Annotated in this window: 56 protein-coding genes and 8 tRNA genes (2 of these 64 cut by a window edge); 60 read left to right on the top strand and 4 right to left on the bottom strand. The window is 43.6% G+C overall.

Going from position 1 to position 57671, the window contains the following annotated elements; all coding sequences use genetic code 11:
- The 25 genes from FOC72_RS10165 to purH form a co-directional block, all read left to right on the top strand.
- Window positions 1–21 (top strand) — tRNA-Met (locus FOC72_RS10165) (it extends 53 nt beyond the left edge of the window).
- Window positions 22–34: 13 nt separating this feature from the next.
- Window positions 35–108, top strand: a tRNA-Ile gene (locus FOC72_RS10160).
- A gap of 12 nt (window positions 109–120) precedes the next feature.
- A tRNA-Ser gene (locus tag FOC72_RS10155) sits at window positions 121–210 on the top strand.
- A 19-nt stretch (window positions 211–229) separates the two neighbouring features.
- A tRNA-Met gene (locus FOC72_RS10150) sits at window positions 230–303 on the top strand.
- Window positions 304–308: 5 nt separating this feature from the next.
- Window positions 309–381, top strand: a tRNA-Phe gene (locus FOC72_RS10145).
- Window positions 382–401: 20 nt separating this feature from the next.
- Window positions 402–472 (top strand) — tRNA-Gly (locus FOC72_RS10140).
- A 33-nt stretch (window positions 473–505) separates the two neighbouring features.
- Window positions 506–579, top strand: a tRNA-Ile gene (locus FOC72_RS10135).
- 9 nt (window positions 580–588) lie between these two features.
- A tRNA-Ser gene (locus FOC72_RS10130) sits at window positions 589–676 on the top strand.
- 72 nt (window positions 677–748) lie between these two features.
- Window positions 749–1564 (top strand): rod shape-determining protein MreC, encoded by an 816-nt coding sequence (mreC, locus tag FOC72_RS10125; RefSeq protein ID WP_002894316.1) that lies wholly within the window; start codon window positions 749–751, stop codon window positions 1562–1564.
- Between the two features lies 1 nt (window position 1565).
- Window positions 1566–2066: a rod shape-determining protein MreD gene (gene mreD / locus FOC72_RS10120; protein ID WP_002894318.1), complete on the top strand. Its 501-nt coding sequence runs from the start codon at window positions 1566–1568 to the stop codon at window positions 2064–2066.
- A gap of 96 nt (window positions 2067–2162) precedes the next feature.
- Complete coding sequence (gene pcsB, locus FOC72_RS10115) at window positions 2163–3377, top strand: peptidoglycan hydrolase PcsB (protein ID WP_011836283.1); 1215 nt, start codon at window positions 2163–2165, stop codon at window positions 3375–3377.
- Window positions 3378–3501: 124 nt separating this feature from the next.
- Window positions 3502–4467, top strand: coding sequence for a ribose-phosphate diphosphokinase (locus FOC72_RS10110; RefSeq protein ID WP_002894321.1), 966 nt, complete (start codon window positions 3502–3504; stop codon window positions 4465–4467).
- A gap of 314 nt (window positions 4468–4781) precedes the next feature.
- A complete protein-coding gene (locus FOC72_RS10105; protein ID WP_002894322.1) occupies window positions 4782–5351 on the top strand; it encodes an LPKTxAVK-anchored surface protein in 570 nt (189 codons plus the stop codon).
- 94 nt (window positions 5352–5445) lie between these two features.
- Complete coding sequence (gene srtB / locus FOC72_RS10100) at window positions 5446–6288, top strand: class B sortase, LPKTxAVK-specific (RefSeq protein WP_002894323.1); 843 nt, start codon at window positions 5446–5448, stop codon at window positions 6286–6288.
- Between the two features lie 179 nt (window positions 6289–6467).
- Window positions 6468–7640, top strand: a complete 1173-nt coding sequence (locus FOC72_RS10095) for a pyridoxal phosphate-dependent aminotransferase (RefSeq protein ID WP_002894324.1) — start codon at window positions 6468–6470, stop codon at window positions 7638–7640.
- On the top strand, window positions 7633–8406 hold the full coding sequence (gene recO / locus FOC72_RS10090) for a DNA repair protein RecO (protein WP_002894325.1): 774 nt from the start codon (window positions 7633–7635) through the stop codon (window positions 8404–8406). The genes FOC72_RS10095 and recO overlap by 8 nt, the downstream gene beginning before the upstream one ends.
- 5 nt (window positions 8407–8411) lie before the next feature.
- On the top strand, window positions 8412–9410 hold the full coding sequence (gene plsX, locus FOC72_RS10085; RefSeq protein WP_002894326.1) for a phosphate acyltransferase PlsX: 999 nt from the start codon (window positions 8412–8414) through the stop codon (window positions 9408–9410).
- A gap of 2 nt (window positions 9411–9412) precedes the next feature.
- Window positions 9413–9661 carry an acyl carrier protein gene (locus tag FOC72_RS10080; protein WP_002894327.1) on the top strand — a complete coding sequence of 83 codons (249 nt, stop codon included), beginning with the start codon at window positions 9413–9415 and terminating at the stop codon, window positions 9659–9661.
- Window positions 9662–9814: 153 nt separating this feature from the next.
- A complete protein-coding gene (gene purC / locus FOC72_RS10075) occupies window positions 9815–10522 on the top strand; it encodes a phosphoribosylaminoimidazolesuccinocarboxamide synthase (RefSeq protein ID WP_002894328.1) in 708 nt (235 codons plus the stop codon).
- 19 nt (window positions 10523–10541) lie between these two features.
- Window positions 10542–14276, top strand: a complete 3735-nt coding sequence (locus FOC72_RS10070) for a phosphoribosylformylglycinamidine synthase (RefSeq protein ID WP_002894329.1) — start codon at window positions 10542–10544, stop codon at window positions 14274–14276.
- Window positions 14277–14374: 98 nt separating this feature from the next.
- Window positions 14375–15814, top strand: coding sequence for an amidophosphoribosyltransferase (purF, locus tag FOC72_RS10065; protein WP_002894330.1), 1440 nt, complete (start codon window positions 14375–14377; stop codon window positions 15812–15814).
- Between the two features lie 59 nt (window positions 15815–15873).
- Complete coding sequence (gene purM / locus FOC72_RS10060) at window positions 15874–16896, top strand: phosphoribosylformylglycinamidine cyclo-ligase (RefSeq protein WP_002894331.1); 1023 nt, start codon at window positions 15874–15876, stop codon at window positions 16894–16896.
- Window positions 16893–17444: a phosphoribosylglycinamide formyltransferase gene (gene purN, locus FOC72_RS10055; protein ID WP_002894333.1), complete on the top strand. Its 552-nt coding sequence runs from the start codon at window positions 16893–16895 to the stop codon at window positions 17442–17444. The genes purM and purN overlap by 4 nt, the downstream gene beginning before the upstream one ends.
- A gap of 44 nt (window positions 17445–17488) precedes the next feature.
- Complete coding sequence (locus FOC72_RS10050) at window positions 17489–17953, top strand: GNAT family N-acetyltransferase (protein WP_002894335.1); 465 nt, start codon at window positions 17489–17491, stop codon at window positions 17951–17953.
- 1 nt (window position 17954) lies between these two features.
- Window positions 17955–19502, top strand: coding sequence for a bifunctional phosphoribosylaminoimidazolecarboxamide formyltransferase/IMP cyclohydrolase (gene purH, locus FOC72_RS10045; protein ID WP_002894337.1), 1548 nt, complete (start codon window positions 17955–17957; stop codon window positions 19500–19502).
- A 136-nt stretch (window positions 19503–19638) separates the two neighbouring features.
- Here purH and lytF read toward each other — a convergent pair whose 3' ends face one another.
- Window positions 19639–21588 carry a murein hydrolase LytF gene (gene lytF, locus FOC72_RS10040; protein WP_002894339.1) on the bottom strand — a complete coding sequence of 650 codons (1950 nt, stop codon included), beginning with the start codon at window positions 21586–21588 and terminating at the stop codon, window positions 19639–19641.
- Window positions 21589–22176: 588 nt separating this feature from the next.
- On the opposite strand from lytF, the gene FOC72_RS10035 reads away from it, so the two are divergent.
- From FOC72_RS10035 to purB, 14 genes are all read left to right on the top strand, one after another.
- Window positions 22177–23004, top strand: a complete 828-nt coding sequence (locus FOC72_RS10035; RefSeq protein WP_002894340.1) for a sce7726 family protein — start codon at window positions 22177–22179, stop codon at window positions 23002–23004.
- Window positions 23005–23016: 12 nt separating this feature from the next.
- Window positions 23017–23961, top strand: coding sequence for a sce7725 family protein (locus FOC72_RS10030; RefSeq protein ID WP_002894342.1), 945 nt, complete (start codon window positions 23017–23019; stop codon window positions 23959–23961).
- A gap of 3 nt (window positions 23962–23964) precedes the next feature.
- Complete coding sequence (locus tag FOC72_RS10025) at window positions 23965–25056, top strand: RES family NAD+ phosphorylase (RefSeq protein WP_002894344.1); 1092 nt, start codon at window positions 23965–23967, stop codon at window positions 25054–25056.
- A gap of 285 nt (window positions 25057–25341) precedes the next feature.
- Window positions 25342–26601, top strand: coding sequence for a phosphoribosylamine--glycine ligase (gene purD / locus FOC72_RS10020; RefSeq protein WP_002894350.1), 1260 nt, complete (start codon window positions 25342–25344; stop codon window positions 26599–26601).
- Between the two features lie 59 nt (window positions 26602–26660).
- A complete protein-coding gene (locus FOC72_RS10015) occupies window positions 26661–27854 on the top strand; it encodes an ATP-grasp domain-containing protein (protein ID WP_002894352.1) in 1194 nt (397 codons plus the stop codon).
- 19 nt (window positions 27855–27873) lie between these two features.
- A complete protein-coding gene (gene purE / locus FOC72_RS10010) occupies window positions 27874–28362 on the top strand; it encodes a 5-(carboxyamino)imidazole ribonucleotide mutase (protein WP_002894355.1) in 489 nt (162 codons plus the stop codon).
- Window positions 28349–29428 carry a 5-(carboxyamino)imidazole ribonucleotide synthase gene (gene purK / locus FOC72_RS10005; protein ID WP_002894358.1) on the top strand — a complete coding sequence of 360 codons (1080 nt, stop codon included), beginning with the start codon at window positions 28349–28351 and terminating at the stop codon, window positions 29426–29428. Before purE ends, purK begins: the two co-directional genes overlap by 14 nt.
- Before the next feature lie 147 nt (window positions 29429–29575).
- A complete protein-coding gene (locus FOC72_RS10000; protein WP_002894360.1) occupies window positions 29576–30211 on the top strand; it encodes a YdcF family protein in 636 nt (211 codons plus the stop codon).
- Window positions 30212–30225: 14 nt separating this feature from the next.
- A complete protein-coding gene (locus FOC72_RS09995) occupies window positions 30226–30453 on the top strand; it encodes a hypothetical protein (RefSeq protein WP_002894363.1) in 228 nt (75 codons plus the stop codon).
- A 3-nt stretch (window positions 30454–30456) separates the two neighbouring features.
- Window positions 30457–31149: an aspartate/glutamate racemase family protein gene (locus FOC72_RS09990; protein WP_002894365.1), complete on the top strand. Its 693-nt coding sequence runs from the start codon at window positions 30457–30459 to the stop codon at window positions 31147–31149.
- 215 nt (window positions 31150–31364) lie between these two features.
- Complete coding sequence (locus FOC72_RS09985; RefSeq protein ID WP_002894370.1) at window positions 31365–31592, top strand: hypothetical protein; 228 nt, start codon at window positions 31365–31367, stop codon at window positions 31590–31592.
- Window positions 31593–31602: 10 nt separating this feature from the next.
- Entirely contained in the window at window positions 31603–32496 is an 894-nt protein-coding gene (locus FOC72_RS09980; protein WP_032914290.1) for a hypothetical protein, read from the top strand.
- A gap of 21 nt (window positions 32497–32517) precedes the next feature.
- Complete coding sequence (locus FOC72_RS09975) at window positions 32518–33360, top strand: hypothetical protein (RefSeq protein WP_002894373.1); 843 nt, start codon at window positions 32518–32520, stop codon at window positions 33358–33360.
- Window positions 33361–33378: 18 nt separating this feature from the next.
- Window positions 33379–34674: an adenylosuccinate lyase gene (purB, locus tag FOC72_RS09970; protein WP_002894374.1), complete on the top strand. Its 1296-nt coding sequence runs from the start codon at window positions 33379–33381 to the stop codon at window positions 34672–34674.
- A gap of 191 nt (window positions 34675–34865) precedes the next feature.
- Here the strand turns inward: purB and FOC72_RS09965 are convergent, their stop codons facing one another.
- Together FOC72_RS09965 and FOC72_RS09960 are read right to left on the bottom strand one after the other, a co-directional pair.
- Window positions 34866–35432 carry an NAD(P)H-dependent oxidoreductase gene (locus tag FOC72_RS09965; RefSeq protein WP_002894376.1) on the bottom strand — a complete coding sequence of 189 codons (567 nt, stop codon included), beginning with the start codon at window positions 35430–35432 and terminating at the stop codon, window positions 34866–34868.
- A complete protein-coding gene (locus FOC72_RS09960; protein WP_002894377.1) occupies window positions 35429–36025 on the bottom strand; it encodes a TetR/AcrR family transcriptional regulator in 597 nt (198 codons plus the stop codon). The genes FOC72_RS09965 and FOC72_RS09960 overlap by 4 nt, the downstream gene beginning before the upstream one ends.
- 216 nt (window positions 36026–36241) lie before the next feature.
- Between FOC72_RS09960 and dhaK the strand changes: the two genes are divergently transcribed.
- The 3 genes from dhaK to dhaM are packed head-to-tail and all read left to right on the top strand — an operon-like array spanning window position 36242 to window position 38194.
- Window positions 36242–37231 (top strand): dihydroxyacetone kinase subunit DhaK, encoded by a 990-nt coding sequence (gene dhaK / locus FOC72_RS09955; RefSeq protein ID WP_002894378.1) that lies wholly within the window; start codon window positions 36242–36244, stop codon window positions 37229–37231.
- A gap of 10 nt (window positions 37232–37241) precedes the next feature.
- Window positions 37242–37820: a dihydroxyacetone kinase subunit DhaL gene (dhaL, locus tag FOC72_RS09950; RefSeq protein WP_002894379.1), complete on the top strand. Its 579-nt coding sequence runs from the start codon at window positions 37242–37244 to the stop codon at window positions 37818–37820.
- A complete protein-coding gene (gene dhaM / locus FOC72_RS09945) occupies window positions 37820–38194 on the top strand; it encodes a dihydroxyacetone kinase phosphoryl donor subunit DhaM (RefSeq protein WP_002894380.1) in 375 nt (124 codons plus the stop codon). The genes dhaL and dhaM overlap by 1 nt, the downstream gene beginning before the upstream one ends.
- 327 nt (window positions 38195–38521) lie before the next feature.
- Here the strand turns inward: dhaM and FOC72_RS09940 are convergent, their stop codons facing one another.
- The gene (locus tag FOC72_RS09940) at window positions 38522–39238 is read right to left on the bottom strand and encodes a GntR family transcriptional regulator (protein WP_002907683.1); all 717 of its coding nucleotides are present in this window, start codon (window positions 39236–39238) and stop codon (window positions 38522–38524) included.
- Between the two features lie 106 nt (window positions 39239–39344).
- Here FOC72_RS09940 and FOC72_RS09935 point away from each other — a divergent pair, with 106 nt between their 5' ends.
- From FOC72_RS09935 to adhE, 18 genes are all read left to right on the top strand, one after another.
- Window positions 39345–41165, top strand: coding sequence for a glycoside hydrolase family 35 protein (locus tag FOC72_RS09935; RefSeq protein ID WP_002894383.1), 1821 nt, complete (start codon window positions 39345–39347; stop codon window positions 41163–41165).
- A complete protein-coding gene (locus FOC72_RS09930; RefSeq protein ID WP_002894384.1) occupies window positions 41162–41638 on the top strand; it encodes a PTS sugar transporter subunit IIB in 477 nt (158 codons plus the stop codon). The genes FOC72_RS09935 and FOC72_RS09930 overlap by 4 nt, the downstream gene beginning before the upstream one ends.
- A 25-nt stretch (window positions 41639–41663) precedes the next feature.
- Window positions 41664–42569: a PTS mannose/fructose/sorbose/N-acetylgalactosamine transporter subunit IIC gene (locus FOC72_RS09925; protein ID WP_002894386.1), complete on the top strand. Its 906-nt coding sequence runs from the start codon at window positions 41664–41666 to the stop codon at window positions 42567–42569.
- Window positions 42556–43380 carry a PTS system mannose/fructose/sorbose family transporter subunit IID gene (locus FOC72_RS09920; RefSeq protein WP_002894388.1) on the top strand — a complete coding sequence of 275 codons (825 nt, stop codon included), beginning with the start codon at window positions 42556–42558 and terminating at the stop codon, window positions 43378–43380. The genes FOC72_RS09925 and FOC72_RS09920 overlap by 14 nt, the downstream gene beginning before the upstream one ends.
- 11 nt (window positions 43381–43391) lie before the next feature.
- Window positions 43392–43796, top strand: coding sequence for a PTS sugar transporter subunit IIA (locus tag FOC72_RS09915; protein WP_002894390.1), 405 nt, complete (start codon window positions 43392–43394; stop codon window positions 43794–43796).
- Between the two features lie 311 nt (window positions 43797–44107).
- Window positions 44108–45286, top strand: a complete 1179-nt coding sequence (locus FOC72_RS09910; RefSeq protein ID WP_002894392.1) for an SIS domain-containing protein — start codon at window positions 44108–44110, stop codon at window positions 45284–45286.
- Window positions 45287–45300: 14 nt separating this feature from the next.
- Window positions 45301–46338: a tagatose-bisphosphate aldolase gene (lacD, locus tag FOC72_RS09905; RefSeq protein ID WP_002894396.1), complete on the top strand. Its 1038-nt coding sequence runs from the start codon at window positions 45301–45303 to the stop codon at window positions 46336–46338.
- Between the two features lie 24 nt (window positions 46339–46362).
- Complete coding sequence (locus tag FOC72_RS09900; protein WP_002894399.1) at window positions 46363–47409, top strand: aldose epimerase family protein; 1047 nt, start codon at window positions 46363–46365, stop codon at window positions 47407–47409.
- A gap of 562 nt (window positions 47410–47971) precedes the next feature.
- Entirely contained in the window at window positions 47972–48970 is a 999-nt protein-coding gene (gene ruvB, locus FOC72_RS09895; protein WP_002894405.1) for a Holliday junction branch migration DNA helicase RuvB, read from the top strand.
- Window positions 48967–49536 (top strand): nucleotidyltransferase family protein, encoded by a 570-nt coding sequence (locus FOC72_RS09890; RefSeq protein WP_002894408.1) that lies wholly within the window; start codon window positions 48967–48969, stop codon window positions 49534–49536. The genes ruvB and FOC72_RS09890 overlap by 4 nt, the downstream gene beginning before the upstream one ends.
- Window positions 49537–49811: 275 nt before the next feature.
- On the top strand, window positions 49812–50234 hold the full coding sequence (locus FOC72_RS09885) for a low molecular weight protein-tyrosine-phosphatase (protein ID WP_002894410.1): 423 nt from the start codon (window positions 49812–49814) through the stop codon (window positions 50232–50234).
- Window positions 50227–50652 (top strand): MORN repeat-containing protein, encoded by a 426-nt coding sequence (locus FOC72_RS09880; protein WP_002894413.1) that lies wholly within the window; start codon window positions 50227–50229, stop codon window positions 50650–50652. The genes FOC72_RS09885 and FOC72_RS09880 overlap by 8 nt, the downstream gene beginning before the upstream one ends.
- A complete protein-coding gene (locus FOC72_RS09875; protein ID WP_032914043.1) occupies window positions 50642–52447 on the top strand; it encodes an acyltransferase family protein in 1806 nt (601 codons plus the stop codon). The genes FOC72_RS09880 and FOC72_RS09875 overlap by 11 nt, the downstream gene beginning before the upstream one ends.
- A gap of 21 nt (window positions 52448–52468) precedes the next feature.
- Window positions 52469–52741 (top strand): hypothetical protein, encoded by a 273-nt coding sequence (locus FOC72_RS09870; protein WP_002894417.1) that lies wholly within the window; start codon window positions 52469–52471, stop codon window positions 52739–52741.
- Window position 52742: 1 nt separating this feature from the next.
- The gene (locus FOC72_RS09865; protein WP_002894419.1) at window positions 52743–53102 is read left to right on the top strand and encodes a hypothetical protein; all 360 of its coding nucleotides are present in this window, start codon (window positions 52743–52745) and stop codon (window positions 53100–53102) included.
- Window positions 53093–54724, top strand: a complete 1632-nt coding sequence (locus FOC72_RS09860; RefSeq protein WP_002894420.1) for an LXG domain-containing protein — start codon at window positions 53093–53095, stop codon at window positions 54722–54724. Before FOC72_RS09865 ends, FOC72_RS09860 begins: the two co-directional genes overlap by 10 nt.
- A gap of 9 nt (window positions 54725–54733) precedes the next feature.
- Window positions 54734–55351: a hypothetical protein gene (locus FOC72_RS09855; protein ID WP_002894422.1), complete on the top strand. Its 618-nt coding sequence runs from the start codon at window positions 54734–54736 to the stop codon at window positions 55349–55351.
- 353 nt (window positions 55352–55704) lie between these two features.
- Window positions 55705–57671, top strand: partial view of a bifunctional acetaldehyde-CoA/alcohol dehydrogenase gene (adhE, locus tag FOC72_RS09850; RefSeq protein ID WP_002894424.1) — the 5' portion only. 688 nt of this gene lie beyond the right edge of the window; 1967 of the gene's 2655 nt are visible here — the first part of the coding sequence; the start codon lies at window positions 55705–55707; its stop codon lies beyond the right edge, outside the window.

Here is a 57671-nt window from a genome sequence, read left to right as displayed (position 1 = left end):
GTTCGATCCCCTTCGCCGCTATAATGATCTTGTCGGACCTTTAGCTCAGCTGGTTAGAGCTCTCGGCTCATAACCGAGTGGTCGTAGGTTCAAGTCCTACAAGGTCCATAGTGTTATCTTGGAGGATTACCCAAGTCCGGCTGAAGGGAACGGTCTTGAAAACCGTCAGGCGTGTAAAAGCGTGCGTGGGTTCGAATCCCACATCCTCCTTAGGGACGAATAGTAATGACGCGGGATGGAGCAGCTAGGTAGCTCGTCGGGCTCATAACCCGAAGGTCGTAGGTTCAAATCCTGCTCCCGCAATAATTGGCTCGGTAGCTCAGTTGGTAGAGCAATGGATTGAAGCTCCATGTGTCGGCGGTTCGATTCCGTCTCGCGCCATACATTATCATAGTGGTGATGCGGGTGTAGTTTAGTGGTAAAACTACAGCCTTCCAAGCTGTTGTCGCGAGTTCGATTCTCGTCACCCGCTTTGAACGAAAGTTCATACCAAGTTTTCAAACTTGGGCGCGTAGCTCAGGTGGTTAGAGCGCACGCCTGATAAGCGTGAGGTCGGTGGTTCGAGTCCACTCGTGCCCATTAAATATTGGAGAATTACTCAAGAGGCTGAAGAGGACGGTTTGCTAAATCGTTAGGTCGGGTAACCGGCGCGGGGGTTCGAATCCCCCATTCTCCGTATAATGAGGAGTTTAGCATTTGCTATCTCCTTTTCTTATACTTTCTCGTTCTGTTTAGTGGGGTTTTTCTGATGAATCGATTTAAAAAGTCTAAGTTTCTGATTTCTTTTTTTGTATTAGTTGTTGCAATGACGATACTTATCTTATCTACCTCTTCTAGTTGGTTTGTATCAACTACTTCAAATATTATTTCATTGGTAGATAGACTTGTTGGTTCTCCTTTTGCTTTTGTAGCTGATAAAAAAGAATCAATGTCAGATTTGATGTCTACTTATAGAGAGAATCAGCAGCTCAAGAAAAATCTTTATAAGATTGAGGAAAAGGCTGGGAAGGCAGATTCCTTAGAAGATGAGAATGAGCAGTTGCGAAAACTTCTGGAATTTAAAGAGGCTGATAAAAATCAAATACAGATTGCCAGCGAAGTGATTGCTCGTACGCCAGCATCTTGGAAAAATGAGCTGACTATTGACAAGGGGACATCTGATAATGTGACAGATGCTATGCTAGTAGTCGCTAATGGTGGTCTAGTAGGAAGTGTTTCTGAAACTAGTAGTCAGTCTAGCTTAGTTTCTCTACTGACTAACGAGGAAAACTCAACTAAAATTTCTGTTAGAATTCAAACTAAGTCTGGTCCAGTTTATGGGATTATTACTGGTTATGATGAAAAAAACTCTGCTTATATCATCAGTCAGTTAAATAGTGCTGAAGATATAAAAGAGGGAGATGAGGTGGCAACCAGTGGCTTGGGTGCTTATAATGCAGAAAATATTCCTGTCGGTAAGGTACTTTCCGTGTCTGAGGCTAAGGATCAGTTAAACAAGATTGTCCTGGTTAAGCCGGCTGCTGATTTGTCGGATATCCGTGCTGTAATGTTGGTAGGGAACTAATATGAGAGATATTAAAGAACACCTTTTGACTCCTATTATTTTATTTTTTGTTTTATTGATCGACGGGCAGATTTCGACTTTTCTGGCTAATATTCTGCCTTTACAATGGCATTTAGTCAGTCATTTTATCTTTATTTTCATGCTTTTTGTTTCCATCAACCTCTCTAGAAACTACAATATTCTCTTATTTTGCTGTTTGGGGTTGATTTATGATGTTTACTATTTTCATACCATCGGTATTGCTCTTATTCTTTTTCCTCTTTTAAGTCTCTTGGTTTGTCAGTCAAGTTCGACTATGCTTTTAAATAAATTTACTCGCTTTTTATCTGTTTTGATTCTTGTATTTTTATTTGAATTAACCAGCTTTGCTTTTGCGGTATTTTTGAATCTTTCTAGTCTGAATTTACAGGATTTTGTTCTTAGCATTTTAGTACCGACTATCCTTCTCAATGGCCTGATATTCCTCATTTTTCAGCCTATTTTCGAAAAAATGTATTTATGATAAACAAGAAATAAAAATGTAATAAAGGCGTAACATATGATACAGCATTTTCTGGTATACTAGTTAATGTCTTATAAGAAGGAGTGTATTATTTTTATGAAGAAAAAACTACTCACATCAATTTTATTGAGTACGGTTATCCTTTCACAAGGAGCTGCACTTGTGAGCGTTAAAGCGGAGACAACTGATGAAAAGATTGCTGCACAAGACAGCAAGATTAATAGTTTGACAGAGCAACAACAATCAGCTCAGGCACAAGTCAACGAGATTCAAGGCCAAGTATCTGCTATTCAAAAGCAACAAGAAGAGCTTAAAGCAGAAAATGAAAAATTGTCTGCTGAATCTGCAAGACTTTCTGCTGAGATTGATGAACTGTCTAAAAACATCGTAGCTCGTAATGAGTCACTTGCAAATCAAGCTCGCAGTACCCAAACAAATGGAACTGCTACTAGCTACATCAATACAGTTGTGAATTCTAGCTCTATCACAGAAGCTATTTCTCGTGTAGCAGCTATGAGCGAAATTGTTTCAGCAAATAATAAAATGCTGGAACAACAAAAGAAAGATAAAGAAGTAATTGCTGAAAAGCAAGTTGCGAATAATGAAGCTATCAATACTGTAATTGCTAACCAAGAGAAGTTAGCTGATGATGAGCAAGCTTTGGCAACAAAACAAGCTGAACTGAAAGCAGCTCAGGCAAGTCTTGCAGCTGAAAAAGCGACTGCTGAAAACGAAAAGAATTCTCTTCTTGAAGAAAAAGCAGCAGCTGAAAAAGCAGCAGCTGAAGCGGCAGCTCGTGAAGCAGCTTATAAAGCAGAGCAAGAATCAAAACGTCAAGCAATTGAAGCTTCAGGAAATACTACCCTGCAAGCTCAGGTTCAAGCAGTTGTTAATTCAGCTCCAGCAGCTGAAGCAGCGGCTCCAGCAGCACCTGCAGTGACTCAATCTGTTGCCCGTGCGAATAGACCAGTTTATAGCTCATCTGCATCTTCTTATCCAGTAGGTCAATGTACTTGGGGTGCTAAGACATTAGCTCCTTGGGCTGGCGATTACTGGGGTAATGGTGGACAATGGTCTGCAAGTGCAGCAGCAGCAGGCTTCCGTGTTGGTTCACAGCCAGAAGTTGGAGCGATCGCATGTTGGACTGACGGTGGATATGGACACGTTGCAGTAGTAACAGCTGTTCAATCTACTACAAGCATCCAAGTATCAGAAGCAAACTACCTTGGACAACAATCAATCGGTAACTACCGTGGATGGTTTAATCCAACAACTGCACAAGGTACAGTTTCATATATCTATCCGAACTAATCAGTAAAAAGCGCCTATGGCGTTTTTTATTTTTAATTGAAAAATCAACTGAAAAAAGTTACAATGGTAGTTGGGAAAAGTTGTAATTGGACAATGAAAGACGATTTAGAATCTGGAGGGAATCATGTCTTTTTCTGATTTAAAACTCTTTGCTCTTTCTTCTAATCAAGAATTAGCGCAGCGTGTTGCTCAAGAGATTGGATTGCCACTTGGAAAATCAACTGTCCGTCAGTTCTCTGATGGTGAGATTCAAGTGAATATTGAAGAATCTATTCGCGGGAAACACGTCTTTATTTTGCAGTCTACCAGCTCGCCAGTCAATGATAATTTGATGGAAATCTTGATTATGGTAGATGCTTTGAAACGAGCTAGTGCTGAATCCATCAACGTTGTCATGCCTTACTATGGCTATGCTCGGCAGGATCGCAAGGCTAGAGCTCGTGAGCCAATTACATCTAAATTAGTTGCTAATATGTTGGAAATTGCTGGTGTGGATCGGATGCTAACTATTGACTTGCACGCAGCGCAAATCCAGGGCTTCTTTGACATTCCAGTAGATCATTTGATGGGTGCACCTTTGATTGCTGATTACTTTGAGCGCCGTAATATGACAGGGGGCGACTATGTGGTAGTCAGTCCTGACCATGGTGGTGTGAGTCGGGCCCGTAAGTTAGCAGAGTTTCTGAAAACACCGATTGCCATTATTGATAAGCGACGCAGTGTGGACAAGATGAACAGCAGTGAAGTCATGAATATCATTGGTAAGGTGGAAGGAAAAACTTGTATCCTAATTGATGATATGATTGATACAGCGGGAACTATCTGCCATGCAGCTGATGCTCTCGCTGAAGCAGGGGCTGTAGAAGTCTATGCTAGCTGCACTCATCCAGTCTTGTCTGGTCCTGCTATGGATAATATTCAAAAATCGGCGATTAAAAAATTGGTTGTGCTGGATACGATTTATCTACCCCAAGAGCGCTTAATTGATAAGATTGAGCAGATTTCAATTGCGCATCTTTTAGGGGAAGCCATTGTCCGTATTCATGAAAAACGGCCACTGTCACCCTTGTTTGAAATAGGTAAAAAATAATCTGAGATATATGGCTGGGATGCTTGATTTCTGGCCTCTTTTTTATTCTATTCCTACTATCTTTTTTAAAAAAAGTCCAACATTCACTTTAAAAGAAAACTCAAATTACTTGATGTTTCAAATATAAATAAATGACCATTTAAATAGTTGGTAAATTGACAATTTGTCTCATCCCTTGGTATTATTTGGTTTTAAAAATTTTTATGTAGTAAAATTCTTGACTTTTTTTAGAGTTCGAACTATACTTATTAGTAGGTAATATTAGGTAACGGGGAGTTACAATTATTTTTGAAAAGTAACGAGGAGATGAGATAATGAAAAAGGTTTTGCTTTCAAGTGCTGTGGCCCTTTCACTTTTCGCGGCTGCTGCACCAGTATTTGCTGAGGGTACAGCCAGTCTTTGGGTTAATGACATTGATAATAATGAAGTTCCCCAAGGCAGTACGGACTCAGAATCTAATAAAGTTATGGATGAATTGCAGGCCTATAGAGATGCACAATCAGCTCTGGATCAGCAAGTTGCTGAAGCTAAGAAAGCTCCGGTTGGCAAAAGTGCTGTGATGGAGGATCAGGCTGGTAACAAAGTTCTTGTTATTGGTGAGGGAGAGTCGGCCAATGCTGATCAGCCTTCAGCGGCACCATCTACTACAGATCCATCTACACCGGCTTATTCGGCAGCACCTTACTCCACAGCCTCTTCATCAGTTCCGACTTTTCCAGCACCGTCTCAATCTTCGGCGGCGTCCTCTTCAGCAACAGGTAAAAAGAAGGCTAAAAAATCAGAAAATAAAGCAAAAAAAGCTCCGGAAGCAAAAGAAGAGAACAAGGAAAATGAGGAGAATTCTGAAGAAAAGTCACTTCCTAAGACAAGTGCAGTCAAATAATTTTGTCTTTAATTTGTGCTAACGCCTAAATATCACTGAGCCTTCGTTCGGTGATATTTTTTGTAAAAAATGAAAAATAAAGGATTTTTAGATTATGCAAGAAAAAGATAGGAGTCAAGCTTCGAATAAGAAACTGCTCCTTGTTGTTGGAATTTGCCTCCTACTGATTGTTCTGGTTATTTTTTCTGTTTTTTATTCTTTCCGTTCATCAGCATCAGGCAGCAAGCTTCGAGTTTCGCATCCTAGCAGGATTGAAACGTCAAGCTCATCTGCATCTTCAAGTCAGACAGAAAAGGAATATTTAGCAGAGCGTTTTGCTAAACTGAAAGCTGTGAATTCAGAAACGATAGGCTATGTCTATGCTCCTGGTACACAGTTGGATGAGCCAGTGGTGCAAACGAAAGATAATGCGACTTATCTGCTGAAGACTTTTGAAGGAAAGCAAGAGCCCTATATGGGAGCGGTCTTTATGGATAAGGACAATCATAGAGATTTCAGTGATCGTCTGACTTGGCTTTTCGGGCATGCTCGGGGCAGCAAGGCAGGAGATCATCGCATGTTTAATGATGTCAACTACTATGATCGTCAGGATTATTTTGACAAACATAGGTATGTCGTGATTGAGACTCCTGAGCGTAAGTATTATTATCAAGCTATGGGACTGGTCATCGTGCCGGAAGAGACAGCTTTTTATCGGACGGAGTTTAAGGATGACGAGGACTTTACGACTCAGCTTAGAAATATCTATGAGGCTGCTCGTACTAAGGATCCTAAGATACAGATTAAGGCGAGTGACCGGTATTTGGTTCTCTCAACCTGCCGTGAGGAAGATGATACGATTCGTTCTAACCTTTATTTGCGGCAGATTCCTGATTCAGAACTGCCAGATTTTCTGGCCAAGCATGGCAAGGAATTGACCTATACTCCGACTCGTTGATTGGCCAGTCACGTGAGATGTGGCTATATCCATTATTTGGCAGTAAAGAATTTTAAGGCAAGGAAAAAGGGACTGAGTGCAAGCTTAGTCCTTTTTTCGGCATCGGAAATTATGTAATAGCTTTTGCTATGCTTCTGCATTTATAGTATAATAGTTCTATTGAGCGGCTGGAGGTATGTATGGATTTAAGTAAGAAATTTAATAAAAACTTAGAAAAAATAGAAATTTCGCTGATTCGTCAGTTTGACCAATCAATTTCTGCTATTCCGGGAGTTCTTCGGCTAACCTTAGGGGAGCCGGACTTTACAACACCGGATCATATCAAAGAAGCAGCCAAGGCGGCGATTGATGCTAATCAAAGTCACTACACTGGTATGAGCGGTCTCTTGGAGCTGCGTCAGGCGGCTAGCAGCTTTGTGAAAGAAAAGTACAATCTGCACTATCGCCCGGAAGATGAGGTTTTGGTCACAATTGGGGCGACAGAGGCCTTGTCAGCTACGCTGACAGCTATTTTAGAAGAAGGAGACAAGGTCTTGCTGCCAGCTCCTGCTTATCCAGGCTATGAGCCTATTGTCAATCTAGTGGGGGCAGAGATTGTCGAGATTGACACAACGGCCAATAACTTTGTCCTCACTCCAGAGATGCTGGAAGCGGCTATTTTAGAGCAGGGCGAGCAGTTAAAAGCAGTCATTCTTAATTATCCAGCCAATCCGACCGGCGTGACTTATTCGCGGGAGCAGATCAAAGCTCTGGCGGATGTCCTAGGAAAATACCAAGTCTTTGTGGTCTGCGATGAGGTCTATTCTGAGCTGACCTATACAGAGCAGGGGCATGTCTCCATCGCGGAGTATCTGCCAGACCAAACTATCGTCATCAACGGCTTGTCTAAGTCTCATGCCATGACTGGCTGGCGGTTGGGCTTTATCTTTGCTCCAGCAGTTTTCACTGCTCAGCTGATTAAGAGCCATCAGTATCTCGTAACAGCAGCCAATACCATGGCTCAGTTTGCAGGCATTGAAGCGCTGACAGTTGGGAAAGATGATGCGGAGCCAATGAAGGCTGAGTATATTCAGCGTCGCGATTATATCATAGAGAAAATGGCTGAGCTAGGCTTTAAGATTATCAAACCAGATGGGGCTTTTTATATTTTTGCTAAGATACCAGACGGTTATAATCAAGATTCTTTCGCCTTTCTGCAGGATTTTGCAGAGAAGAAGGCCGTGGCCTTTATCCCGGGAGCAGCTTTTGGTCAATACGGGGAAGGCTATATCCGTCTGTCCTATGCGGCTAGTATGGAGACGATTCAAGAAGCTCTGAAACGCCTCAAGGACTACATGGAGGACTATGCTTAAATCTCTAACAAGTCAAGGTCTGGTTCTCTATAACCGCAATTTCCGTGAGGATGATAAGCTGGTCAAGATCTTTACGGAACAGGCTGGTAAGCGTATGTTTTTCGTCAAGCATGCTGGTAAATCCAAGCTAGCACCCGTCATTCAGCCCTTGACTGCGGCGAACTTGCTGATGAAAATCAATGATGATGGTCTTAGCTATATTGAGGATTATCAGGATGTGGTTACCTACCATCGCATCAATGAGGACTTATTCATCATGGCCTATGCCAGCTATGTTGCAGCCTTGGCAGATGCCAGTCTTCAGGACAATCAGCCGGATCCGGCGCTCTTTGCCTTTCTGCAGAAAACCCTGGAGCTGATGAATAATGGTCTGGACTATGAAGTGCTGACTAATATCTTTGAGATTCAGATTTTGTCACGTTTTGGAGTTTCGCTGAACTTCCATGATTGTGCTTTTTGTCATCGGACGGGTCTGCCTTTTGACTTCTCTTTCAAATATAGCGGAGTCCTTTGCCCTGATCATTACCATCAGGATGAACGGCGCTGTTATCTAAATCCTAATCTTCCTTTTCTGCTGGACCAATTTCAGGCGGTTCGCTTTAGCGAATTGGAGACCATTTCTTTGAAGCCAGATATAAAAAAGCAGCTACGGGATTTTATTGACCTGCTCTATGATGAATATGTCGGCATCCATCTCAAATCCAAAAAATTTATAGATTCTCTGGGGGACTGGGGAAGCATTTTAAAAGATAAGAACGAGGAATAAATCGAATGAAAAAAATAGCTGTTGATGCTATGGGAGGGGACAATGCCCCTCAGGCTTTGGTGGAAGGAGTCAATCGAGCGGTACAGGAGTTTTCGGATATTGAAATTCTCCTTTATGGCGATGAGGCGAAAATTAAGCCTTATCTGACTGCTGGTGAGCGGGTCCGCATCATCCACACGGAGGAAAAGATTGACTCGGACGACGAGCCGACAAAGGCCATTCGTCAGAAGAAAGAGGCTAGTATGGTTCTGGCAGCCAAGGCTGTGAAAGCAGGGGAAGCAGATGCCATGCTGTCTGCTGGAAATACTGGAGCACTTTTAGCGGCAGGTTTCTTTATCGTAGGGCGTATCAAGAATATTGACCGACCTGGGCTCTTATCTACTATGCCAACGGTTGGCGGTCAAGGATTTGATATGCTGGATCTGGGAGCTAATGCTGAAAACACAGCCCATCATTTACACCAGTATGCGACTTTGGGTTCTTTCTATGCTGAAAATGTCCGAGGAATCAAGAAGCCGCGGGTAGGTCTCTTGAATAACGGAACGGAAAGCAGTAAGGGCGACCCTCTACGCAAGGAAGCCTATGAGATTTTGTCGGGGGATTCAACACTTAACTTTATCGGCAATGTGGAAGCGCGTGATTTAATGGATGATGTGGCGGATGTTGTCGTTGCAGATGGCTTTACTGGTAATGCCGTTCTGAAATCAATCGAAGGAACTGCTATCAGTATCATGGGTCAGCTGAAGAAATCTATTTTGGGCGGTGGTTTCAAGGCTAAATTGGGAGCTTGGCTGCTCAAGGACAGCCTGCGAGGACTCAAGAATAGTCTGGACTATTCTAGTGCAGGCGGTGCAGTTCTATTCGGTTTGAAAGCGCCTGTTGTCAAAACGCATGGCTCTAGCGATGCTAAGGCTGTTTATAGCACGATTCGTCAGATTAGGACCATGCTGGAAACAGATGTTGTTGGTAAATCGGTCATTGAATTTTCAGATGCAAAGGAGTAACTATGAGCGAAAAAGAAATTTATGCAAAAATTGTCGAAATCATTCAAGAACATGACAGCAGTAAGCTGCATGTCACTCCAGAGTTGAATTTGAAAGAAGAACTGGGAGTGGACTCTGTGGATTTGATGGAATTTATCATCAATCTGGAAGAAGCTTTTGATATTGAGATTCCTGATGAGGATATGGATAACTTCAAAACAATTTCCAATGTAGTGGCTTATATCCACGAAAAACTGAAGAAGCAGCATTAAAAATCAAAGATCGGTATTTTCCGGTCTTTTTTCGTATCTTGGAAAGGAAACGATTTCTTTAGATGGGCATAGAAAGTTTATACGGAATTTCTTGTAAAATGTATTTAAAGATGATAGAATGAGGGTATAAAACCACGAAAGGCGAATATTAAAATGTCTAATAAGTTGTTATATTCGGGAAAAGCCAAGGATATTTTCTCTACAGATGATGAGCAAGTCATTCTGGCACGCTACAAGGACCAAGCAACGGCTTTTAATGGAGTCAAGAAGGAGCAGATTGCTGGTAAAGGAGTGCTCAACAACCAGATTTCATCTTTTATTTTTGAGAAACTCAATGCAGCTGGTGTGGCGACGCATTTTATTGGGAAGGTTTCGGATACGGACCAGCTAAATAAAAAAGTAGAGATTATTCCTTTGGAAGTGGTGCTGCGCAACTACACAGCGGGTTCTTTTTCCAAACGTTTTGGAGTAGAAGAGGGTATCGCGCTTGAAACTCCAATTGTGGAATTTTATTACAAAAATGATGATTTGGACGATCCTTTCATCAATGACGAGCATGTGAAATTCTTGAAGATTGCTAGCGATCAAGAAATTGCCTTTTTGAAAGAGGAGACTCGTCGAATCAACAAGCTCTTGTCAGACTGGTTCCGCCAAATCGGACTGAAATTGATTGATTTCAAGTTAGAGTTCGGCTTTGACAAAGATGGCAAGATTATTCTGGCGGATGAATTTTCACCAGACAATTGCCGCCTCTGGGATGCGGAAGGCCATCACATGGACAAGGATGTTTTCCGGCGTGGCCTTGGTGAACTGACAGATGTCTATCAGGTTGTTTGGGAAAAATTGCAGGCGATTAAGTAAGGACAGGGTGTGAAAAATCATGGACAAGCGTATTTTTGTAGAGAAGAAGAGCAACTTCGGTGTGAAGTCACAGAGCTTGGTGAGAGAGCTGACGCATAATCTTCAGTTGAAAACATTGTCAGATCTTCGGATGATTCAAGTTTATGATGTCTTTCATCTGGCAGAAGATTTGGTCGCTCGGGCTGAAAAGCATATTTTCTCTGAGCAGGTGACTGATAGATTGCTGACGGAGGAGGAAGTAGAGGATGCACTTGCAGAGACAACGTTTTTTGCCATCGAAGCGTTGCCGGGTCAGTTTGACCAGCGGGCAGCCAGCTCTCAGGAGGCTCTCTTTTTGCTCGGTGCTGGGACCGATGTTCTGGTGAGGACAGCTCAGCTTTATTTGGTCAATAAAGACATCTCAGACAGCGAGTTGGAAGCAATCAAGAAATACTTGCTGAATCCAGTTGATTCACGCTTTAAAGATATTGAGCAGCCGATCCAACTGGAGCAGTTCTCTGAGTCTGACAAGACCATTCCGGTTCTGGACTTCTTTAAGGACTATACGGAAGCGGACTTTAAAGCCTACAAGCAGGAGCATGGTCTGGCTATGGAAGTGGCAGATTTGCTCTTCATTCAAGACTATTTCAAGTCGATTGGCCGTTTTCCGACAGAGACTGAGCTTAAGGTTTTAGATACTTACTGGTCTGATCACTGCCGACATACGACCTTTGAGACAGAGTTGAAGAAGATTGATTTTTCAGCTTCTAAGTTTGAAAAGCAACTGCAGGCCACTTATGATAAATACTTGGCTATGCGCGATGAGCTGGGACGTGGGGACAAACCGCAGACTCTTATGGATATGGCGACTATTTTTGGTCGCTACGAGCGAGCCAATGGCCGTCTGGATGACATGGAAGTGTCTGATGAGATCAATGCCTGCTCAGTGGAGATTGAAGTGGATGTGGATGGTATCAAGGAGCCTTGGCTGCTGATGTTCAAAAATGAAACCCATAACCACCCAACAGAAATTGAACCTTTTGGAGGGGCTGCGACCTGTATCGGAGGAGCCATTCGTGATCCGCTTTCTGGTCGTTCTTATGTTTATCAGGCTATGCGGATTTCAGGTGCGGGCGATATTACTCAACCGATTGCTGAAACGCGGACTGGCAAGCTCCCTCAGCAGGTCATTTCTAAAACAGCTGCACATGGCTATTCTTCTTACGGGAATCAAATTGGTCTAGCAACGACCTATGTTCGTGAGTATTTCCATCCAGGCTTTGTAGCCAAGCGGATGGAGCTTGGGGCAGTTGTCGGTGCGGCTCCTAAGGAAAATGTCGTCCGTGAAAAACCAGCAACAGGTGATGTGGTCATCTTGCTGGGAGGCAAGACGGGCCGTGATGGTGTCGGTGGAGCGACTGGATCGTCCAAGGTACAGACAGCTGCGTCTGTGGAGACGGCTGGTGCGGAAGTCCAAAAAGGAAATGCTATAGAGGAGCGCAAGATTCAGCGTCTCTTCCGCGATGGCAATGTGACTCGTCTCATCAAGAAATCCAATGACTTTGGGGCTGGCGGAGTCTGCGTAGCTATTGGTGAATTGGCAGACGGGCTGGAAATTGACCTTGACAAGGTACCGCTCAAATACCAAGGCCTTAACGGTACAGAAATCGCGATTTCTGAGTCACAGGAGCGGATGGCAGTAGTGGTACGCCCAGAAGATGTGGAACAATTTATCGCTGCAGCAGCTAAGGAAAATCTGCTGGCAGTTGTAGTAGCAAAAGTGACGGAAAAGCCAAATCTAGTCATGCACTGGAATGGGGAAACCATCGTTGATATTGAGCGGAGTTTTCTGGATACCAATGGTGTGCGCGTGGTTGTGGATGCCAAGGTTGTGGATGCTCAAGCAACATTGCCAGGGCAGGCTGTGACTTCTGAAGCAAGTCTGGAACAGGACCTCAAGAGCTTACTCAGCGACCTCAATCATACCAGTCAAAAGGGGCTGCAGACCATCTTTGACAGTTCTGTTGGCCGCTCTACTGTCAATCATCCTATCGGCGGGCGCTACCAAATCACGCCGACTGAGGCTTCTGTGCAGAAACTGCCAGTTGAGCATGGCAAGACTGAGACTGTATCTGTGATGGCGCAGGGCTACAATCCTTTTGTGGCAGCTTGGTCTCCTTATCATGGAGCAGCTTATGCAGTGATTGAAGCGACAGCTCGCTTGGTTGCTGCTGGTTCGGACTGGTCCAAGGCTCGCTTCTCTTATCAGGAGTACTTCGAGCGGATGGACAAGCAGGCTGAGCGTTTTGGACAGCCGGTCTCTGCTCTGCTTGGTTCGATTGAAGCTCAGATTCAGCTAGGTTTGCCGTCTATTGGTGGTAAGGATTCCATGAGCGGAACTTTTGAAGAATTGACCGTACCGCCGACCTTGGTGGCTTTTGGAGTGACAACTTCTACTGCTGGACGCATCCTGTCTCCAGAGTTTAAGGCGGCAGGAGAGTCTATCTACTATCTGCCAGGACAGGTCTTGTCTCAGGATATTGACTTTGACTTAATCAAGAATAACTTTGAAAAATTTGCGGATATTCAGGCCAAGTATGAGATTACCGCCGCCGCTGCTGTCAAATACGGTGGTCTGGCAGAGAGTCTGGCCTTGATGAGCTTTGGTAATCGCATCGGTGCTCAAGTGGATGTTGCTGACTTGCCTTCCGTTTTGCAGGCGCAACTGGGCGGATTTGTCTTTACCAGTCCAGAGCAGGATATTCCAGGCGCAGTGAAGATCGGTCAGACCAAGCCAGACTTTACACTGATTGTCAATGGTGTCCAGCTTGAGGGAGCAGAGCTTTTGGCAAGCTTTGAAAGCCGACTAGAGTCTATCTACCCGACAGAATTTAAACAGGAAACAGTTATTGAAGAAGTGCCGGCTCTTGTCGCTGATACAGTTATCAAAGCCAAAGAGACAGTGGCGGAGCCGCTGGTTTATATTCCAGTCTTCCCTGGAACCAACTCAGAATACGACTCAGCCAAAGCCTTTGAAGCAGCTGGAGCCAAGGTCAATCTAGTTCCATTCGTTACTTTGGATGAAGCAGCCATTGTTCAGTCCGTTGACACCATGGTTGACAACATTGACAAGGCAAATATCATCTTCTTTGCAGGTGGCTTCTCTGCTGCAGATGAGCCAGATGGATCCGCTAAGTTTATCGTCAATATCCTTCTCAACGAGAAGGTCAAGAAAGCCATCGATGCTTTCATCGCTCGCGGCGGTCTCATCATTGGTATCTGTAATGGCTTCCAGGCTCTGGTTAAATCTGGTCTTCTTCCTTACGGAAACTTTGAAGAAGCAGGGGCTAGCAGTCCTACTCTCTTTTACAATGATGCCAACCAGCACGTGGCCAAGATGGTTGAAACCCGCATTGCCAATACCAACTCGCCTTGGCTGGCTGGTGTGCAAGTGGGAGATATCCATGCCATTCCGGTTTCTCATGGTGAAGGGAAATTTGTCGTGACAGCAGAAGAATTTGCTGAGCTGCGTGACAATGGTCAGATTTGGAGTCAGTACGTAGACTTTGATGGTCAGCCAAGCATGGACAGTAAGTATAATCCAAACGGCTCTCTCTACGCTATTGAAGGGATTATGAGCAAGAACGGCCAAATCATCGGGAAGATGGGCCACTCAGAACGTTATGAAGACGGCCTTTTCCAAAATATTCCAGGTCAGAAAGACCAGAAATTGTTTGAAAGCGCCGTTCGTTATTTCCAAGCGAGTCACGAATAAAGCTGGCTTGCAAGAGCAAGCAATCAAAGAAGGAGTCTGCTTGGCCTGTTAGGCCAGGTTTTCTCCCTTTTACAAGACAAAAGAATTTAGGTAAAACAATGACATACGAAGTAAAGTCACTGAATGAAGAGTGCGGTATTTTTGGAATCTGGGGTCATCCACAGGCGGCTCAGGTCACCTATTTCGGGCTTCATAGCCTGCAGCACCGCGGTCAGGAAGGAGCAGGCATCCTGTCAAACGACCATGGAAAGCTCAAACGCCACCGCGATTTGGGATTGGTTGCAGAGGTCTTTAAAAACCCAGCAGATTTGGATAATCTGACAGGAGAAGCAGCCATCGGCCATGTCCGCTATGCAACGTCTGGTGGGGCCTCCATCAACAATGTCCAGCCTTTCTTCTTCAGTTTCTATGATATGCAGATGGGCTTGGCGCATAATGGTAATCTGACAAATGCCCATTCACTGAGACGGGAGTTGGAAAAGAAAGGTTCCATCTTTGCCAGTTCGTCTGATACGGAAATTCTCATGCACTTGATTCGCCATAGCGAGCAGGAAAATTTCTTAGACAAACTCAAGGAATCCTTGAGACGAGTTCAGGGCGGCTTTGCCTACCTCATCATGAGAGAGGACAAGCTCTACGCTGCGCTGGATCCTAACGGTTTTCGTCCTCTGTCCATCGGCCGTATGAAAAATGGGGCCTGGGTCGTTTCCAGTGAAACCTGTGCTTTTGAAGTGGTGGGTGCCGAATGGGTTCGTGACCTTGAGCCAGGGGAAATCGTGATTATCGATGATGAAGGCGTGACCTACGATAGCTATACGGCAGATACCCAGCTGGCTATTTGCTCAATGGAATATGTCTATTTTGCTCGGCCGGACAGCGTCATTCACGGGGTCAATGTCCATGCAGCCCGCAAGCGGATGGGCCGCAGACTGGCTCAGGAATTCCAGCATGAGGCAGATATCGTTGTCGGTGTGCCTAATTCTTCCCTGTCAGCGGCCTCTGGCTTTTCCGAAGAGTCTGGTCTGCCAAATGAAATGGGTCTGATTAAAAATCAATACATCCAACGGACCTTCATCCAGCCGACGCAGGAGTTGCGAGAGCAAGGAGTTCGTATGAAATTATCTGCTGTTTCCAGCATTGTCAAGGGCAAGCGCGTGGTCATGGTGGATGATTCTATCGTGCGGGGAACGACCAGCCGACGTATTGTCCAGCTCCTACGAGATGCAGGTGCTGCTGAAGTCCATGTGGCTATCGGCAGTCCAGAACTTAAATATCCATGTTTCTACGGCATTGATATTCAGAATCGGCGCGAGCTCATCTCGGCCAACCATACGGTTGATGAGGTCTGTGAGATTATCGGGGCTGACAGCCTGACTTACCTGTCGCTGGAAGGTCTCATTGAATCAGTTGGTATTGAGACGGACGCTCCGAATGGCGGGCTTTGTGTGGCTTACTTTGACGGTCAGTACCCAACTCCGCTCTATGACTATGAAGAGCGCTATCTGGAAAGCCTGAAAGAGAAGACGAGTTTTTATTAAAACAAGGTCAGCGGTAGTTGTCGCAATCTTTTTCAAAAATAAGAGTAAGGAAGAAAATTATGACAAATAAAAATGCATACGCTCAATCCGGTGTGGATGTTGAAGCGGGTTACGAAGTTGTTGAGCGAATCAAAAAACATGTAGCACGTACAGAGCGGGCTGGCGTCATGGGGGCGCTGGGTGGCTTTGGCGGAATGTTCGACCTGTCTCAGACTGGGGTCAAGGAGCCAGTGCTGATTTCTGGTACGGATGGGGTCGGAACCAAGCTCATGCTGGCCATTCAGTATGACAAGCACGATACCATTGGGCAGGACTGTGTGGCTATGTGTGTCAATGACATCGTCGCTGCAGGGGCTGAGCCCCTTTACTTCCTAGACTATATTGCCACTGGGAAAAATGAACCAGCAAAACTAGAGCAAGTGGTGGCTGGTGTGGCTGAAGGCTGCGTTCAGTCTGGAGCTGCTTTGATTGGTGGGGAAACCGCTGAAATGCCTGGCATGTACGGTGAAGATGATTATGATCTGGCTGGTTTTGCTGTCGGGGTTGCTGAGAAGTCGGAGATTATTGACGGTTCTAAAGTTGCAGAGGGCGATGTCCTTCTGGGGCTGGCTTCTAGCGGTATCCATTCAAACGGTTATTCCCTTGTCCGCCGTGTTTTTGCGGACTATACGGGTGAGGAAGAACTGCCAGAATTGGAAGGTAAAAAACTCAAGGAAGTGTTGCTTGAGCCGACTCGTATCTATGTCAAGGCTTTGCTGCCGCTGATTAAGGAAAAGCTGGTTCATGGGATTGCCCATATTACTGGTGGTGGTTTTATCGAAAATGTGCCCCGCATGTTTGCTGATGATTTGGCTGCTGAGATTGAAGAAGACAAGATTCCAGTCTTGCCGATTTTTAAGGCCTTAGAAAAATATGGTCACATCAAGCACCAAGAAATGTTTGAAATCTTCAATATGGGGTTAGGGATGATTTTGGCTGTAGCGCCTGAAAATGTGGATCGTGTCAAAGAACTTCTTGCCGAGACTGTTTATGAAGTTGGCCGGATTGTCAAAAAAGAAAATGAAAGTGTCCTTATCAAATGAAAAAAATTGCCGTTTTTGCTTCGGGTAATGGATCAAATTTCCAAGTGATTGCTGAGCAGTTTCCTGTTGAATTTGTCTTTTCAGACCATCGTGATGCCTATGTGCTCGAGCGGGCGGATAAGCTAGGTGTCAAAAGCTATGCCTTTGAGCTCAGAGAATTTGACAGTAAGGTGGCTTACGAGCAAGCTATTGTAGACCTACTAGAAGCGCACCAGATTGACTTGGTTTGCCTGGCAGGCTATATGAAAATCGTTGGACCAACCTTATTGGCAGCTTATGAAGGCCGGATTATCAACATTCATCCTGCTTATCTGCCTGAATTTCCAGGAGCTCATGGCATTGAGGATGCTTGGCAGGCTGGCGTCTCTGAGAGCGGCGTGACCATTCATTGGGTGGACTCGGGTGTGGATACTGGCAAGATTATCCAGCAAGTGCGCGTGCCGCGTTTAGCTGAGGATACGCTGGAAAGTTTTGAAGAACGCATCCATGCCGCCGAGTATCAACTCTATCCTCAAGTGCTGGAGAGTTTAGGGGTAGGGAGAAGGTAAGAAGTAAATCAAGTTTTGATTGTGCAATATTGCTAGGAGAAAAAATGATTGAGCTGAAATTAGTAGATGAGAGCAGTTTTCAGGCAGTGCTGGATTTGAAAATATCAGAAGCTGATGAACAAGCACGTTTCGTAGCTCCAAATGTGCGCTCTTTAGCTGACGCATGGCTCTACCGGAAAAATGAAGATGTGTTTCCGATGGCAATCTATTGGGATAAGCAAGTGGTTGGCTTTCTCCTACTGGAAATAGACAAGGATGAAGCGGAATACTTTATCTGGCGGATAATGATTGGTCAGCAGTACCAAGGAAGAGGCTATGGTCGAAAAGCCTTGGAAGTTCTGATCAAAAAGGCTCAGATGGATAGAGCTTGTAGTCATATTATCGCAGATTATGTGGTTGGAAATGAAAAAATGAAGCGCCTGCTGACTAGTCTGGGTTTTCAGGAAACAGGATTTATAGAAGAGAATAACGAAGTCGCTATGCGCTTGGATCTAAAGAAAGAGGAATAGAATGACGAAAAAAGCCTTGATCAGTGTCTCAGACAAGACAGGCATTGTAGAATTCGCGAAAGAGCTAAAAGCTCTGGGCTGGGATATCATCTCAACTGGTGGTACCAAGGTGGCCCTAGACAATGAAGGAGTGGGCACCATTGCCATTGATGATGTGACTGGTTTTCCAGAGATGATGGATGGCCGTGTTAAGACTCTCCACCCAAACATTCACGGTGGTCTCTTGGCTCGTCGGGATTTGGATAGCCACTTGGAGGCGGCTAAGGACAATCAGATTGAGCTCATTGATCTGGTCGTGGTCAACCTTTATCCTTTTAAAGAAACCATTCTCAAGCCAGGTGTGGAGTATGCGGACGCGGTGGAAAATATTGACATCGGTGGCCCCTCTATGCTGCGCTCTGCGGCTAAAAATCATGCCAGCGTGACGGTTGTTGTAGATCCGGCTGATTATGCTCTTGTTCTGGAAGAGTTGGCAGCAAATGGCCAAACGACCTATGAAACGCGGCAACGCTTAGCCGCCAAGGTTTTCCGTCACACAGCAGCTTACGATGCTTTAATTGCAGACTATTTCACGGATCAGGTGGGCGAAAGCAAGCCAGAAAAACTGACTCTGACCTATGAGCTTAAGCAGCCCATGCGCTATGGGGAAAATCCTCAGCAAGATGCGGATTTCTATCAGACTGCTTTGCCACTGGACTATTCCATCGCTTCGGCCAAGCAGCTGAATGGGAAAGAGTTGTCCTTTAATAACATCCGTGATGCCGATGCGGCCATTCGCATCATTCGTGATTTCAAGGATCGGCCAACTGTTGTGGCGCTAAAACATATGAATCCTTGCGGTATTGGTCAGGCGGATGATATAGAGACAGCTTGGGACTATGCTTATGAATCTGATCCAGTTTCTATTTTTGGTGGAATTGTCGTCCTCAACCGCGAAGTAGACGCTGCGACAGCTGAGAAGATGCACGGTATTTTCCTGGAAATTATCATCGCACCGAGCTACACGGCAGAAGCGCTAGCGATTTTGACCAATAAAAAGAAAAATCTGCGGATTTTGGAGTTGGCTTTTGATGCGCAGGCAGCTTCTGGAGCAGAGAAGGAAGTGACCGGTGTTCTGGGTGGTCTCCTCGTGCAAAATCAAGATGTTATCGAGGAAAATCCAGCTGATTGGCAGGTCGTGACCAAGCGCCAGCCGAGTGAGCAGGAGCGCGTGGCTTTGGAATTTGCTTGGAAGTCCGTTAAATATGTCAAATCCAACGGAATCATCATCACCAATGACCGTCAGGTGCTGGGAGTCGGTCCCGGTCAGACTAACCGTGTGGCTTCTGTCAAGATTGCTATTGAGCAAGCCAAAGATCGCCTTGACGGTGCCGCTCTGGCTTCTGACGCCTTCTTCCCTTTTGCGGACAATATTGAAGAAATCGCAGCCGCTGGTATCAAAGCTATCATCCAGCCTGGTGGATCCGTCCGTGATGAGGAATCTATTATCGCGGCTGACAAGCATGGCTTAACCATGATTTTCACTGGCGTACGGCATTTTAGGCATTAAGAAATATAAAAAATCCTCGGGTTGAGCCGAGGATTTTTGAGTAGACTTATACTCAATGAAAATCATGAGCAAACTAAGCAGGAGCAGTCTGCTCAAAGCACTGGTTTGAAGTGGTTTTGAGGAATGCGAAAGCGACTTATTTAGGGTAGATATAGGTCAGGCGGCCCCAGTAGGAAGCAGTTGGGTCAAACCAGCCACGGAAGTTGCTGATGTACTGCTTGCCGAGATAGTTAGACTCTTGGATCTGGATGCGGGTATTGGATTCGACATGCGTGACGACACCGACATGGCCGTAGCCGCCGTCATCCCAGCAGGCGATGGCGCCAACCTCAGGCGTACTGCCGGTACGGAATCCAGCTCTTCTGGCACTAGCTGCCCATTGACCGCCGTTGCCCCAGTAATTTCCTGCCCAAGGAGCTAGAGCCTTGGCTCCCCAAGTACATTGACCGACAGGATAGGTTGTCGCATTAGCAGCGGCATAGTTAGGCTGAATATTAGCTGATTGAACGCTTGATTTTTCAACATGATAGCTAGTTCCAGTCAGGCCGATTAACTGTCCCGCTTTTCTACGATAGACATGGGTGTTAAATAGACCGCTTCCCTTGTGATTCTGAGTATCTACGGTAAACTTGTATGTTCCATTGCCGACCTTATTGGCGGTATACCATTTGATATCATCTTGCCCATTGACTTCTGACCAAGTTGGCAGAATAATATCGCCATCTCCGTAGGCGTCTGTCACTGTCACCTCATAGCGATTAGCTTCAGTTTTCCTGACTGCAACCTTGGCTTGAATTTGGTCGGTAGACATTGAGACGGCATCTGCTGCGTAGCTACGCTCACTGCCGTCCTTATAGGTGACATATACATGGTTGTTATAGGTTCCAGACAAAGCCTGATGATTACGGATATCAAAGGTTGCGCTGAAGGAGCCATCTCCGTTAGGAGTGGCTGCATACCATTTAAGATTGCTCTGATTGCTAGTGCTCCAAATTGGCACCCGAACAGATTGAATAGGTTTAGATAAGCTAGTTTCGGTAGTTTTCACGGTGTAGGTCCCTTGTTTGGGGTTGATATTTTCCACCGTAAAAAGAGGTTTCTGTTCCTCGTCCGAAGGTAATTTTCCACTGTCAACTTCAACTGTCGTTCCTGTTATACCAGTTGATTCCGGTTGAACATAGCTTTGGCCGTAAAGGTGGATATTGTAAGCCCCAGTGTCGTAGTTATGCTTTCTGAGTTCCACCCGAGCGCTGTAGCTACCATCTGGATTTTTGCTTGCTTCGTACCATTGCAGATCATCTTGCCCTTTCTTATCAGACCAAGTTGGAAGAACAATTCGATGCATGGTATCGGGTACGTTTTTGACAGTAATTTCCATAATGCCGGTCTGAGGGAAGCTGGTTTCGATTATCGGTTTCGGATTTTCAAGATGGAACGTAGTACCAGATAGGAAAATCATTTTTCCGTTTACATTTTCGTAAGTGTCAACGAAGTATCGTCCATAACCACGATGTTTGGAAAGATTAAATTCAGTTGATTCTTCTCCTGCGTCATACCACTGAAGGTCGTCGCTGCCTTTTTCTTCTGACCAGACAGCATGGACAATCTTTGAGTGAGCTTGGTCTTTGTTGCGGGAAAAGCTAATGCGCCCTGTACCTCCTGAGACGGATGCATTCGTTTTACTAGCTGGTTTATCTACATGAAAGGTAGTGGCATTTAGAGCTACCAAGCGCTCTCCTATCCGTATATAGGTATGAACATGAAACGTACCATATCCTGGATGGTTGCTTAAGTCAATGTCAGTGATGGGTGTTTGTGGTGTATCATACCATTTCAAATCATCCTGTCCGTTTTCTTCAGACCAAACAGCATGAGCAATAAGATAAGGTTCTTGTGCTTGGGAACGGGTATAACTAATAGAAGCTGTACGATCGTTCACAGTCACATCGACATTGCTGGCACGATCAGTAGGACCTAGAATTTTGACTTCAGATTCAGGCGTTTCGGTCGCATGAACTGTTGAGTGGCCTGCAAAGAGACCTAGGACAGCTCCGGATAATAAAAACAGTTTTTGATATTTCTTCATAAAACTCCTTTGTGAGAATGTTTTTGGATGGGCCCACCTGTATTATTCGGAAAACTTATTTGAGAATGATAATAAATTTGACAAGCCCTGAATATCTTTTGTCTACAATGGGTATAATCCACTCAAAAAGGAGAAAAAAACAATCCATACTGAAGAAATTTACCTATGATGTAATCTATTCAAAGAAGGTTCCAAAATAGTTAAAAGAATTATATGCTTATACACATTCTATCATTCTACTCTAGATTGATAATCACTTGCAAGGTACCAAAAATTCCCAATAATATAGAGGAGGGCTTACCACTGATTATTCAGGTAAATAATGCTATCGTGTCGGAAATTATCATATTGTTGCTAATATTCTAGACGATGAAATTGTCATGAAATTTTTGCAGTTGATTATCAAAAATCTGATTAAAGTAACTATTTGATGAGGTATGAGAATGAAAAGACGAATTATTTTAGAAATATTGATGGTTATATTTTCATGAAAATTTTGAGTGTAACCACATAAAATAGCTTAGATAGTTTCTTTAGTAAGTTGAATTATGGTATAATCTTTATAAGAAATGAGAGGAGGTAACTATAGTGAATGTTAAAACAAACTATTTATTAAATAGATTTTTTTCAAGGGCTACTATAAGTAATCTTCTTAAATATAATAAAGACGAAGTTTTTGAAAGAATATCAAAAGAAGAGACGAGTCATTTAGAAACAATCCAAAGCGTTTATCAAGAATTGTCTAAAACATATCGGAACGAATATTTTTATAAGAATACTCTTTTGAATAAACGTTTATTAGGAATACATAGCGTCAATACTACAACAGCTTTAACAGAAATACCTGTCGGTAGAGCGAAACCGGATTTTATTTTAATTAATGGGAAAGCAGTTGTATATGAAATAAAAACAGAATTAGACAATTTTGACAGGCTTGAAAATCAAATCAATGAATATTATAAAGCTTTTAACCATGTTGCCATTGTGACATACGAAAAGAACATTGAAATGGCAAAAAGAAAAATTGCTGAGATTAATAAACCTATTGGTCTATATATTCTACAAAAAAACGTAAAAATTAAAACAGTGATGGAACCCAAGGAATACAATAATGATTTAGATAGAGATGTCATTTTCAGTATTCTTCGGAAACGCGAATATGAAAGTATTATTGAGAAGCGTTTTGGTTCTTTACCTCAGGTCTCTCAATTCGATTATTACGATGTTTGTAGGCAACTAACTGAAGATATTCGACTAGAGCAATTTTATTCAGATTTTTTAATTGAACTGAAAAAAAGAAATCCAATCAATAAAGAATTGTTTGCGGCGGTCCCATATGAACTCAAGTTTTTGGTGTATTTCATGAACTTTAAACCAAAGGATTATGATGCACTTGCACAATTTTTACAAAAATAGGAGGAGCAAAGTATGTATTTTCCATACCTAAGAGGTCGGCAATATGAATTAATAGCGCTCAGAGAGTTATTAGAAAATAATAAGTTAAGCAACAATGTTATTCCAATTATTGAACCGGTAAGACTATCTCCTACACTAGTAAGTACTTTGGAGGGGTTTAAAGATAGGGGGAAGAAGTGTTCTATTGTAATGAATCCAGATGTAGGATCTTTTTTGGAGGAATATAGAGATTCTTCTAAAAGTAATCTTGCTACTCGATTGGATAGGTTGATTGACGATAATGAGAATTTTTATTATGTTTCGTTGATGAGTAAGGATTATAGTTTAGAAGATAATTTTAAGTCTATTACTGATATTGGTAAACAAATAACAGTATGTAAGAAGCCTGATGATTTACAAGGATATAACGAAAATTATAGGGGTCAAGAAACGGCGTACAATCTTATTTCAGAATCAGGAAGATTAAAAAGGGAAGTTCAGGGAAATAAAGTCAAGATTAGTGACAATTTTGTTAGATTACCAAGGAATACAGATTATTCTGATAGAGATGATGAATTTTTCTCAGTTGACCATAAAGATTTTGTATCTGATGGATATACAGGTTTTTCAGACTATTCAATAGTGGGGGCTGAATATAATGAATCCGGTTTTGCTCCATATGCAGTTGCTATTCATATTGTTTATTTTAACCAAGAAGAGGACCTTCGTATATTTCATTTTGTCTCGGATTCTAATTTAGATTATACAGATCCAGCAGGAAAATTTGGTGAAGCACTTTCTAAATTAATGTACAAAGTAAATGAAGGAAAGATTCCTGAAACTTTTGCTATTAGTGAGTTCAAAAAGCTACATTCCACAGGTTCTTACCCAGGTTTAGGGACTGTTAAGAAGTTATCCATTATGCATCACATTGAATTGGTTGGTAAATATCTTGATCAAAATAATGGAGACAGATAGTTAATGAAGTTTTGTCAAAAATGCTTTGCAGATGAAATTCTTAAATCTCAAGTAATCATAGCTGGAAGACAGTCCAGCTGTGATTCATGTAGTAATGTGAATGACTTTGTTTATGATACGCAGAAAGATAACTACTTAATTGATTATTTTAGTTCATTTATTTCTATTTTTTCTCCAATAGAAAAAATAGAAAATTTCCAACCTGGGCAAGAGACGCTATTAAAAACTGAAGTAGCAACAAATTGGAACATATTTACTACTAATGATGAGTATAAGGTTTATCAAATGCTTTCAGAAATTTGTAAAGAACTGTTTGAAGAAATTCCAAACTTGTTAAACTCACCTGTTGGAGTAGATAAAATGTATGATCCTATCTATTTACAGGAGCATTCGTTATTCAGTAAGGGTTGGGAATGTTTTGTTGAAGATATTAAATATAATAATCGTTTTCATTCTAACCAGATTAATAAAGGTATTTTAGCAAAGTATTGTGAAGCTATCCAAAAGATTTATTCAGGAGGAGAACAATTCTTTAGATGTAGAATTTCAAAAGATAGAAAACAATTTGAGTCAAAAGAAATAGGTGCACCTCCTAAAGCTAAATCTGCTGATGGAAGAGCGAATGCAAGAGGGATTGTGACGTTATATTTGGGTGATACAGAAAAAACAGCGATACATGAAACTAGAACAGGTTTATATGACCATGTCTGCATTGGGACTTTTGAATTAAAGTCTCCTATAACAGTTATTGATTTTAAAAAAATCAATGAAATTAGTCCCTTTCAAGATGGGATTATTGATGATATTGCTGAGTTGGCAATTAATAAAAAGCATCTAAAACAAATTGATTATGAGATGGGGAGAGTAATGAGAAAGTCTGATGATGTTTTAGATTATCTCCCAACTCAATATATAGCTGATTTTGTCAGATCTATAGTCTCAGAAGAATATCCTGAACAATATGCCTTTCAAGGAATTGAATTCCGTAGTGTTATGAATCCAGAAGGTTTCAATTTAGCTATATTCATACCAGAGTGCTTTGATGTAATTGATATAAAGACAAAACAAATAAGCCGTATTTCATATGAATGGTAGGTTTTCTACCTGAAAAAATTAATTATCTTTTGTTTGAGGAATTTTTGCTCTACTTCGCCCATCTTCATGATGAGGCGTTTTTGTTTTGTGAAGATTTCTGGAACCGCAATCTATTTCGTTTCCCTAAAATTCATCTTATTCTCCCTATTTTTCTCATTAAAATGGAATAAAACGAACGATTGTGATATAATTTATATAAATAATTCGTAAAAATGCGATATTTTTACGTGATGTGTTAGCTTGGTGCGTAAGCGCCTATGATATGAACATAGAGGTATCTTAGCTATGAAGCTTTTAGTTGTGGGTTCGGGCGGTCGTGAGCATGCGATTGCTAAGAAGTTATTGGAGTATCGGGATGTGGAGCAGGTTTTTGTCGCACCTGGAAATGATGGCATGGCCTTGGATGGGTTGGATTTGGTAAACATTGGAATTTCCGAACATTCAAGACTGATCGAATTTGCCAAGGAGAATGATATTGCTTGGTCCTTTATCGGTCCGGATGATGCCCTGGCAGCTGGAATTGTAGATGATTTTAACCAAGCTGGGCTCAAGGCTTTCGGTCCATCTCGTTTAGCAGCGGAGCTGGAGTGGTCCAAGGATTTTGCCAAGGAAATTATGGTCAAATACGGTGTGCCAACAGCAGCCTATGGCACATTTTCCGAATTTGAGGAAGCCAAAGCTTACATCGAAAAGCAAGGAGCGCCTATCGTGGTCAAGGCGGACGGCTTAGCTCTGGGCAAGGGCGTGGTCGTTGCGGAGACAGTGGAGCAAGCGGTCGAAGCCGCTCACGAGATGCTCTTGGATAATAAATTTGGCGACAGCGGTGCACGTGTGGTTATCGAGGAGTTTCTGGACGGCGAGGAGTTTTCCCTCTTTGCCTTTGTCAATGGCGACAGGTTCTACATTATGCCGACAGCACAAGACCACAAACGGGCCTACGATGGGGACAAGGGTCCTAACACAGGCGGTATGGGAGCCTATGCGCCAGTTCCTCACTTGCCACAAAGCGTGGTGGATCAGTCAGTTGAGACGATTATCAAGCCGGTTCTCAAAGGCATGATAGCTGAGGGGCGTCCGTATCTTGGCGTGCTCTACGCTGGGCTGATTTTGACAGCCGATGGCCCTAAGGTCATTGAGTTCAACTCGCGCTTCGGCGATCCGGAAACACAGATTATATTGCCGCGCCTGACTTCTGATTTTGCACAGAACATCACGGACATTTTGGACAAGAAGGAGCCGACTATCACTTGGCTGGATGAGGGGGTGACACTTGGAGTGGTTGTCGCCTCAGAGGGCTACCCGCTGGACTATGAGAAAGGCCTGCCTCTGCCGGAGAAGACAGACGGCGACATTATCACCTACTATGCTGGGGCTAAGTTTACGGGAAATAGCAGAGCACTGCTGTCGAATGGTGGCCGAGTGTACATGCTGGTCACCACAGCAGATACCGTCTCAGCTGCGCAGAAAAAAATCTACGACCAACTAGAAAAACAAGACACCACAGGCTTCTTCTACCGAACAGACATCGGAAGCAAGGCTTTGTAAATCAAATCTATGAAACTTTTAGCCGTGAGGCTTAAAAATAGACTTCAGGTGTTTGAAAAATGAAAAATAGGTTGCTATTTTTAGAAGGTTCAAGCTTGACCTCACGAGAAACTTCGACAGTCTTGTTGAAAGAAGGCTATAAAATTGATGTGTTATCTCCTAGAAGATTTTCCATTGCATACTTCAGTCGTCTAACCCATAGAGTTCCGATAGTTGATGTGAATCGTTTTCCTGTAGATTATCTGAGACAGGTTAGTCAGTTGCTTCATAAAACCAATTACAAGGCCATTTTGCCAACACATGAAGAAGGCTGGTTATTGGCAAATGGGAAACAATTTTTGCCTCAATCGCTACCAATCGCCCTTGCTGATAAAGAGCAGTTTAAAAAGTTGGCTGGAAAGATTGCTTTTGCTGAAACTGCGGATTTATTAGGACTTCCCACACCTAAGTGGGAGTACGTGAAAGATGTAGACTCTATCCTGCTAGACTATCCTTATTGGCTGAAAGCAGATTATGGTACTGCCGGTCGCTCGGTTTATAAGATTTCAAGTAAGAAAGATTTGGCTGAAGTGACGAGCAAATTAACAGCGAGTGATGAGGAATGGATGGTTCAGCAAGACATAGTTGGAGACTATGGTCAGGTTCAAGCAGTGTTTGATCATGGAGAATTACTCGCAGTGCATTCTAGCGTAAAAGTAGGTTCTGGCGCGGGTGGTTCAGCTGCGGCAAGATTAAGCATAGAATCTAAAAGAACGAGAGAGCATGTTGAAAAATTAGGACAATATATACAATGGCATGGTTGCCTAACCCTAGATTTTATACGTAGGGGAGACCAATTTTACTATATAGAGTGTAACCCTAGAATGGTAGAGCCTGCTAACGCCTATAAAGCAGGAGTTAATTTTCCAAAAATCATGATAGAACTAGCCAGTCACAGCTACGCTAAATCTGAGGTCATTCTTGGTCAAGCAGGCGTTGAGACGCATAGTCTGATGGCTTTGATTATTGGAACAGCTGAGAAGACGAAAAGTAGAAGAAAAATATTGCAGACAATAAAGTACTGGCTTTTAAGACGTGATAGTGAAGAAGTGTTGACACCTGTCTGGAAGGATTTGCCGAGCATTATACCTCTTGTGACAATTATACTTCGTTTATTGATAAAACCTAAGAGCGTTGAAAATCTGGTTAATCAGACTGTTCAACATTATAGTGTTGAATCAGCTACTGTAAAAAATATTGAGCAAAAGAATTAGTTTATTCAGAGGAGAAAATATGAAACCAATTATTTCCATCATCATGGGTTCCAAATCCGACTGGGCTACCATGCAAAAAACAGCTGAAGTTTTAGACCGCTTTGGTGTAGCTTACGAAAAGAAAGTCGTCTCTGCCCATCGCACACCGGATCTCATGTTTCAGCATGCCGAAGAAGCTCGCAGTCGTGGCATCAAGGTCATTATCGCAGGTGCTGGTGGTGCAGCCCATTTGCCAGGTATGGTAGCGGCCAAAACGACTCTGCCTGTCATCGGTGTACCAGTCAAATCACGCGCGCTCAGCGGTCTGGACTCTCTTTATTCGATTGTGCAGATGCCGGGCGGTGTGCCAGTTGCAACTATGGCTATTGGGGAAGCGGGAGCGACAAACGCTGCTCTGACTGCCCTGCGAATCTTGGCCATTGAAGACCAAGACCTGGCAGCAGCGCTAGCAGATTTTGCTGAAGAACAAGGAAAAATCGCTGAGGAGTCTAGCAATGAGCTCATCTAAAACAATCGGAATCATCGGTGGCGGTCAGCTGGGCCAGATGATGGCTATTTCTGCCATCTACATGGGGCACAAGGTCATTGCGCTGGATCCTGTGGCGGACTGTCCAGCCTCTCGTGTGGCTGAGGTCATTGTGGCGCCTTATAATGACGTGGACGCCCTGCGTCAGCTGGCTGAGCGTTGCGATGTCCTGACCTATGAGTTTGAAAATGTCGATGCGGACGGTTTGGATGCCGTTATCAAGGATGGTCACCTCTCTCAAGGGACGGACCTGCTCCGCATTTCTCAAAATCGGATTTTTGAAAAGGACTTTCTCGCAAACAAGGCTCAAGTTACCGTTGCACCCTACAAAGTCGTGACTTCTAGCCAAGAATTGGCAAATATTGACCTGTCCAAAAACTATGTTCTCAAGACTGCGACAGGTGGCTACGACGGACATGGTCAAAAGGTCATTCGCTCAGAAGCAGACTTGGAAGAAGCCTATGCACTAGCTGATTCAGCAGACTGCGTTTTGGAAGAATTCGTCAACTTTGATCTTGAAATTTCTGTCATCGTATCTGGAAATGGCAAGGATGTGACGGTTTTCCCAGTTCAGGAAAATATCCACCGCAACAATATCCTGTCTAAGACCATTGTGCCAGCCCGCATTTCAGAAAGTCTAGCTAACAAGGCCAAAGCCATGGCGGTGCGAATCGCAGAACAGCTCAAGCTATCTGGTACCCTCTGCGTGGAAATGTTTGCGACCGCTGATGACATCATCGTCAATGAGATTGCCCCACGCCCACACAACTCTGGCCACTACTCTATCGAAGCCTGCGACTTCTCGCAGTTTGACACCCATATTCTGGGCGTCCTTGGAGCACCATTGCCAGCTATCCACCTGCATGCGCCAGCCGTCATGCTCAACGTACTCGGCCAGCATGTGGAGGTCGCAGAGAAATATGTCACAGAAAATCCAAGCGCCCACCTCCACCTGTATGGTAAAATAGAAGCGAAGCACAACCGCAAGATGGGGCATGTGACTTTGTTTAGTGATGCGCCGGATAGCGTGATTGAGTTTGGGGAGTAAGACAGGACCCCAGTTAGAAGGTCCGTCGTCTTACCCCTGAAAGGTTGACTAGGCTTGTCGTAGCTGATAAAGTCAGCAAGAGAAGTCAGTCAACTACTGCTAGAAGGGATTGATTTTTAAGAAAACTCTGTGGAGGAAATGTTATAGATGAGACCAATTATCCCGAAAAGTCCAGAAGTTCCGAAAGAGTTCTCTGATAAAGAAATTTCCTTTTTAACTAAGAGTGTTTTCGGGAAAATAATCGAACCTCAGTCGTGTGATGTTTTGTTTGTTTTCAGTGGGACTCACCCAGGTCACTGGGAAAAAGCTATTGAAGCTTATCAAAAAGGCTATGTAAGACGAATTATTGTGACCGGCGGTCGAAGTTTGACAGGTATGCCTCATCCAGATTGGAATGGACATACAGAGGCAGAGGTTATTATTCAGCATCTGCTGGCTGCGGGCATTCCTGAAGAAGCGATTAAATCTGAAAGCTCCTCTAGCAATACTTTAGAAAACGTACTGTTTGCCAAAGAAATTTTTGATTTTAAAACTGTTGAGACCGTTATGTTCATTTACAAAAGTCACGCGACTGGTAGGCAATGGCGGACCTTGGCTCAGCACTTACCGAAGCATCTTCGCTACATTCCATATACCTTCAATGCCTTTTACAAGGATGTTGAGATTGGTCGGGACAGCTGGATGAATACAGACATTGGCAAGTCCAGAGTTTGGGGAGAATATCTGCGGCTTCTCCATTATGGAGAAAAGGGAGACATTTTAAAATTAGATGTTGAATTGTGATATAGGAGGTTTCTATGATTCAAATCATCGTCAATGCTTTTGTGGAAGAAGGCAAAGAAACTGCTGTTGTAGAAGTGCTCTTTGCCAGCGCCGACCATGAAAAAGTAAAAGCCAAATATCAGGAATTAAAGATTCAATATCCAGACAATTATCTGGCTATCTATGATTTGCCATTGGATACAGATCTAAGTAGCTTGCCACACTATCCGTCGGTAGCGATAAGCAAGGAGGAGTTTGATTAGCCTATGAAAACTATCGGTCTGATTGGTGGTATGAGTTGGGAAAGCACCACATCTTACTACCAAATTATTAATGAAACCATCAAAAAAGAGCTGGGTGGTCTGCATTCTGCTAAAATTCTGCTTTACAGTGTTGATTTTGCAGAGATTGAGCATTATCAGGCAGTCGGAGACTGGGAGAAAAGCGGTCAACTGTTGGCAGATGTTGCTCAGCGCTTAGAGCAAGCTGGTGCGGATTTCATCGTTATTTGTACCAACACCATGCACAAGGTTGCTCCGCAGATACAAGAGCAGATTACGATTCCAATCTTGCATATTGCGCAGGCAACCGCGCAGGCCTTGTTGGCTGACGGTATTCAAAAAGTCGGTCTCCTAGGGACCAAGTACACCATGACTCAAGATTTTTACAAGGAGAAATTAATAGAGTCTGGGTTAGAAGTGCTGATTCCAGACCAAGCTGGTATTACAGAGGTCAATCGGATCATTTATGACGAACTCTGCCTAGGGAATATCAAAGAAAGCTCAAAACAGGCTTATCTTACCATTATAGATGAATTGAAAAAAGCAGGCGCTGAAGCTGTTATCTTGGGTTGTACCGAGATTGGTCTCCTCGTCAAGCAATCCGACACTGACCTGCCTCTTTACGACACAACGGTGATTCATGCGGAGAAAGCAGCTGAGTGGGCGGTGAATAAATGATTATAGAAGACAAGCACAACCGAAAAATGGGGCATGTGACTTTGTTTAGTGATGTGACGGATAGTGTGGTTGAGTTTGGGGAGCAATACAGGACTCCAGTTATAAGGTCTGTCGTCTTACCCCTGCAAAGTTGACTAGGCTTGTCATAGCTGATAAAGCCAGTAAGAGAAGTCAGTCAACCACTGCTAGAAGGGATTGATTTTTAGGTGAAGCCTATGATTCAAATAATCGTAAATGCATTTGTTGAGAAGGATAAGACTGGGGCAGTTGTTGAAGTTTTGTTTGCAAGTGCAGACCATGACAAGGTACAAGCTAAATACGAAGAGCTAGTTGGTCAATATCCTGAAAATTATTTGGCGATTTATGATGTGCCAGTGGATACAGATTTGAATACACTAGAACACTACCCGTCTGTTTGGATTGGAAAAGAGGAATTTGAATAGGGAGCTTGATATGGTAGATTTTAATAGCCTTGAATATGAACGAATGATTGGTGATTTGATTCACGATATTTTTTACATTGAAAGTTCAAAAAGAGGGAAAATAAGTGGAATTAGACAGTTTTCAGAAATCTTAGTGAGAAAGATTATTAATGTTGGAAGCGATAGAAAATTAATGTTAGGGACAATTCAAAGAGATTTCAGAAACGAATTAGATAGGCTTCAAGAAAATAGGAAAGAAGATTTACTAAAGATAATTGAAAGAATACGTCCATTAGGAAATGATGGGACACATACTCAACATACAGAAGATTTTTCTGATGATAATCTTAATCAGGTAAAAGATGGATTATTTGATTTATATGCTTATCTCTTTATTGATTATTTTTTAAAATATCCTATTGAATTGTTATCCTCTCCAGGAGTTTTATCTGATTTTTCATTATTGCCACCAATTATACGTTTTAAAACCTTTAAATATTTTTATGATAAAGATGCAAATTTACAAATTGCTAATCGGTATTGTCTTTCCATTATAAAGACATATGGGAAAAAACAAGCTCTTGAGTGGTTGAAGTTAGAGGAGTCTAAATTGTTATCCATTCCGTACCCTACAAATGAAGAAATTAAGGAATATTATATAGAGACAGGATTAATGGTTTCGCCAAACAAAATTTTAGTTAATCTACAGTTAGGAAATTACAATAATGTTTATGATTTATTAATTGATAAAATTGAGGATGATAGAACTTCAATCAATGAATCAGGAAAAATGTATTCACAATTTGAAGAGGCTAAGAAGTATTATATTAAAAATAGAAGTATGAATTCAAATAAGGAATTAAATGATTTACACGAAATCATGGATTTTGTATATTTAGGCCGAAAAGAAAATAACCCTTACTAGATACGAAACGGAGTGTAAGTTATGGTTGAGCGAGCGTATAGTTTAGAATTGAAAAAAACTATTAGTGCCTTTGAGGCGCAAAAATATTCTCTTGAAAAAAAATTAAATTCAGAAAAAAGTTTTAGGTGTATTGATATAGATTGCCAGATTCCTTTAACTTGTACAAACTGGAAAAAAAGAGATGGGAAAAGGTTTTATTTTAAACCATCTCACAATGACGAACTACATGTTGAAGGTTGTACTTGCATATCGCCACAAGAAGTTAAGGAACAGGTTAATAAGGAGATTTTAGGAGCTAAAGGAACAATTTCAGATGGTGGAATAATATCTGTTAAGAAGTCATTGAGTAAAGCGAGAGTAAATGGGGATACAGTTGTTGGTTCACTTGATATTGCCGAGCAGTCAGGAAGTTCATATAGAACAAATATTTCTAGAAAACAAGTACAGGATAGACAATTTTCTTCAGTAGCTACGTTTGTGGAACTTTATGAAGACCCACAAATTGATAATAGTGTAAGAAATATTAGAATAGAAGGTGAGCTGATTTCCCTTAATGAGTATTTTGTAGATACTACAGGACAAATTGTGGAAGATAAACAGAGAATATTTTATGGTCTAGCACGGGTTTCTATTGCAGGTTTCAATCCTGATATACTTCAAATAGAGTTTATAGACTCCGATTATCCGAAGGTATTCTCAAATGTAGAGAGAATTAAAGAACGCTCTAACACGAAAAATATTGCTGATTTAATAGGTAAAGAACCAGAATATATTTATTTTAGGGGTAAACTGGATAGCCAGAATAATAAGTTCAAATCTTTTAATGATAAGTTTTATAAGGATTTGTATTCACCAAAAGAATAAGGATAAGGAGAAACAACAATGATAAATCGTTACTCTCGCCCTGAGATGGCGAACATTTGGACTGAAGAAAATAAATACCGTGCTTGGCTTGAGGTGGAAATCTTGGCTGATGAGGCTTGGGCTGAGTTGGGGGAAATCCCTAAGGAAGATGTGGCTTTGATTCGCGAGAAGGCGGACTTTGACATCGACCGAATCTTGGAGATTGAGCAGGAGACTCGCCACGATGTGGTGGCTTTTACGCGGGCGGTTTCTGAGACGCTTGGCGAGGAGCGCAAGTGGGTTCACTATGGCTTGACCTCTACCGACGTGGTGGATACGGCCTACGGTTACCTTTACAAGCAGGCTAACGACATTATCCGTCGTGACCTTGAAAATTTCACCAACATCATCGCTGACAAGGCTAGGGAGCACAAGTTCACCATCATGATGGGGCGTACCCATGGGGTGCATGCGGAGCCTACGACTTTTGGTCTTAAGCTCGCGACTTGGTACAGCGAAATGAAGCGCAATATTGAGCGTTTCGAGATTGCGGCTGCGGGTGTGGAAGCTGGGAAAATCTCTGGTGCGGTTGGGAACTTTGCTAACATTCCGCCATTTGTAGAAAGCTATGTCTGTGAGAAATTAGGTATCCGTCCGCAGGAGATTTCGACCCAAGTCCTGCCGCGTGACCTCCACGCCGAATACTTCTCTGCATTGGCCTTGATTGCGACGTCTATTGAGCGTATGGCGACTGAAATCCGCGGTCTGCAAAAGTCTGAGCAGCGCGAGGTGGAAGAGTTCTTTGCCAAAGGTCAAAAAGGATCTTCAGCTATGCCGCACAAGCGCAATCCAATTGGCTCTGAAAATATGACTGGTCTGGCGCGTGTCATTCGTGGTCACATGGTGACGGCCTTTGAGAATGTCTCTCTCTGGCATGAGCGCGACATTTCCCACTCATCTGCTGAGCGGATTATCGCTCCGGACACGACCATTCTTATTGACTATATGCTCAACCGCTTTGGTAATATCGTCAAGAACTTGACCGTCTTCCCAGAGAACATGAAGCGCAACATGAACTCTACTTTTGGTTTGATATTTAGCCAACGTGCCATGTTGACCTTGATCGAGAAAGGGATGACCCGCGAGCAAGCCTATGACTTGGTACAGCCAAAGACTGCCCAGTCTTGGGACAATCAAGTGGACTTCAAGCCTCTGCTCGAAGCGGACCCAGAAGTCACTTCCCGTCTGACTCAGGAAGAGATTGATGAAATATTCAACCCAGTATACTACACCAAGCGCGTAGATGAAATCTTCAAGCGCGTGGGGCTGGATTAAACATAAAAAAGAGCCTGGGCAAAAAGTCCAGGCTTTTGAAAATAAATTAGAAAAAATAGATGACGCATTGGTTGATTGGCATCTTCCTTCGCTTTATAAGCTCCAAAGATGACTTAATCAACTGGGCGGGGGTGGGAAAACGAACTTTTTTAACTTGTTTGAAGTTCTTTCCCACTCCTGTTTTCTTTATCTTAAATTTGACTGGCTAGCTGCCCGATTTTCTTGAGCATTTCTTGGCGTTGTTGATCTGTTTTGCGTTCTACTCCATTGAGCTCTGTCAGTTTGACAGGAGAAATACCACAAAGTTTCAGGATTTGATTTTTAAGTACCTTGCCGTAGTCTTGGACAAAAGGCAGGGCAAAGGCTGGTGTGTTGTGGCTGGCGATAATCCAGCCGGACTTGCCTTGCAGGTGGCCTTGGAGTCCGACTTTCTTATAAGAGTAGGCAAAGTCAGCCACAAAGACGCGGTCGATAAAGCCTTTGAGAATGGCCGGCATACCGCTCCACCAGATAGGAAAAATGAAAATCAGGTGGTCTGCCCAGGTAATCAAATCCCGGTATTTGGCCATTTCAGGGTCTTTGTGCAGGTCACGGCGTCTATGTTCTTGGTCAAAGCGCAAAATCGGGTCAAAATTTTCAGCATACAAGTCCAAGGTTTTCACCTCATGCTTCTTAGAAAGGTTGCTTTGAACCTCTTTGAGAATAGCAGTATTGAAGCCAGTTGGGCTGGGGTGGGTGTAAATAATCAAGGTTTTCATGATCGTTCTCCTTTGATATAAATGTCAAGCATGTGCTCGATCGTGCTTTGGATGGCTTGAGGATCAAGGTCTTGTCCGATAGGACTGTTGGTCAGAACGGCTAGGCCTGTGATAAAGCTCCAAAAGTGAAAAAGGCTTTCTGCTTCGCTATTGCTAAAATTTTCCTCCTCGCGAAGCTTTAAAACAAGCTCCTTAAATTTATCAAATCCAGGCAGGTCAGACTCCAAGAGAATGGTGTCCTGAGTCACCTTCATATATTTAAAAGGAAATTTGATAAAGAGAGCTTCGAAAAAATGAGGGTAGGTCTTGGCAAAAATAATGAAATTAAGTCCAAGCCGGGTCAGCTGATCACGCGCAGAACCTGTCGCATCAATATTTTCATTGATTTCCTGATTGAGAAACAGCGAAAGCTGGGTCAAAACTACCTTGAGGTAGCCTTCCTTGCTCTCAAAATGGCGGTAGGGGCTGCCGTGAGTTACACCGCAGGCCTTGGCAACAGTCCTGAGCGAAAGCTGTTCAATTCCGTGTTTTCCGATTTCGTCAATCCCTGTTTGGATGAGTTGTTCTTTCAGCTGGGCAGTATTGCGTTTCATTCATTTTCTCCTAAAGTATACACTGTCTACTTATTTATCTTTAGTATACACTGTCTACTTTTTCTTGTCAACTAATTTGATGCTTTCTTCTAGTCTAAGATGTGGCAGAATTTGCTTTCGGTAAGATAAAATGTTAAAATAACATTAAAATGATAGCGCTTTCTTTTTAGGGTGGATTGCTCGTTGTAAAGAAACGCTGAGAAACGGAGGACACCTATGAAGAAAATTATCAACGATCCAACAGCAGTTGTGGACGAGATGCTGGAAGGATTGGCTTATATTCACAGCGATTTGGTTTATCGGGTGGAGGGCTTCGATATCATTGCCCGCAAGAGTGAGAAGACAGGTAAGGTTGGCCTGATTTCTGGCGGTGGCAGTGGTCATGAGCCTTCCCATGCTGGCTTTGTCGGTGAGGGCATGCTGTCGTCCGCTATCTGCGGAGCGGTCTTTACTTCACCAACACCTGACCAAGTCTTGCAGGCGATCAAGGAAGCAGATGAGGGTGCTGGGGTCTTCATGGTGATCAAGAATTACTCCGGTGACATCATGAACTTTGAAATGGCTCAGGAAATGGCTGAGATGGAAGGGATTGAGGTAGCTAGTGTCGTCGTAGATGACGATATCGCAGTAGAGGACAGCCTCTATACGCAAGGTCGCCGCGGAGTGGCTGGTACCATTCTTGTCCATAAGATTCTAGGGGATGCGGCGCGTGCAGGCAAATCTCTGACTGAAATCAAGGCTCTGGCTGATGAGCTGGTCAAAAATATTCACACGGTTGGCTTGGCTCTGAGCGGGGCAACCGTACCGGAAGTCGGCAAGCCTGGTTTTGTTTTGGCTGACGATGAGATAGAGTTCGGCATTGGTATCCATGGTGAGCCCGGCTATCGCAAGGAAAAGATGCAGCCTTCTAAGGACTTAGCTAGAGAATTGGTCGAAAAGCTCAGTCAGTCTGTTGAGCTCAAATCTGGTAAGAAAATCGGCATTCTTATCAATGGTATGGGTGCAACACCGCTTATGGAGCAGTATGTCTTCGCGGCCGATGTAGCAAATCTTCTGGCAGAAGCTGGAGTCGAAGTTGTCTATAAAAAGCTGGGTAATTACATGACTTCCATTGATATGGCTGGGATTTCTCTGACCTTTATCGAGCTAGATCAGCCAGACTGGCTGAAAGCTCTCAACAGTCCGGTCAAGACAGCAGCTTGGTAAGGAGGTGCTTATGGACGCAGCAAGAGCAAAAAAATGGATGCAGTTGTTCAACGAGAAGATCCAGGATCAGAAAGACTATCTGTCTGACCTTGATACACCCATCGGTGATGGCGATCATGGTGCCAATATGGCCAGAGGAATGGCGGCAGCAGTAGAGAGTCTAGCTGCTAAGGACTTTGCCAGTGCGGCTGAGGTTTTTCAGGCTGTTTCCATGCAGCTGATTAGCAAGGTCGGCGGTGCTTCAGGCCCTCTTTATGGCTCGGCCTTCATGGGCATGGCCAAAGCTGAAAAAGACGGTAAAGACTTGTCAGAGGTCATCCAAGCTGGGCTGGACATGATTCAGAAGCGGGGCAAGGCTGTGCCTGGTGAGAAGACCATGGTGGATGTCTGGTCGGAGATTCCTCTTTCTCTGCAGTCTGGAGACTTGACGCGTGAAAAGATTGGTTCCCTAGTGGAAGCGACCAAAGATTTGAAAGCGACCAAGGGGCGGGCTTCCTATGTCGGTGAGCGCTCTATCGGTCATATTGATCCCGGTTCGGCTTCATCTGGTCTCCTCTTTGAGGCTCTTTTAGAAACGGAGGCAGGCTGATGGCAGATACTGGCATTCTTATCGTTTCCCATTCCAAAAACCTGGCCCAAGGCTTGTTTGACCTCATTTCGCAGGTGGCGGTAGATGTGGCCATCAGCTATGTGGGCGGGTTGGACGACGGCAGCATCGGGACCAGCTTTGAAGGGATTCAGGCAGCTTTAGATGCCAATGACAAGGACACTATTTTGGCCTTTTTCGATCTGGGCTCAGCTCGGATGAATCTAGAAATGGTCGCAGACTTTTCTGACAAGGAAATCATTATCAACAATGTTCCTTTGGTAGAGGGAGCCTATACGGCTGCTGCTCTTCTTCAGGCTGGGGCAGATTTGCCTAATGTTTTGCTTCAGGTCCGTGAATTAGAAATAAAGAAATAGCAGGTTTTCTAAAGACTTGATGAACGATTTCATTTGCAAAATAAGGAACATTTTATATCAAAAAGCTGGAATTCAATCCCAGCTTTTTTGCTTTATCACTGTACCAATTTCAGGGGAACAGCCAGTATTTCTTATTTCTTTCTTCTTTAAATTGATTAAAAATAGGACAAATTTATAGCCTGCGTTTAATTTTTGACACTATTCGCCTTTTAATGAACAAAAGTTCTTAGAATGGATTGCAAATTGGTATAGATAGACTTATAATAGATATAAGTACACAAGATGAAAGAAAAAACGACAGCCGATTAGAAGCCATCGTTTTTAATCTTAGTGGTCCCGATTGCAGGAAATGAACTTAATCTTGAAGAAGTCACCGCGTTTGTAAGTTTCGCTGTACTCTAAGATCTGTCCTGTGCTTTCCAGCTGGGTAATCTTCACCTGATGAACGGTCGGGAAGTTGGTATCAACTTCCAGTACTTTCGCAACATCTTTTGGTGTTGGGAAGACAATTTCGTTGGTCTCTTCAAAATGTTCATCATTCATGTGAATGTGGTAGTCAGTTTTGAAGCGATTGTAAATGGAGCTGTAGTAGTCCATATCTGGATAGTTAGGATTGATGTACTGCTCAGGGATATAGGTTTGGTGATAGATATAGACTTTGTCGCCAGTCCGTCTGATCCGGTCAATCTTATAGTAGAACTGCGTTGGTGCTAGTTCTAGCTTATCCAAGATTTTCAGATCATTGCCACGCTTGATGGAGAGAACAGTCACCTTATCTTTTTGGATAGGGAAGGTCTCAACGTCAGAAAATTCCACCAGCTTGTGCTTTCTTGCACGTGAAACGAAGGTCCCCTTGCCTTGTTGGCGGATGATGTAACCATCATTGGCCAGTTCATTCAAAGCGCGGACAACAGTAATGGAGCTGACATTAAACATCTGAATCAGCTCAGCCTCTGTGTAAAACTTATCGCCATTTTCAAATTTGCCAGAAATGATTTGCTGCTTGAGCTCATCTTTGATTTGTTGGTATTTTGGAATAGCCATTTTGTTCACCTCTCTTTTTTTACTTTTCTTACTTAAGATTTTAACATATTTTAAAAAAAAATGTTGACATTTATGCAAAAATTTATTATATTAATATTAATAAGAGATGAAAGCGGTTTTACACCGAAGGGAACATCAGATGGCAAGATTCAAAATTGGTCATTCTTTCTGTTTGGATGATCGGGAGTTTAAGATTTTATCGGGAGCCATTCACTATTTTCGGGTACAGCCTGAGGATTGGTATCATTCCCTTTATAATCTCAAAGCTCTGGGCTTTAATACGGTGGAGACCTATCTTCCCTGGAATATGCACGAACCTCAAAAAGGTGTTTTTAACTTCCAAGGGATTTTAGATATTGAGGCATTTTTACAGACGGCTCAGGATTTGGGACTTTATGCCATTATCCGCCCTTCTCCTTTTATCTGCGCGGAGTGGGAGTTCGGTGGTCTGCCGGCCTGGCTGCTCAATGAAAATATGCGCATTCGTTCATCAGATGAGGCCTTTCTGCAGGCTGTAGCAAGCTATTATGACGAGCTGCTGCCGCGACTGACTCCAAGGCTTCTGGACAATGGGGGAAATATCCTCATGATGCAGGTGGAAAATGAGTACGGTTCTTATGGGGAAGACAAGGCCTACCTGAGAGCAATCAGACGGCTCATGGAAGAACGAGGTGTAACCTGTCCGCTCTTTACATCAGACGGACCTTGGCGGGCTACGCTTCAAGCTGGTACGCTGATTGATGACGATGTCTTTGTGACAGGAAATTTCGGCTCCAAGGCAGATTACAATTTTGCCCAGATGCAGGAATTCTTTGACGAGCATGGCAAAAAGTGGCCGCTCATGTGTATGGAGTTCTGGGATGGCTGGTTCAATCGCTGGAAAGAGCCTGTCATCAAGCGAGATCCAGACGAACTGGCTCAAGCTGTCCATGAAGTGCTCCAGCAGGGCTCAATCAATCTCTATATGTTTCATGGCGGTACCAACTTTGGTTTCATGAACGGCTGTTCGGCTAGAGGCGTTATTGACCTGCCACAGGTAACATCCTATGACTACGATGCTCTACTCGATGAGCGTGGCAATCCGACGGATAAGTACTATGCAGTCCAGAGGATGCTGAAAGAGCATTATCCAGAGTATCCACAGATGGATCCGCTGGTGAAAGAGTCTTTTGAGCTCAGGAATATTCTGCTCAGTCAGAAGGTCAGTCTCTTTGAGACACTGCCTGACTTGGCAGAGCCTATCGAAAGTCTCTATCCGATGAAGATGGAAGAGCTGGGGCAAAATGTCGGCTACCTGCTCTATCGGACTTGGGCTAGTTGGGATGCTGATCAGGAAAGGCTCCGTGTCATTGACGGGCGTGACCGTATGCAGCTCTATGTGGACGGTCAGTACATTGCAACCCAGTACCAGACAGAAATCGGTCAGGATATCATGGTGGACGGCCAGAAAAAGGCGGAGCACCAGCTTGACATTCTGATGGAAAATATGGGTCGGGTCAATTATGGGCATAAGCTACTGGCAGATACCCAGCAGAAGGGTATTCGTACCGGTGTCTGTAAGGACCTGCACTTCCTGCTTGACTGGCAGCATTACCCATTGCCGCTGGATCATCCAGAAAAGATTGACTTTTCAAAAGGCTGGCAGGAAAATCAACCAGCTTTCTACGCTTTTGACTTTAAAATGAAAGCGCTTAAAGATACTTATCTGGATCTGTCCGACTTTGGTAAGGGCGTCGTCTTTGTCAACGGTGTCAGCATTGGCCGTTTCTGGAATGTCGGACCGACCCTATCGCTCTATATCCCGCACAGCTTGCTCAGAGAAGGCGACAATCGCATCATTATCTTTGAGACAGAAGGGATCTATAGCGAAACCATTCACTTAGTTAACCAACCTACATTTAAAACAATAAAGGGGGAAAATCTATGACAATAGTAGGTGCACGTATCGATGGACGTTTGATCCATGGACAGGTAGCCAATCTTTGGACTACCAAGCTCAACATTTCACGCATTATGGTGATTGACGATGAGGTAGCTGAAAATGCTATCGAAAAGAGCGGACTCAAGCTCGCAACGCCAGCTGGTGTGAAACTCAGTGTCTTGCCGATTGCTAAGGCAGCAGAAAATATCTTGGCCGGCAAGTATGATTCGCAGCGACTCTTGATTGTCGCTCGTAAGCCAGACCGCTTCCTGCGGTTGGTCGAAGCTGGTGTTCCGCTGGAAACGCTGAACGTCGGCAATATGTCTCAGTCAGACGAAACTCGCTCCATTACCCGCTCTATCAATGTGGTAGATGCAGATGTTGAAGCCTTTCACAAGCTGCACGAAAAAGGAGTCAAGCTGTCAGCGCAAATGGTTCCCAACGATCCGGTTGAGGATTTCATGAAGTTATTAAAATAGGACAAAATTTTAGGAGGACATTGTTATGATACAATGGTGGCAAATTTTACTACTCACTTTGTACTCAGCTTATCAAATCTGTGATGAGTTGACTATCGTTTCGTCAGCAGGATCCCCTGTATTTGCTGGGTTCATTACTGGCTTGATTATGGGTGATTTGACGACTGGTTTGTTTATCGGTGGTAGCCTGCAATTATTCGTTCTTGGTGTAGGGACATTTGGTGGGGCTTCTCGTATTGATGCAACATCAGGTGCCGTTTTGGCGACAGCCTTCTCTGTAGCACAAGGCATTAAGCCAGAGTTGGCTATTGCGACAATCGCAGTACCAGTAGCAACTTTGTTGACATACTTCGATATCTTAGGCCGCATGACAACGACTTATTTCGCGCACCGTGTGGATGCAGCAGTTGAACGCTTCGACTATAAAGGTATTGAACGCAACTATCTCTTAGGTGCCCTTCCTTGGGCTCTGTCTCGTGCCCTCCCAGTCTTTCTGGCTCTGGCTTATGGTGGAACATTTGTTCAAGCGATAGTAGATGGTGTTGCTGGTGTGAAATGGCTGGCTGCAGGCTTGACACTGGCTGGTCGTATGCTTCCAGGACTCGGGTTCGCTATCTTGCTTCGTTACCTTCCAGTTAAACGTAATCTTCACTACTTAGCTCTTGGTTTTGGCTTGACGGCTATGCTGACTGTGCTTTACTCAAACATTCAAACTTTGGGAGGTGCTGTATCTAGCATTGTTGGAACTCTTCCAAAAGATGCTGCAGTTACATTTGCCAACAATTTCAAAGGCTTGTCTATGATTGGTGTAGCTATCTTTGGTATCTTCCTTGCAGTACAGCATTTCAAATACAGCCAAAGAACAGTAGTTGCTGCTCCAGCTGCTAGCACAAACTCAGAAAGTGAGGAAATTGAAGATGACGAACTCTAATTATAAATTAACAAAAGAAGATTTTAAACAAATCAATAAACGCAGCTTGTTCACTTTCCAATTAGGCTGGAACTACGAGCGGATGCAAGGTTCTGGCTATCTCTACATGCTCTTGCCTCAGCTGCGCAAAATGTACGGTGACGGCACTCCAGAATTAAAAGAAATGATGAAATTGCATACGCAATTCTTCAATACCTCACCTTTCTTCCACACCATTATTGCAGGTTTTGACCTAGCTATGGAAGAAAAAGACGGCGTTAAATCAAAAGATGCGGTCAATGGTATCAAGACAGGTCTTATGGGACCATTTGCTCCTCTTGGAGACTCTATCTTTGGCTCTCTTGTGCCAGCCATCATGGGATCTATCGCTGCTACCATGGCTATTGCAGGCCAGCCTTGGGGAATTTTCCTTTGGATTGCTGTAGCAGTTGCTTATGATATTTTCCGTTGGAAACAGTTAGAATTTGCCTACAAAGAAGGGGTCAACCTCATCACCAACATGCAAAGCACTTTGACAGCTCTTGTTGAAGCGGCTTCTGTATTGGGTATCTTCATGGTTGGAGCTCTTGTTGCGACTATGATTAACTTTGAAGTTTCATGGGTGCTGAAGATTGGTGAAAAAGCTATTGATTTCCAAGACATGATGAATCTGATTTTCCCACGTTTGATTCCAGCAGTCTTTACAGGCTTTATCTTCTGGCTCTTGGGCAAGAAAGGAATGAACTCTACTAAGGCTATCTTCATTATCATTATCATGGCAGTAAGCTTCTCTGCTATCGGCTACTTCCTGCTGGGACAAGTACCAGAATAATGGAGTGATTTATGAGTAAGAAATTAGTTTTAGTTAGTCATGGTCGCTTTTGTGAAGAACTGAAAACAACTACGGAAATGATTATGGGACCTCAGGAAGACATCCATGCAGTAGCCCTGCTTCCGGAGGAAGGTCCAGAAGACTTCGCAGCTAAATTCTTAGAAACGGTCAAAGATTTTGAGGATTACTTGGTTTTTGCGGATCTCTTGGGGGGCACTCCTTGTAATGTAGTCAGCCGCTTCATTATGGAAGGACAGGATATCGAGCTTTATGCGGGGGTCAATCTGCCCATGGTCATTGAGTTTATTAACGCTTCTTTGACTGGAGCAGAAGTCAGCTATCCATCCAAGGCAGCAGAGAATATTGTTAAGGTCAATGATGTTCTAGCAGGCCTAATGGATGATGAAGATGAATAAAATCTTGAACAATCACTTCTAGTTAGGTCAAGTCCTTGCGCTGTCAGCAGATGGGAGATTGCTGATAGGTGAGGATTTACTACAGTGGATGATTCAAGCATACTGGTCTAAGAGGAATTTGGGAGATGCCTCTTGGCCTAGGGAAATGGATGGTTCAGCATTGCAAAATGCAGTTGCTGTCTGGTTTGAAAAAGCTTGTTAAAAGCATATTTCAAGTCTAGCCATCGTTGCGGGGGTGGGACAGCGAGCCGAAAATCTTGGATTTTCTGGATTTCTGTCTCGCTCCCCCTTTTTTCAAATGATGGAAAGGAATGAGAAAGAGAATGTTAGATTATTCACAGGAAGAATTGCAGCGTCTGGGGGCTGATATTACAACGAGAGAAATCTATCAGCAGCCTGAGGTTTGGCAGGAAGCTTTTGATCGTTACAAGGATCAGGCCGCAGACATCGCTGCTTTTCTGAAAAAAATCGAGGACAAACATGACTACATCAAGGTCATTTTTGCCGGAGCCGGCTCATCAGCCTATGTCGGAGATACCTTAACGCCTTATTTCAGGCAGATTTATGATGAGCGTAAATGGAATTTCAATGCCATCGCGACAACAGATATCGTAGCCAATCCCTTGGTGCATCTGAAGAGAGAAGTACCGACAGTGCTGGTTTCCTTTGCCCGCAGCGGTAATTCCCCAGAAAGTGTAGCGACTGTGGACTTGGCTAAGCAGTTGGTAGATGACTTGTACCAGATTACCATTACCTGTGCTGCCCAAGGCAAGCTAGCCCAGCAGGCCCAAGGTGATGAAAAGAATCTTTTGCTCCTGCAGCCAGAAGCTTCTAATGATGCTGGCTTTGCCATGACCTCTAGTTTCAGCTCTATGATGCTGACAGCCCTTTTGGTCTTTGACCGGGCTGAACTAGCCCAGAAGGAAGCCAAGGTTGCGGCTCTGATTCAGCTCAGCCAGGATGTTTTAGAACGCGTTGCAGATGTGCAGCAGCTGGTTGATTTGGATTTCAGTCGGATCATTTATCTGGGGGCAGGACCTTTCTTTGGTCTGGCGCATGAAGCCCAGCTCAAGATTTTAGAGCTGACAGCCGGCCAAATTGCAACTATGTACGAAAGTCCAGTCGGTTTCCGGCATGGGCCTAAGTCGCTGATTAACCAAGACACAGTCGTTCTGGTCTTTGGTTCGACAGATGGCTATACCAAAGCTTATGATTTGGATTTGGTGCGGGAAGTTGCTGGTGACGGAATTGTCCGCAGGCTGGTGATGCTGACTGACCGGGAGGAGCAGTTGGAAGGAGTCGAGCAAGTAGTGCTAAGTACCCAAGAGCCTCTGGGAGATAGCTATCGTATCTTCCCTTACGTCGTCTATGCTCAGCTCTTTGCTCTCTTGACCTCGCTCAAGGTTAAGAACCGTCCAGATACACCATCTCCGACAGGCACGGTCAATCGTGTAGTACAGGGAGTTATCATTCACCCTTTTGGGCAGTAAGAAAAGGAAAAGTTATGGAGAAATTACAAATCAGTCACAAAAAAGTGAGCCATCTGAAAAAACTATCAGACCAGCAGGGGATTATCGGGGCTTTGGCTATTGACCAGCGTGGTTCGCTCAAGAAAATGCTGGCCAGCGGAGAAGATGCGCCTTCTGGTGACCAAGCTCTGGTTCAGTTTAAAGAATTAATCTCTAGTCAGCTGACGCCCTATGCCAGCTCCATCCTGCTAGATCCAGAGTTCGGTCTGCCGGCAGCCGAGCTGCGGGATGCTTCCTGCGGTCTGATAGTGGCCTATGAGAAGACCGGCTATGATGCGACAGCGGAGGGCCGCCTGCCGGACTTGCTGCCAAACTGGTCAGCTAGTCGCATCCGAGACATGGGCGCAGATGCCGTCAAGGTCTTGATTTACTATGATGTGGACGACAAGCCGGAAATCAACGATATCAAGCAGGCCTGGGTTGAGCGCGTGGGCAGCGAATGTTTGGCTGAGGACATTCCTTATTTTTTGGAGATTCTGACCTATGATGCTAAGAGTGACAGTGTTTTGGACGCTAACTATGCCAAGCTTAAGCCGCATAAGGTCAACGAGGCAATCAAACTCTTTTCAGATTCCCGCTATCATGTAGATGTCTTAAAGGTTGAAGTGCCGGTCAATATGAACTTTGTTGAGGGCTTCACCAAAGAAGGGGTTGAGCCAGTCTACAGCGTGACAGAAGCCCAAGCTTTCTTTAAAGAACAGTCAGATGCGACGCACTTACCTTTCATCTTCCTCAGCGCTGGTGTCAGTGCCGAACTTTTCCAAGAAACGCTGCGGCTAGCCCATGAAGCGGGCTCACAGTTTAACGGCGTTCTGTGTGGACGGGCTACCTGGAAGGATGCAGTCTCAGTCTTTGCCCAAGAGGGAGCTGCAGCAGCTCAAGCGTGGCTGGACGAGACAGGCCGTCAGAATATCGAGGATCTTAATCAAGTCTTGCGCCAAACAGCTGTGTCTTGGCTGGACAAGCTTGACCTGCCTTTTGAAGACAGGACTTGGCAAGTTCGTGATTTTTAACAGGATAGATAAAAGAGGTTTGGTATGAAATCTTACCGAGAATCCATTTTTGGCAAGCTGGGCAGTCAGGAGATTCTAGCTTACACTTTTGAAAACGATCGAGGTTATCGACTGACAGTCATGAACTACGGAGCAACCGTCATCCAGTATGTCACTCCTGATAAGGATAATCACTTTGACAATATCGTTGTCGGGTTTGATCAGTTTGAGGACTATATTGGGAACAGTCCCAAGCACGGAGCCAGTATTGGTCCAGTCGCTGGGCGTATTGCCGGAGCAACGTTTGATTTGAATGGCCAGACCTTTCAGCTAGAGGCAAATAATGGCCCAAACTGCAACCATAGTGGCTCCAGCGGCTGGGATAGTAGCGTTTTTGAAGTAGAGGAAGTCAGTAATGACGGGCTCACCTTTTATACAGAGCGGACAGACGGAACTGGCGGCTTTCCGGGCAATCTGAAAATCTGGGTTTCCTATACCCTGACAGAGAAGGGCAAGCTGGAAATTTCTTATCAGGTCCAGACAGATCAGGATACCTTGGTCAATCCGACCAACCACAGCTATTTCAACCTGTCTGGTCGTTTCAATCAGCCCATTGATGACCATATCCTGCAGCTCAATACTGATGGTGTCTATCCTATCGCAGCTGACGGCCTTCCTGAAAAAAAGGCTGATGCAGAGCGTGACTTTGTCAAGAAGCTGGCCAAGGGCGCTTCCCTTAAAGAAATTTTTGACGCGACTGATGAGCAAATCCAGCTGGTATCTGGCTTGGATCATCCCTTTGCTCTAAACCCAAGCCGAGATCAGGCAGGGACGCTCTATCATCCAGCATCGGGCCGCCGCCTGACCATTCAGACTCAGGCGCCCTGCCTAGTGATTTATTCAGCGAATTGCGTAGATGATTCGGTTCAGTTTGATGGCCGGCCTATGATTCAGCATAATGGCTTGGCTCTGGAAGCCCAGGCTTTGCCGGATGCCATTCACAGCAGCCAGCAGTCAGATGTCATTCTCAAGGCCGGTCAGATTTTTACCAGAAGGACGGTGTATTTTGCTGATGTACCAGCAACTTTATAAAGAAACAATCGCGAAAGAGCACAGAAAACGGCAGTACCTCCTTCTGCCGTTTTTCTTTGTCCAGTTTTCAGAGACTATGTTTTTCATAAGTGGCTCATCTTAAGCAAGGGAAAAGCCTCCACAATCAAAAGCAAAATCTTTTTTTGCTAACTGAATTTTACTTTAAGTTTTTCTTAAGCTAAGGCTGCTATACTTGTTTTTATCAAATGAAGCCCCCTAACTTTGTTTGATAATCCTAAACTTTTTCATAATAATCTCCCATAAAGGCCACCCAATCCGGTGGTCTTTTTTTGCTCAAATTTTAGAATAAGACGGGAAGTTTATCGGATTGTAACTCAAATGTTAAATTTTAAAGGATACGTTATACAAAGTTAAGGTTTCTTTAAGTTAGGGGCAGTATACTATGAGTATCAAATGAAGACCTCCTAACTTTATTTGATAGAAATCCTAAACTTTTTCATAATAATCTCCCATAAAGGCCACCCAATCCGGTGGTCTTTTTTTGTGTTCAGACGTTGATTAGATTTGCTTCCTCTGCCTTATTTTCTGCTATAATAGTTCTATGAGTAGAATTTTAGACAATGAATTAATGGGTGATGAGGAATTGGTGGAGCGCACCTTGCGTCCCCAGTATTTACAGGAGTATATCGGCCAGGACAAGGTCAAGAACCAGCTGAAGATTTTTATTGAAGCGGCCAAGCTGAGGGATGAGGCGCTCGACCACACCCTTCTTTTTGGCCCTCCAGGTCTGGGGAAGACGACCATGGCCTTTGTCATTGCCAATGAACTAGGCGTAAATCTCAAGCAGACTTCAGGTCCGGTGATTGAGAAATCTGGTGATTTAGTTGCGATCTTAAATGACCTTGAGCCGGGTGATGTCCTCTTTATAGATGAGATTCACCGCTTGCCAATGGCAGTAGAGGAAGTGCTTTACAGCGCTATGGAAGACTTTTACATCGACATTATGATTGGCTCGGGTGAGACCAGTCGCAGCGTCCATCTGGATTTGCCGCCTTTTACTCTGATTGGGGCGACTACTCGGGCAGGCATGCTGTCCAATCCTCTGCGGGCTCGCTTTGGGATTACCGGTCACATGGAGTATTATGAAGCTGGCGACCTGACTGAAATCGTTGAGCGGACGGCAGAGATTTTTGAGATGGCTATTACCCACGAGGCTGCGAAGGAGCTGGCTCTGCGTAGCCGAGGCACGCCGCGGATTGCCAACCGTTTGCTCAAGCGGGTCCGGGACTACGCGCAGATTATGGGCAATGGCCTGATTGATGATAAGATAACCGACCAAGCTCTCTCCATGCTGGATGTGGATCAAGAGGGGCTGGACTATGTGGACCAGAAGATTTTGAAGACTATGATTGAGGTTTACGGTGGCGGTCCGGTAGGGCTTGGAACCCTCTCGGTCAATATTGCTGAGGAGCGTGAAACAGTGGAGGACATGTATGAGCCTTACCTAATTCAGAAAGGCTTTGTCATGCGGACACGGACTGGGCGCGTAGCTACCCGTAAAGCCTATGAGCATCTAGGATATGAGTATATGAAGGAATGATGACAGAAAAGGAGATTTTAGACCGACTAGGTCAAGATCCAGACATCCGAGCGATTTTGGAAATTATTCGCAGTCTGGAGCTCAAGGATTCTTGGCTAGCGGCTGGTTGTGTGAGGAATTTTATCTGGAATCTATTGTCAGAGCGACTAGGTTTTGACTCTGATACGGATGTAGATGTCATTTTCTTTGATCCGAGTTATGCTGAGGCAGAGATGATAGAGCTGGAAGCCAAGATCAAGGCAGACTGGCCACAGTATCGATGGGAGCTGAGAAATCAAGCCTATATGCACCGCCATAGTCCTGGAACGGCGCCTTATAAAAATGCTCGCGAAGCCATGAGTAAGTATCCTGAGCGCTGTACGGCTATTGGCCTGCGCTTACTGGAAAATGACAAACTGGAACTTTTTGCTCCCTATGGTTTGGAGGATATCTTAAACTTTCAGGTTAGACCGACTCCTCATTTTCTTGAAAATAAGGAGCGCCAGCGTGTCTATGCTGAGCGCTTGGCTAAGAAGAATTGGCAGAAACGCTGGCCCCAGCTGGAATATCACTATCCTGATAAATAGGTATAAGCTAAGAGTAAAATGTTTAAGTTATTTTAAGGAAGTTTTAAGGAATGGATATTATACTATAACCAAGTTAAGAAATTAACTTAACTCCTAAAACTTTTTTCTTTTTAAAAAATAATCTCCCTACAAAAAGCCACCAAACGGTGGTTTTTTGCTATTTTCAGGCATGAGAGGGGCAGGGCTTGCCAGTTTTCAACGAGAATCAGGAAACTGTAAACGATTCAGGGCTAGTTTTTGCCATTATTTTGTTATAATAGATAGCGAGGTATTCTATGAAGAAAATTGTATTTGTATGTTTGGGCAATATCTGCCGCAGTCCGATGGCAGAGTTTGTCATGAAGAGTTTAACAGACCAACTGAAAATCGAGAGCCGGGCAACCTCAAGCTGGGAGCACGGCAATCCCATTCATCAGGGAACACAGGCTATTTTTAAGAAATATGCCATTGCTTATGATAGGAACAAGACTTCTCAGCAAATTTCGGCAGAGGATTTTGCGGATTTTGACTACATCATCGGTATGGATGAAAGCAATGTCCGAGATTTGAAGCGGATGGCGCCTGAGGATTTTCAGCATAAAATTTATCAGTTTGAGGAAGAAAGTGTGCCAGATCCTTGGTACACAGGAGATTTTGACCAAACCTATGATTTGGTCTTGGCTGGCTGCAAGAAGTGGCTAGAGCGTTTGGATGGATAGGAATATGGATACAGTAAAAGAATTTTACGCTAAATACAAGGTCTATCTGACCCGGCAGAATTTAGAACTTTTGGCTGTAACGGTCATTGTACTGTCAGCTATTCTGGTTTTTACCTCGGGGATTCCTGGTAAGGGCGTTTTAACGCTGGATCAGGGGAAGATCAAGTATGACGGGACCTTGGTTCGCGGGAAGATGAACGGTCAGGGGACTATGACTTTTCAAAATGGGGACAGTTATAGCGGTCAATTTCGCAATGGCATTTTTGACGGCAAAGGAACTTTTACCTCGCAGGCTGGCTGGAAATATGAAGGGGACTTCAGCAAGGGCCAGGCCGATGGACAAGGAAAACTAACGACAGAAGGCAATGTCGTTTATGAAGGAACGTTTAAACAAGGAATTTATCAAAATGCGCATTAAATGGTTTTCGCTCGTCAGAATCACGGGGCTGCTTCTAGTTCTGCTTTATCATTACTTCCAGGGCGTTTTCCCTGGCGGTTTTATTGGCGTGGATATCTTCTTTACCTTTTCTGGATTCTTGATTACATCTCTGCTTATTGACGAGTTTGCCAAGAAGAAAGAAATCGATATCCAAGGCTTTTTCAAACGACGTTTTTATCGGATTGTACCGCCTCTGGTCTTTATGATTTTGGTCGTTATGCCCTTTACTCTCTTGATTCGTAAGGATTTTGTGGCTGGGATTGGGACACAGATTGCAGCTGCCTTGGGCTTTGTGACAAACTTTTATGAAATGCTCTCAGGCGGCAGTTATGAGAGTCAGTTTGTACCGCACATCCTGATCCACACTTGGAGTCTGGCTTTAGAAGTGCACTATTATGTTCTTTGGGGCTTGGCTGCTTGGGGCTTGGGCAAGGTTGCCAAGTCAACGGCCCGCTATCGTGGCATGATTGCGCTGGTTTCTGCGGGTCTCTTTTTGCTCAGCTTTGTATCAATGTTTGCTGGCGCTTTGACCACTAAGAATTATTCTGACATTTATTTCTCAAGTTTGACCCACGTCTTTCCTTTCTTTGCAGGAAGCATTCTGGCTACCTTGTCTGGTGTCGGCCATGTCAGCAGTCGCTTTAAGATGTTGGAGGAGAAGCTGACTCTTAAGCAAGTACTAGGGATTATGGGGGGCAGCGCAGCTATTTTGCTTTTGCTCAGCTTCCTGCTCAAGTTTGACAATCTTTGGACTTACCTGGTAGGGTTATTGATTTCAACTATCTTGGCTTGTCTGATGATTTTGGCTGCTAGGATGTTGCATGACAAGCTCCCTGATGTGAAGGAGCCTAGCCTTATCAACTTTATCGCGGATACCAGCTATGGTGTTTATCTCTTCCACTGGCCATTCTATATAATCTTTACCCAGCTGATGAGTAACGGCTTGGCTGTTCTCTTGACTACGCTGTTATCTATTACTTTTGCAGCCTTGTCTTTCTATATCTTGGAGCCAACTCTTGCTGGTCGTCAGCCAGTTATCATGGGAACCAAGATGGATTTATCGTCTCTTACAAGACCAATCTTTTACAGCATGATTCCGCTGACTTTGATTATGTTCTTTATTTCGGTGACAGCACCAAAGGTCGGAGCTTTTGAGGAAAGTTTGATTGTCAATGCTCTGAATCAAGCAGACACTAAGATACAGACAACTCGGAGTCAGGTTGATCAGTCCAAGGCGACTGAGTACAATGTGGCGGACGGGATTACCATGATTGGTGACTCCGTTGCCCTACGCTCAAGCGAACAATTGCAGCAGATCTTACCAGGAATCGAGCTAGATACTGTCGTTAGCCGCAGTCTGAGCACAGGCTTAGAGGTCTACAAGACAGATATTGCTAATAGAGTGCTGAAGAAGCAGGTTGTCCTGGCTCTCGGGACCAATTCGTCTGGTTATTCGAATGAGCTTTTGGATGAATATGTTTCCAGCCTGCCTAAGGGGCATCAACTGATCCTCGTGACTCCTTATGACGGTCGCTCAGAGGGCGGAGTCTTGGCCCAGCAGCGGGAGTATGAGCTGGAATTAGCCAAAAAGTACGACTATGTCTTTGTAGCTGACTGGCATCAAACTGCTATCGAAAATCCGCAGATTTGGGAAGGGACAGACTATGTCCACTTTGGCTCAAACTCAGAGTCTATGATTGAGGGGGGGACTCTCTATGCCAATACCATTAAGCAAGCCATAGATGAAGCAAATTCTGGCAATGTGAAACCATAAATTCCAAAAGGAGAAGCAACAATGGGACAAATTAAATCAAGCGCCATTTCAGCTGGCTCTGCTATCAGTGAGCTCGTTGGAGTTGATACTAGCAATGCACAAAATCAACAAGTCGAATTTTCCTATACAACAGGGATTGCTGGTATGGAAGCTGGCCGTCAGGCCTGCAATCAAATGCTGCAGGCTGTCAGTGACTTCAGCTCAGCTGTTCTGACTCAGGCCAATAAATTTCCAGAAATTGCTGCAAAAATTGAAAAACGCGATATAGAGGAAGCCAAGCGCTGGGAGAGTTGAGATGAAGGCTGATAAAAGCGAAAAAGAACGTCAGGCACTTTACGAAAAAATTCTCAAAGTTGACCAAAAAGAAGACGAATTTATGACGATGAAACGTCAATACGAGATTTCCCTGGCGAATTTTGCGACGGATTTCCAATACTTGACGACCCGAATGGAACATCTACTTTATGAACACCCTCAAAGCTCTGCTGCCCTCAGTCGTGATTTATCAGAAAATCAGTATCTTAACCGACAGGTTAAGAACTATGTGGATGTTCAGATGGATGAACTTGGAAAGCTCAGTCGTCAAACAAGAAAGACTATGGAAGAAGAGCGAGACAAACTGACCAAAGAAAGGAATAGTCTGCCGTGGGAGTAAAATATAGTGCAGCAGATTCAGCCCAGCTTATCCAAGCGATGACCAGCAACCTTCAAGTAGCCAATCAGGTGACCGATCGTCTATCTAGTGGCTGCGACCATCTGATTGCCTCTTTGGATTCGGGTGAGTTGCAGGGAGCGGCTTATACAGCAGGAAAAGGCTTATTTACTGAGGTAATCATCCCTGCCATCAAGAAGTTGCAAGAGGCTATTGATGATATTCAGGGAGAGCTTGCTTCCTATAAAAGTGCTGATTCCGAGGTGGCTGGATATGGCGAATTGGACTTGGATCTACTGAAGGAACAGCTGAAAATAAAAAATGAGCAACTGGCAAAAGTAGAAAAGCAGATTGCAGATAATCAAGATTTTTTCCGTAATGCAGGAGCTCTGCTGACAGGTAAGTTGGGAGACCTTTTATCTCAGACATCTGCTTTAATGGAAGTTGAAACTCAACTAAATATCGGTATTCGAGAAATTCAAGAAAAAATAGACAAACTGGAATGGTTTGTGGATCAGGTGTCCCAGTATTTCACAGATAGTCTGCAGGTTTTGGGTTTAGCTATCCAAGGAGCGACGCAGCTTAGTCAGGTATTGGTAGACAGTGAGGGTAATTACTCTACTGATGGCATAGATATGAGTTGGTCTACTAAGATGAAGGCTCAGAAGATTCAGACTATTTCGAAGAAAAAATATCTAGAGCCTAAAGAACGATTGATTCAAGAAGCTTCTCGGAATATGATGCTATCGGATGAAGGGGATGCCTATTATCGTAGTCAACTCAAGGAAAAGTTAAAGGGGAAACCGCGTTCAGAATGGGATAAGATTGTTGATGATTATAATCATACTCTAAAGATTGACAATGAAGGCAATATAATTGATATTTTTGATTTTAGAGCTTATAAGGATCGTCATTATCAAAAAGATGATAACTTTTCTGTACTAAAAAATGGAAAGTATGATAGTGCTTATACGAGAATGGTCAATGAAAAATACCAAGAACTTATTCAAGAAAATTTTGAAGCTAATTCTGTTGACTTGGCTAAGGGAGTAGTAGAAATTTTAGCTGGTCTTGGTATTTATGCTGGTACTTCTCTAGGAGCAGCTTTTGCTTTGGAGTGGGCTCCACTAACTGGAGGTGGCTCGGCGCTAGTAGCAGCAGCTGCTGTAGAAGCAGGGTATATTACTGCAGAAGGCCTAGTTGTAGATGGGACTTTGTCAGTTGCTAGAACTCTTTATGAAATTGATACAGCGAATTTAGGAGTTACCCTCAGTGCAGCTAGTAACTATAACAGCTGGCAGGCAAATAAACCGACGAGTAAGACCATTTCTGGCAGAGGTGGTAAACAAATTGAAGCCCGAGTAGGAAATCGAAAAGTGAAGCTTCGTGTAGATTGGGAGCCAACGAGTGGTTCGAATGGTGATGGAGTTTTCCAGGTTCAATCTGGAAGTGGGAAGTCGGGGTATTCACTTAACGAATCTATAGATGTTAATAGTATATCCAGCAAAACAGATATATTGGATTGGGTGAATAAAACTAAAAAGATTAAAAACCTAGATAAAAGTGTAAAAAGTGAAATTGTAGAAAGAATCTGGAAAGGATACCGAGACTATTACGGAAATTAGGTGAAGTGTATGAGATTATATATAAAAGGTGATTATACTAGAAAAGTGTCATTTGGCTACAGAGAACTTGCATGGAAAATGTGGTTTAAAGAAAGAAATGGTCAAAAAATAAGTTTCTCAAATGTCGGGGATGATGAGATGTTGCAAAATGACTTTTATTTATCTTTGCGTTTAGATAAGTGGGGAGCAAGTGGCTCTCGTTGGAAAGATGCCAAGGTTAAAGGTGGCAGTGCAATAAATTCCCAAAAATATGAAAATATTGATTTGGATTATGAGGGAAGTTATGAAAGCGACGGTAGAGAAAAGGGAAAATATCTAAGAATCGCTTCTAATTATTTGGATGTTTTAACAGTTGATAAGCGTGCTATGTATATTATGGCGCTTGAAATTGCAATTGCTATTGATGGACAAATCAGTGAAGATGATAAGAAAACATGGCTAACAGTCGAGGAATTCAAGGAAAAGCACCAAGATATCTTATCTCTAACCTTTGATGAAGCAAATGAGATGAGCCTGGAAGAAATTCAGACGATTGATGCTATTGACGATCCCATCTGGGAAGAGTTGGATAGAAAACGCGAAGAATATATCAAAATACATGGTGAACGTGTTTATGATGACGATTGAGATTATTAAAAATGGGAATTAAGGTTCATCTTTTATAAGTTTATAAAGTAAAGATCAGCTCGGTTCGTCCGAGCTTTTTATATTTAAATAAAGAAAGCGTTTTCATATATTATGTGAAAGTAAAAGTATGTGAAATCTTTAAAATGTAAAAAATTTTTTCACAATAACTAAAATTATAGACTGTAAAATAGGCGAATTTGTTATTTATTTCACAAATTAATAGAGAAAAGTTTGTGAATGTTAAGTGAAAGTGTTTACAAAAATCATTAAATGGGTTATAATTGAATTGTGAAATATTTAACAAAGGTTAGAGTTCTTCGTCTAACCTAAGGCAAAACCATTGGAGGAATAGAATGGCTGAAAAGAAGAAAACGGTAGAACAAGAAGACAAGGCTTTGGCAGCGCAAAAGCATGTCGATGAATTGGTGCAAAAAGGTCTGGTTGCACTGGAGGAAATGAGAAAGCTGAATCAGGAACAGGTGGATTACATTGTAGCCAAGGCTTCTGTAGCAGCTTTGGATGCCCATGGTGAGTTGGCTCTGCATGCTTATGAAGAAACGGGCCGTGGAGTTTTTGAAGATAAGGCAACTAAAAACCTTTTCGCCTGTGAGCACGTTGTGAATAATATGCGCCACACGAAAACTGTCGGTGTTATTCAGGAAGATGATGTGACTGGTTTGACCTTGATTGCGGAGCCTGTGGGTGTTGTCTGCGGAATTACTCCAACAACTAACCCAACTTCAACAGCTATTTTTAAGGCTTTGATTTCCTTAAAAACACGTAATCCGATTATCTTTGCTTTCCACCCATCAGCTCAAGAATCATCTGCCCATGCAGCGCAAATCGTTCGTGATGCAGCGATTGCAGCAGGTGCGCCTGAGAACTGTGTGCAATGGATTACACAACCATCTATGGAAGCAACTTCTGCCCTTATGAACCACGAAGGGATTGCGACTATCCTTGCGACCGGTGGTAATGCAATGGTGAAGGCTGCCTATTCATGCGGAAAACCAGCCCTTGGGGTAGGTGCCGGAAACGTACCAGCTTATGTGGAAAAATCCGCTAATATCCGTCAAGCAGCGCACGATATCGTTATGTCTAAGTCCTTTGACAATGGTATGGTTTGTGCTTCTGAGCAAGCTGTTATCATTGACAAGGAAGTTTATGATGAATTTGTAGAAGAGTTCAAATCTTATCATACTTACTTTGTAAATAAGAAAGAAAAAGCTCTGTTGGAAGAATTCTGCTTCGGTGCTAAGGCAAATAGCAAGAACTGTGCTGGTGCTAAGCTCAATCCGGATATCGTTGGTAAGCCAGCTACTTGGATTGCAGAGCAGGCAGGCTTCAGCGTGCCAGAAGACACGAATATCTTGGCCGCAGAGTGTAAAGAAGTTGGTGAAAAAGAGCCATTGACACGTGAAAAACTGTCACCTGTCATTGCTGTTCTCAAGTCTGAATCCCGTGAAGACGGTGTTGAAAAAGCCCGTCAAATGGTAGAATTTCATGGTCTTGGCCACTCAGCTGCTATCCATACAGCGGACGAAGAATTGACTAAGGAATTTGGTAAGGCTGTTCGTGCTATCCGTGTTATTTGTAACTCACCTTCTACTTTCGGCGGTATCGGGGATGTTTATAATGCCTTCCTGCCATCACTGACTTTGGGCTGTGGATCTTATGGCCGCAACTCAGTTGGTGATAACGTTAGTGCTGTGAATCTCTTGAACATCAAAAAAGTAGGAAGACGTAGAAATAATATGCAATGGATGAAACTCCCTTCAAAAACTTACTTCGAGCGTGACTCTATCCAATACCTGCAAAAATGTCGTGATGTGGAACGTGTCATGATCGTTACAGACCATGCTATGGTAGAGCTTGGTTTCCTAGATCGTATCATCGAACAACTCGATCTTCGTCGTAATAAGGTTGTTTACCAAATCTTTGCAGACGTAGAGCCAGATCCAGATATCACAACAGTTGAACGTGGTACAGAGATTATGCGTACCTTCAAACCTGATACAATTATCGCACTTGGTGGTGGTTCACCAATGGACGCAGCTAAAGTCATGTGGCTCTTCTATGAGCAACCAGAAGTGGACTTCCGTGATCTTGTGCAAAAATTCATGGATATCCGTAAACGTGCCTTCAAATTCCCATTGCTTGGCAAGAAGACTAAGTTTATCGCAATCCCTACAACATCTGGTACAGGTTCAGAAGTAACACCGTTTGCCGTTATCTCTGACAAGGCTAACAACCGTAAGTACCCAATCGCTGACTACTCTCTGACTCCAACTGTAGCCATCGTAGACCCAGCTCTGGTACT

This window comes from Streptococcus sanguinis (assembly GCF_013343115.1).
Classification (GTDB): Bacteria; Bacillota; Bacilli; order Lactobacillales; family Streptococcaceae; genus Streptococcus; species Streptococcus sanguinis_H.
This window is presented reverse-complemented; position numbering and strand designations above follow the sequence as displayed.

Excerpts from the sequence above, each read along its gene's own strand:
- mreC (WP_002894316.1), top strand. The coding sequence starts at position 749 with ATGAATCGATTTAAAAAGTCTAAGTTTCTGATTTCTTTTTTTGTATTA.
- mreD (WP_002894318.1), top strand. The coding sequence starts at position 1,566 with ATGAGAGATATTAAAGAACACCTTTTGACTCCTATTATTTTATTTTTT.
- pcsB (WP_011836283.1), top strand. The coding sequence starts at position 2,163 with ATGAAGAAAAAACTACTCACATCAATTTTATTGAGTACGGTTATCCTT.
- FOC72_RS10110 (WP_002894321.1), top strand. The coding sequence starts at position 3,502 with ATGTCTTTTTCTGATTTAAAACTCTTTGCTCTTTCTTCTAATCAAGAA.
- FOC72_RS10105 (WP_002894322.1), top strand. The coding sequence starts at position 4,782 with ATGAAAAAGGTTTTGCTTTCAAGTGCTGTGGCCCTTTCACTTTTCGCG.
- srtB (WP_002894323.1), top strand. The coding sequence starts at position 5,446 with ATGCAAGAAAAAGATAGGAGTCAAGCTTCGAATAAGAAACTGCTCCTT.
- FOC72_RS10095 (WP_002894324.1), top strand. The coding sequence starts at position 6,468 with ATGGATTTAAGTAAGAAATTTAATAAAAACTTAGAAAAAATAGAAATT.
- recO (WP_002894325.1), top strand. The coding sequence starts at position 7,633 with ATGCTTAAATCTCTAACAAGTCAAGGTCTGGTTCTCTATAACCGCAAT.
- plsX (WP_002894326.1), top strand. The coding sequence starts at position 8,412 with ATGAAAAAAATAGCTGTTGATGCTATGGGAGGGGACAATGCCCCTCAG.
- FOC72_RS10080 (WP_002894327.1), top strand. The coding sequence starts at position 9,413 with ATGAGCGAAAAAGAAATTTATGCAAAAATTGTCGAAATCATTCAAGAA.
- purC (WP_002894328.1), top strand. The coding sequence starts at position 9,815 with ATGTCTAATAAGTTGTTATATTCGGGAAAAGCCAAGGATATTTTCTCT.
- FOC72_RS10070 (WP_002894329.1), top strand. The coding sequence starts at position 10,542 with ATGGACAAGCGTATTTTTGTAGAGAAGAAGAGCAACTTCGGTGTGAAG.
- purF (WP_002894330.1), top strand. The coding sequence starts at position 14,375 with ATGACATACGAAGTAAAGTCACTGAATGAAGAGTGCGGTATTTTTGGA.
- purM (WP_002894331.1), top strand. The coding sequence starts at position 15,874 with ATGACAAATAAAAATGCATACGCTCAATCCGGTGTGGATGTTGAAGCG.
- purN (WP_002894333.1), top strand. The coding sequence starts at position 16,893 with ATGAAAAAAATTGCCGTTTTTGCTTCGGGTAATGGATCAAATTTCCAA.
- FOC72_RS10050 (WP_002894335.1), top strand. The coding sequence starts at position 17,489 with ATGATTGAGCTGAAATTAGTAGATGAGAGCAGTTTTCAGGCAGTGCTG.
- purH (WP_002894337.1), top strand. The coding sequence starts at position 17,955 with ATGACGAAAAAAGCCTTGATCAGTGTCTCAGACAAGACAGGCATTGTA.
- lytF (WP_002894339.1), bottom strand. The coding sequence starts at position 21,588 with ATGAAGAAATATCAAAAACTGTTTTTATTATCCGGAGCTGTCCTAGGT.
- FOC72_RS10030 (WP_002894342.1), top strand. The coding sequence starts at position 23,017 with ATGTATTTTCCATACCTAAGAGGTCGGCAATATGAATTAATAGCGCTC.
- FOC72_RS10025 (WP_002894344.1), top strand. The coding sequence starts at position 23,965 with ATGAAGTTTTGTCAAAAATGCTTTGCAGATGAAATTCTTAAATCTCAA.
- purD (WP_002894350.1), top strand. The coding sequence starts at position 25,342 with ATGAAGCTTTTAGTTGTGGGTTCGGGCGGTCGTGAGCATGCGATTGCT.
- FOC72_RS10015 (WP_002894352.1), top strand. The coding sequence starts at position 26,661 with ATGAAAAATAGGTTGCTATTTTTAGAAGGTTCAAGCTTGACCTCACGA.
- purE (WP_002894355.1), top strand. The coding sequence starts at position 27,874 with ATGAAACCAATTATTTCCATCATCATGGGTTCCAAATCCGACTGGGCT.
- purK (WP_002894358.1), top strand. The coding sequence starts at position 28,349 with ATGAGCTCATCTAAAACAATCGGAATCATCGGTGGCGGTCAGCTGGGC.
- FOC72_RS10000 (WP_002894360.1), top strand. The coding sequence starts at position 29,576 with ATGAGACCAATTATCCCGAAAAGTCCAGAAGTTCCGAAAGAGTTCTCT.
- FOC72_RS09995 (WP_002894363.1), top strand. The coding sequence starts at position 30,226 with ATGATTCAAATCATCGTCAATGCTTTTGTGGAAGAAGGCAAAGAAACT.
- FOC72_RS09990 (WP_002894365.1), top strand. The coding sequence starts at position 30,457 with ATGAAAACTATCGGTCTGATTGGTGGTATGAGTTGGGAAAGCACCACA.
- FOC72_RS09985 (WP_002894370.1), top strand. The coding sequence starts at position 31,365 with ATGATTCAAATAATCGTAAATGCATTTGTTGAGAAGGATAAGACTGGG.
- FOC72_RS09980 (WP_032914290.1), top strand. The coding sequence starts at position 31,603 with ATGGTAGATTTTAATAGCCTTGAATATGAACGAATGATTGGTGATTTG.
- FOC72_RS09975 (WP_002894373.1), top strand. The coding sequence starts at position 32,518 with ATGGTTGAGCGAGCGTATAGTTTAGAATTGAAAAAAACTATTAGTGCC.
- purB (WP_002894374.1), top strand. The coding sequence starts at position 33,379 with ATGATAAATCGTTACTCTCGCCCTGAGATGGCGAACATTTGGACTGAA.
- FOC72_RS09965 (WP_002894376.1), bottom strand. The coding sequence starts at position 35,432 with ATGAAAACCTTGATTATTTACACCCACCCCAGCCCAACTGGCTTCAAT.
- FOC72_RS09960 (WP_002894377.1), bottom strand. The coding sequence starts at position 36,025 with ATGAAACGCAATACTGCCCAGCTGAAAGAACAACTCATCCAAACAGGG.
- dhaK (WP_002894378.1), top strand. The coding sequence starts at position 36,242 with ATGAAGAAAATTATCAACGATCCAACAGCAGTTGTGGACGAGATGCTG.
- dhaL (WP_002894379.1), top strand. The coding sequence starts at position 37,242 with ATGGACGCAGCAAGAGCAAAAAAATGGATGCAGTTGTTCAACGAGAAG.
- dhaM (WP_002894380.1), top strand. The coding sequence starts at position 37,820 with ATGGCAGATACTGGCATTCTTATCGTTTCCCATTCCAAAAACCTGGCC.
- FOC72_RS09940 (WP_002907683.1), bottom strand. The coding sequence starts at position 39,238 with ATGGCTATTCCAAAATACCAACAAATCAAAGATGAGCTCAAGCAGCAA.
- FOC72_RS09935 (WP_002894383.1), top strand. The coding sequence starts at position 39,345 with ATGAAAGCGGTTTTACACCGAAGGGAACATCAGATGGCAAGATTCAAA.
- FOC72_RS09930 (WP_002894384.1), top strand. The coding sequence starts at position 41,162 with ATGACAATAGTAGGTGCACGTATCGATGGACGTTTGATCCATGGACAG.
- FOC72_RS09925 (WP_002894386.1), top strand. The coding sequence starts at position 41,664 with ATGATACAATGGTGGCAAATTTTACTACTCACTTTGTACTCAGCTTAT.
- FOC72_RS09920 (WP_002894388.1), top strand. The coding sequence starts at position 42,556 with ATGACGAACTCTAATTATAAATTAACAAAAGAAGATTTTAAACAAATC.
- FOC72_RS09915 (WP_002894390.1), top strand. The coding sequence starts at position 43,392 with ATGAGTAAGAAATTAGTTTTAGTTAGTCATGGTCGCTTTTGTGAAGAA.
- FOC72_RS09910 (WP_002894392.1), top strand. The coding sequence starts at position 44,108 with ATGAGAAAGAGAATGTTAGATTATTCACAGGAAGAATTGCAGCGTCTG.
- lacD (WP_002894396.1), top strand. The coding sequence starts at position 45,301 with ATGGAGAAATTACAAATCAGTCACAAAAAAGTGAGCCATCTGAAAAAA.
- FOC72_RS09900 (WP_002894399.1), top strand. The coding sequence starts at position 46,363 with ATGAAATCTTACCGAGAATCCATTTTTGGCAAGCTGGGCAGTCAGGAG.
- ruvB (WP_002894405.1), top strand. The coding sequence starts at position 47,972 with ATGAGTAGAATTTTAGACAATGAATTAATGGGTGATGAGGAATTGGTG.
- FOC72_RS09890 (WP_002894408.1), top strand. The coding sequence starts at position 48,967 with ATGATGACAGAAAAGGAGATTTTAGACCGACTAGGTCAAGATCCAGAC.
- FOC72_RS09885 (WP_002894410.1), top strand. The coding sequence starts at position 49,812 with ATGAAGAAAATTGTATTTGTATGTTTGGGCAATATCTGCCGCAGTCCG.
- FOC72_RS09880 (WP_002894413.1), top strand. The coding sequence starts at position 50,227 with ATGGATAGGAATATGGATACAGTAAAAGAATTTTACGCTAAATACAAG.
- FOC72_RS09875 (WP_032914043.1), top strand. The coding sequence starts at position 50,642 with ATGCGCATTAAATGGTTTTCGCTCGTCAGAATCACGGGGCTGCTTCTA.
- FOC72_RS09870 (WP_002894417.1), top strand. The coding sequence starts at position 52,469 with ATGGGACAAATTAAATCAAGCGCCATTTCAGCTGGCTCTGCTATCAGT.
- FOC72_RS09865 (WP_002894419.1), top strand. The coding sequence starts at position 52,743 with ATGAAGGCTGATAAAAGCGAAAAAGAACGTCAGGCACTTTACGAAAAA.
- FOC72_RS09855 (WP_002894422.1), top strand. The coding sequence starts at position 54,734 with ATGAGATTATATATAAAAGGTGATTATACTAGAAAAGTGTCATTTGGC.